Here is a 55,490-nt window from a genome sequence, read left to right as displayed (position 1 = left end):
CTGCGAAAAACGCTATGTCTTCAACCAGGTTGCCGCCGACGGCCAGACGTTCGATCCGACCGGTCCCTGCCCGGCGACCACGCAGCCGGATTCGCTAAAAAGCGCCTACAACTCCTACATGAGCACCTACGACGCGGCGTTCAACGGCGCGATCAAGGCCAGCGTGCCGCCGCCCAAGCCGACCATCGCCGGCATCAAGGAAGCCAGCATCGTCTCCGACTGGTCGAAGCGCCGCGCTCGCGGTGAGCGCGTGCCGATCGATCCGCCGTCGCTCAACTCCGACGGTTCGGTCACCGAGACGGCGCGCATGGGCCGCATCGATTCGCCGGCCGGCCGCAAGATGGCGGCACTTGAGGCCGAGAAGGCCGCCAAGCAGAAGGCCGAGGAGCAGAGGCTGGCTGCCATAGAGGCCGCCAAGGCGGCCAAGGAAGCCGCCAAGGCACAGGCCCTGGCCGAGAAAGAAGCGGCCAAGGCCGCCAAGGAAGCCCCTGTCGCCACGGCCACCATTGCTGCCCCCACCGAGGCCGCGCCCGCAACCGAAACGCAGGCCGCGAGTGCCGACGAAAGCAAGGTAACAAGGCTGAAGAACAAGCTGCTCGGCATGTTCGGCGGCTGAGTTTTCCCCGTGACCAAGAGCGATGCTGTCTATGACCTCAAGGGGCTGAACTGCCCCTTGCCCGTACTGAAAGCGAAAAAGCGGCTGGCGGGAATGCACCCGGGCAGCCGGCTATGGCTCGAAACCACCGATCCGCTGGCCGTCATCGACATCCCGGCATTCTGTTCCGACAGCGGCCACCGCCTCGTCGAAACGGCGGCGGTCGCCGGCGGTCATCGCTTTCTGGTCGAGCGTGGCGAGCAACGATCGTAGGGGCTACCGTCCGGCGATGGCCAGCGGATTGTTTTCCAGCGCCGCGCGGTCGGGGGTGTCGATCGATGGCCGGTTGGTGAAGGCGGCGAACAGCCGGCGCACATAGTCTTCCGGCATGTCGAGCGTGATCAGCACCAGCCGCGTGCCGCGCTGGCCATCCGGCCAGGACGGCAATTGCACCGGCGGATGCAGAATCTTCTGCACGCCATGGATCACCAGCGGTCGCGATGGGTCTTCGCTGAGTTCGATGACGCCCTTCATGCGCAAAAGACGTTCGCCATGTGCCGAGCGCAAAAGGTCGAGAAACATCTCGATCGCCGAAAACGGCACCGGCCCATCATGGACCAGCGAATAAGATCGCACGCGCTGATCGTGGCGATGGCCATGGTCATGGCCATGCGCGTGATCATGGCCGTCATGATGGTGATGGTGGTGATCATGCGCCGCTTCCTCGCCAAGCCAGCGACGCACATCGGCGGATTTGGTCGCGGGATTGTAGAGGCCGCAGTCAAACAGCGCCGCCACGCCCGTCCCCGTGTCGGCGGCATCGAGCAGCTCGGCGCCCGGATTGATTTGCCGCAAGCGCGCCCGCAGCGTTTCCAGTTCACGCGGATCGGTGACCAGATCGGCTTTGCTCAGCACGATGCGGTCGGCCACCGCGACCTGCTTCACCGCCTCGACATGGGCGTCCAGCGTGGCATTGCCATTGACCGCGTCGACCAGCGTGATGACACCGTCGAGCCGGAAAGCCTGCACCAGCGCCGGATGCGCCATGATCGACTGCAGCACCGGCGCCGGGTCGGCAAGGCCCGTGGTCTCGACGATGACACGGGCGAGACGGGCAATGCGGCCGGTCTGCAGCCGGTCGACAAGGTCGGCCAGCGTATCGACCAGTTCGCCGCGCACCGTGCAGCACAGACAGCCGTCCGAAAGCTGGATGATGCCGTCGGAAGCCTGCTCGACCAGCAGATGGTCGATCGCCACCTCGCCGAACTCGTTGATGATGACGACCGTGTCGGCCAGTGCCGGATCCTTCAGCAGCCGGTTGAGCAGGGTCGTCTTGCCGGCGCCGAGGAAACCGGTCAGCACCGAGACGGGGATCGGGAAGTCCGCCATTAGGCTCCGACTTTTTGTTTGAGCATGATCTCTTCCGAAAACCGGATTCCAAGTTTCGCTGGCGCGGACCTTCGGTTCGGGATCATGCTCTAATTCGCAACCTTGACCGGCTGGTCGCCCTGGGCCGCTGAGCCCGTCACAGTCGGATCGCCGCCGGCCGGTGCCGGCCTGTCGGGCCGCCAGCTCGGGATCGGCACGTCGGCATATTCCTGGCCGCCTTGGTCGAGCATGGCCTTCGGCGCCGGGCCGGTGGCGCCGCCGAGGCCGACGGCAACCAGCGTCGGCACATGGTCGAGCTTTTCCTGATAGGGCGACTTCGGCACGTTTTTTGGGGCGGCAGCCGGCGGCGCCTCGGACTGCTCCTCCGGCGCCTTCTTCTTGCAGATCTCGTCATGCATGTCGTTGGGTGAGACGGTGTCGCCGTACGGCGCCAGCGTGGCAATGGTCGCTGAGCCGGCAGCCGGCGTGTCAAACCCCTGGTCGAGCAGTTTCGCTGCCGTTTCGGCGCGGCTGACGGCCGATTTCTCGCCAAGCACCACCGCGACCAGCGTGCGCCCGTTGCGCGTCGCCGAGCCGATCATGTTGAAGCCGGAGGGACAGACGAAGCCCGTTTTCATGCCGTCGGCGCCGGGATAACGGCCGATCAGCAGATTGTAGTTCGGGATCGCCTTCTTGCCGACGGCCAGACCCTCGATCGAGAACCATGGCGCGTATTGCGGGAACTCCCGGCGGATCGCCATCACCAGCACGGCAAGGTCGCGCGCCGTCGTGTACTGGTCGGGCGAATAGAGCCCGTTCGGATTGACGAAATGCGTGCCGGTCATGCCGAGGCGGGCCGCTTCGGCATTCATGCGGTCGGCGAAGGCGGCCTGCGAGCCGCCCACATTCTCGCCGACGGCCATCGCGATGTCATTGGCCGACTTGACCAGCATCATCTTCAGCGCATTGTCGAGCCGCATCACCGAACCTGGCTTGAAGCCCATCTTGCTTGGCGGCTCAGCGGCGGAGTGTTTCGTCACCTTGATCGGCGAATCAAGCTGGACCTCGCCGGCCGCGATCGCCCGGAAGGTCACATAGGCGGTCATCAGCTTGCTCAGCGACGCCGGATACCAGCGCTTGAAGGCATCCTGCTGTTGCAGGATCTTGCCGCTGTTCAGGTCGAACAGAACCACTGGATTGGCCAGCGCAGGCCCGGCCACGGCCGAGAGCACGATTGCGCCAGCCGAGAATAGTTTGAGGAAATGCCTGTGCCGCATGATCAAATCCGAAATCGCCTCTTGCCGTAGTCGCCCCTGGCTCCGTAAGATTTCGTTACACGATCGCCAGCATAATGGGTCCGACCCTCAAAAACCGGACCGCATCGTTGTGGTGCTATTTACCCTATGTGACGCCAACATGGCAAAGTGCCTGACGATCACAATTGCAAGGTGGCGGGCAATACCCGCCTGCTCGAACAGCGAGATGGAATTATCATGCCAATCCTGAACCGTGCCGCCGAAATGCAGGACGAGGTCGCCGGCTGGCGACAACATCTGCACCAGACGCCAGAACTGAACTTCGACGTCTTCAAGACCGCCGCCTTCGTCACTGAGAAACTGAAAGCCTTCGGTTGCGACGACGTGGTGACCGGCCTCGGCAAGACCGGCGTCGTTGGCATCATCCGCGGCCGCCAGGGCGAAGGCCCCACCATCGGCCTGCGCGCCGACATGGACGCGCTGCCGCTCAACGAGATCACCGGCAAGCCTTACGCTTCGACCATTCCCGGCAAGATGCATGCCTGCGGCCATGACGGCCACACGGCGATGCTGTTGGGTGCCGCGAAATACCTCGCCGAGACACGCAACTTCACGGGCTCGGTGGCGGTCATCTTCCAGCCGGCCGAGGAAGGTGGCGGCGGCGGCAACGAGATGGTCAAGGACGGCATGATGGAACGCTTCGACATCTCCAAGGTGTTCGGCATGCACAACATGCCGGGCCTGCCTGTCGGGCAGTTCGCCATTCGCCCGGGCCCGATCATGGCGGCGACGGCCGAGTTCACCATCACCGTGAAAGGTAAGGGCGGCCACGCGGCGATGCCGCACGGCACGATCGACCCGATCGTCATCGCCAGCCAACTGGTCGGTGCACTTCAGACGATAGCCTCGCGCAGCACCGACCCGGTCGAGGCCGTGGTGGTGTCGGTGACCAAGTTCCACGCCGGCGATGCCTACAACATCATTCCGGAATCGGCCGAGATCGCCGGCACCGTTCGCACCTTGCGCAAGGAAATCGCCAAGAAGTCCGAAGAGCGCATTCGTACCATATGCGATGGACTGGCAACCGCGTTCGGCGCCAGGATCGAGGTCGACTATGACGCGAACTATCCGGTGACCTTCAACCATGCGGAAGAGACGGTGTTTGCCAGCGATGTGGCGGCCGGCGTGGCAGGCGACGCCCATGTGCATCGCGCCATCCAGCCGGTGATGGGTGGCGAGGATTTCTCCTACATGCTGGAAGCCCGCCCCGGCGCCTTCATCTTCATCGGCAATGGCGACACCGCCGGCCTCCACCACCCGGCCTACGACTTCAACGACGAGGTCATCCCGCACGGCATGAGCTATTGGGTGAAACTGGCGGAAACCGCACTCGCTGCCTGATGCCATCCGCCGAAAGGGCTGGCCGATTTGCGTTCGGCCGGCTCTTGGCGAAACGATCCGAAGCGGCTATGTGTCGGGCCGCGTGGTCCCGTAGCTCAGTAGGATAGAGCGGCAGATTCCTAATCTGTAGGTCACAGGTTCGATTCCTGTCGGGATCACCATGCTTTCACAGCAAAGATGAGATCGGCATGTCCATAGGTTGGTCGAAGCTGCGAGCATTTGAGCCCACAGCCTCGGCACATCCAGCTTTCCAGCTTCTTTACGCGGCAGCCTGGATTGGCGGCCCGATGAATTCGCATCCGAAGGCAGATGCCAGCGCATCTATCTCCGCCTTGTGCTGCGGTATCTGGAGTCCCCGCTTGGCGACGCTGGCAAAGAAACCCTCAAATCCTCCGGGCGTCACGCACGTCACGAAGCGGGCCGCCGTGTCGCTGGTAACGAGGAAGGCATGTTCCTTGCCACGGGGTATGAACACCGTATCTCCCGCTTGACGCATGAAGCTCTCGCCTTCAAGCCAGAAACGGGCTTCCCCTTCAACGATGTGGATGATCTCGTCCTCATTATGGTGGATGTGGCGAGGCGGGCCGGATTGCGGCTTCACGACAGCCGCGAACATGCCGAGCAGACCATTCGTTTCAGTTGGCGTGATGAGGATGGTGTACACCGACTGGAGCCATGAGACAGAGGTTCCGGCGGGGAATGCGTCCACAGTCTGATACATCGTGCTTTCCTTCGTGCTGTTCAGGTCAAGCGAAGCCGGCCGGCGTCGTGGTGACTTATCGTGCGAATTTCGGCATAATCGAAATTGATTGTTGCTATCCTAGGTATTGACCGTGTGAATTTCCGAACCTTTGATTTGAATCTCTTGCGCGTGCTGGACGGGATGCTGGCGATGCGCAACACGACCCGGGTGGGAGAATCGATCGGGCTCAGCCAGCCTGCGGTCAGTTCTGCCCTCCGGCGCTTGCGGGATGTTCTGAACGACCCGCTTTTCGTCCGCCAGGGGCAGGTGCTGGTGCCGACCGACTTCGCACTGTCGCTGCAGGAACCCGTCCGCTCGGCGCTGAACAATCTCGAATCGGCTCTCTCGGGCGGAGGCGATTTCGACCCTGCTCACATCAGTCGAAATTTCGTGATCGGCGCGTCAGACTTTTTTCACGAAATGCTCATGCCGAGACTTGCCGGCATCGTTTCGATGCAAGCGCCAAATGTCAGGCTGAAGCTGCTGGCAGCCGAAACAGAGACATTTGGCGCCATGCTGACAGCGAACCGTTTCGACATGGCGTTGTCGATCGGCGTGGACACACCGGCATGGGTGGAGCGCAGCCCTGCATTCAGGGCGTCCAACTCCGTGGTCGCGCGGCGCGGTCATAAGCTGCTTGGATCATTGCAGCGGCGCGATACCGTGCCGCTCGATCTGTTTTGCGGGCTTCCACAGGTGATATTTTCGGTGACCGAGGAATTCACCCATTTCGAGGATGCTGCCCTTTCACGGATTGGCCGGGCACGGCATGTGCAAATGTCCGTGCCTGGTTATTATGGAGTCGGACGGATCGTTGCGCAGACAGATCTTATTGGAGTGCTGCCGACCCGCTTCGCCCTGTCGGTCGCGGACAAGCTTGGGCTCGAAATCTTCCGTCTGCCCTTCGAAATGCCTTTGGTGGAAATGTTCCTGTACTGGCGCTCACGCGATACGACCAGTCTCGAACAAGGCTGGCTGCGCTCGCTCGTGCTTGATTTGTTGTCGCCTCTGGACGAGGTGCATTTTCCGATCCACCCGGACGATAGAGGACCGCCCAGAGGTGCTGTTGTTGCGCCGATTCCGGGTTGATATGCCGGAGTGAAGGAGTCCGGCAGCGCAAACTTGCCGGGCCGCCGACCTGACTATCGGTTTGGCGCCGGGATATTAAGGAATTGAGCGACAAAACCCGCCACTGAGTGAGCGTGCCAGCGACAGAGACTTAACGAGGATCAACCAAGGCTTACCGGCCGCTGGATGTGATCTGCCCAAATGCCAAGACTGCGGAAAAGAACACGAATGCAGCAGACACAGAAATCACGATGACGAGTGAATCGAAAGGCATGAGCCGCTCTCCCATTTTTGAGAAAGCGTAAGTCGTGCTGCTCCCCGGACTCTTGATCCAAGTCAAATGGGCCCTATCCCTCCCGGAACAAAAAAGCCCGCCCGGCCCGAGAGCCGGGCTGGGCGTTTACCAAGGCGCGAATTGGTCAGGCTTCCTGTCCATCACCAGGGCGACGCCTCGAGCCGCAGCCATCTTTGCGATAAGAGCCTCCAGATCGGCATCCGATCGCATCGATCCGGTTTTCTGTCGGAGTAGGGAAACCGCCTCTGTGACAGAGAGGGGGACTTCCCCCTTTGGCTCGCTCAAGATTCTGTCGGCTGCAGCCGCAACGTTGCAGGTCTCTGGTGCAAGCTGAATCCTCATGGCTACCTCCATTATAAAGGTCGCGCCACGTGAACTCCACAACCCAATTACGGTTCCCACCAAGCAGCAAAAACGAGCCTGCCGGCGTCGCCCTGCTGGCGCTCAGGAGCGCGAGGCGACAAGGGCGCCGCAGGCCAGCCCGCCCTACAGGTCAAGTACACCGGCCTTCACGCGTTGAGCCATTTCTAGGTGTCATGGCTGATCAATCGCAGGGAAGATGGCGGCTTGGCTTTGCCGGCGAAGATGGTGCAAGAGCGTTTGGGCCACAGTTCCATCACGTTGATCATGGACACCTACGGCCACGTGTTCCCGAGGACTGATGATGCCGCAGAGCTGGCAAATACCGAGGCCTCGCTGCTGCAGTGACTGCGACATGGCGACGGCAAAGCCTTGAGCTATAATGATCGGAGGAAGTTTCCTAATCTGCAGGTCACGGGATCGATTCTTGTCGGGATCATCATGCTTTTCGATCGTTTAGCGAAGAATCGCCGCACTTTTGCGAAGATTTAGTCATTGGAGAGGACGAATCCATCCCGCCCGCGTGCGCGCATTTGATAATTGTCGAGTCTCGGAGGTGAGAGAGAATCCCCGCCTGCACTGGCATTTCGGCATTCGTCTGATGCATTGGCTGACCGTAGTCGCGCTCGCGGCGCAAGTCACCATAGCCTTCGGACCGATGAACGGGCCGGGTATGGCGACGATGAACTGGCTTCCGCTCCACATGTCGATCGGCGCGACGATCTTTGCCATCATCGTGCTCAGGCTTTGCTGGCGCGTCTGCACCCGGGCCCCTGTCAGGCAAACCTCACGGCTCTCGCGGTTTGCGACAGCTTTCTTCCACGTGTCTCTCTACGTCACGATTCTTGCCGTCCTGATAACGGGATGGCTGGGCTACCGGCCAATGCCCTTCATGCCGCCCGCACTGCTTTTCGGAACCTTGCCCGTGCCGTTAGCGCCATCCGTCGGTGCACTGCCGGCAAGGGGTTTCGCGCTTGTCCATGCAAAGCTGGTCTGGATAATGCTTGGGCTTGCCGGTGTTCACATCCTGGGTGCTCTGGCGCATTTCGTGCTGTTGCGCGATGGCGTCATGCGAAGCATGGTCTTCAGTCGGCCGAACACGGCCTCGCGGGGATAGAACGTGGCGCTTGCGGGCGACGATGAGGGCGGCTCCTCACGCCATCGCCCACAATCCCCCCGCAACGATCACCGCATAGCGTGCGGCCTTGCCCATTGCGACAAGAACGACGAACACACCGAGGTTCACGCGTGCCGCGCCCGCCGCAATGGTGAAGGCATCTCCGACGACCGGCAGCCAGGCAAACAGCAGTGTCCATTCGCCAAAGCGCCGGAAGATTCGGCTTGCCTGCTCATAGCGATCGGCAGTGACGGGGAACCAGCGCCTGTTCCGGAGCGAGTCGATGCCACGCCCCAGAACCCAGTTCACCACGGAGCCGAGCGTGTTGCCGATCGTGGCGACCACAAGGAGCAGCCCCGGATCACCGCGGCCCGCGACGATCAGGCCAGCGAGCACCGCCTCCGATGAAACCGGCAGGATGGTTGCGGCGAGGAACGCGCTGAGGAACAGCGCGCCATAGAGCGCCACCACGCCGGACTATGCCTGCACGTCGACAATGCCCATCATGCCGAGCTGCTCATGCTCGAGGATGTGGCAGTGATACATCCTCGGCCCTGGCCGGTCCTGCCGCAACAGCAGCCGCACCGTCTCTCCGCGCGCGACGTTGACGGTGTCTTTCCAGGCGCGATAGGCCGGCTTTGATATCTCGTCGCCGCGCTCGTGCTCGACCACCTGGAACTGCGTCCCATGCACATGGAATGGATGATCCATGTCCGCCTTGTTGACGATCTCCCAGAGTTCGACCTGTCCAGCCTTGGCAACGATGTCGACGCGCTTCATGTCGAAAGCGGCGCCGTTGATCAGGAACCCCATCTCCATGCCGGTGGCGTTCATGGTCATGGTTTCGGTGAAGACGAAGCGGCGGCTGACGGCAGGAGCACCGAACTGCACCATCGGCCGTAGCCTGTCGGGCAATGGCGGGACCGGCTCTGCCGGCGTCTCCGAAACGTCGACCGTGAACAGCGTCAGCCCGGCATCGGCGGGACGTCCAGCACCCATCCAGCCGCGATCGTAGTCGAGCGTGGACAGCGTCGCGGTGCCGGGCTTCTCGAAGGAGACAATCAGTTCAAACCGTTCCGCCGGGCTGAGCAGGATCTCGTCGGCCGCGACTGGCGCCTCCAGCAGACCGCCGTCCGTTCCGATGATCGTCATCGGGGCGCCGTCGAAGGAGAGCCGCAAAAAGCGCGCGTTGGTCGCATTGTAGAACCGGAAGCGCCGCTTCGTGCCGAAGGGGACCGTCAGAATTGGATTCTTCTGTCCATTGACCAGCACATGGTCGCCGACGCGCCCGTTCATCAGGTCCGTCATCGTGTTGTCGGGCAAGGTGCCATCGGCCGCTAGGCGCAGGTCGGTGAACACCAGCACGGTGTCGCCATAGGCGGCCGGGATCGGATCGGCCTTCGGCTTGACCACGAACGCACCGGCAAGGCCGCGATAGACCTGCTCGGCCGTCTTGCCGTGCGGATGCGGGTGATACCAGTAGGAGCCGGCGCTGCCTTCCGGCAGGTCGAAGCTGTAGGTGCGATCCGTGCCCGTCGCGACCGGGTCCATCGGATTGCCGTCCTGGTCGGCCGGCACCGGCATGCCGTGCCAATGGATGGTGCTTGCCTCGTCCGCAATCCGGTTGGCGAAGGTGATCTCGACGCGGTCGCCCTCGACCGCCTCGATCAGCGGCCCGGGGCTGGTGCCATTATAGGCGAGGATCGGCGTGTCCAGCCCTTCCGCAAAACGCGCCGTGGTGGACCCAGCCGTCAGCTTCGCCTTGAACAGGCCGGGCGTATCGGCTTCGTTGGCGAGGCGGGACAAGTCGCGAAGGGCTTCTCCTTCCGGCAGCACCGCCGCGCCTTGCGGCGCAGCGCCCATATCGTGGCCGCCCATATCCATGCCGGGCATGTCGTCCATCTTCATCTGGGCGGTCGCACGCTGGCTCACGAGAACCGTCGCAAGACCCGCCGCCAGAAAACCGCGTCGATGCATCTGTCGTCTCCTCGATCAGCCATTGAATGCCAGGGGCCATCCCAAGAAGACTGCCTATGCCCAGCCGGGTCAATGCGGCGTTTGGGCAAGCTGGTCAGCCCAGCGTCATGGCCACTGGAAAGCTCTTCGACGATCGGGCAGTGCGGGCGACCGTCGCGCCAAAAATCCGCCATGGCGCCGACTATCAGCAGCCCATGCGAACAGGCCGTTTCAGCCAACCCGAACGACAAAATGCTTCGTCACCGGCTCGACGATCTTCCAGGTTCCCTTGAAATCGGCTTCCACCACGAAGGCATCGCCGGGACCCACTTCGACCGGTGCGCCGCCGTCGGGCGTGATGATGATGCGGCCGGCGATCATGTGCACGAACTCGTAGTCAGTGTAGGTCGCATGATAGGTGCCGGGCGTCGCTTGCCATGTGCCCGACATCACCTTGCCGTCTTCGGTCGTGTGCTGGACCGCGGTCTTCATGGTCGGCTTGCCCTCGACCACGACCCAGCCGGCCAGATCGCCGGCTTCCGCGTTCTCGACGGCGCCGAATTTGAGGATCGTCTCGTGTGTCATGCCCTGGGCTCCGTCTGGTCCGATGTGCTGGCATCATGTGCCTGGACGGTCAGATAGCCGATGCCCCTGCCGCGGGCAATGGCGGCGCCGCGCGCCGTGCGCCGCGCGGCCCGGCGCTACGTCCGGTTCGACGGCGGGTTACGGTTTGTGCTGCGCCGAGACAAGCTCGGCCTTGCGCCGCGCCGTCTCCAGTCCAAGGCCGATGAAGGCGCGCGCGTGCTTGGCGAGCGCCATGTTGTCGGTCCACAGATTGCGCCAGATGGCGGTTTTCTTCGACAGGTTCTCGTCTACGATTTCCGAGGAGAAGGATTCGAAGCTGAGGTCGTCGCTGTAGCCGATGGCCATGAGCGCATCGAAGATCGCCGCGAAGTCGATATTGCCGGTGCCGAGGAAGCCGCGATGACTCTCGCCGATATGGACATAGCCGATCTTGCTTGCGGCGTGGCGTATGGCCAGCCCGACATCGGCCTCCTCGATGTTCATATGGAAGGTATCGAGATGCAGGAAGATGTTGTCCGAGCCGGTATCCTCGATGAAGGCCAGGCCTTGCGCGGCGGTGTTGAGCAGGTTGCTTTCGAAGCGGTTGACGATTTCGAGGTTGAGCGTGACGCCGGCCGCCTTGGCCGTATCGGCGACCTTCGCCAGCGTGGCAGCGCTGCGCTTCCATTGATCGCGCGTCGGTGCCTCGACCTGCAGTCCATGACTGGCCGAGAGGATGCCTCCGACCTTCTGGCCGCCGAGATCGCGCGTCAGCGCGATGGTGTTGTTGAGGATATCGATACCGTGCCCGGCAACCGCCTTGTCAGGGCTGGAAATGTCGCCGTCGGCCGGCAGGCCGATGCTGATCGCGACGCCGAGCCCGAGATCGGCGATGCGCCTGGCGAGCCTGCCGATATCGACATTGGCGGGGTCGAGATAGGAGAACTCGATCAGGTCGAAGCCGGCCTCCCTGGTGCTGGCCAGCGTCCGTTCGAGCTCGGCCTGCGCCGAACTCGCCGACCAGACGAAAGAATGGATTCCGATGCGCGACATGATCGTCTCCGGTTTGCGGATGGGAATGGGCGCGGCCAAGTCGGCCGCGCCCGTGTTGGACGGATCAGCGGGCCGCGGTCCAGCCCTTATAGTCCTTCAGGTTCTCGGCGGTGATCAGCTTCGGGTCGAGCAGCACGGTTGCCTCGGCCGGTTTCTTGCCGGCCAGCAGGTCAGCCGCCATCGTCAGCGACTGGCCGGCCATCACATACGGGTCCTGCGAGGCCGAGGCCTTGATCATCGACATGCCGGAAGCGAGTTCCTTCTCGATATCCGGGGCGCCATCGACCGCGGTGAAGATGAACTCGGAGCGGTTGAGCTGCTTGGCGGCGAGCTGGGCGCCGATCGCCGTCGGATCGTTGATGGCAAACACCGCATCGATCTTGTCGAAGCGGGTAAGCAGCGACTGGAACACCTTCAGGCCGCCGTCACGCGAGCCCTCGGCATTCTGGTCGTCGGAGAGGATCTTGATGTCCGGATGCTGCGAAAGCACGTTCTTGCAGCCCTTGACCCGCTCCAGGATCGACGACGATGCCGGGCCGTTGAGGATGACGTAGTCGCCCTTGCCGCCGGTGTGGTCGACCAGATACTGGCAGGCCTCCTCACCGGCCTTGACGTTGTTGGTCATCACGGTGACATCGGCGCCCGGCGCCGAGACGTCGAAGGCGGCAACAATAATGCCGGCCGCCTGCGCCTTCTTCACCGCCGGCGCGATCGCCTTGGCATCGACGGCATTGAGCATGATCACATCGACCCCGGCGGCGATGAACGAATCGACCTGCGAGACCTGCTTGTTGAGGTCATAGTCGGCCGACACCGACGTCACCTCGACCTTCGGATTGATCTTCTTGGCCGCGTCCTCGATGCCCTTGATGGTGGCGACGAAGAAGGGGTTGCCGAGCAGGCCGACCGAGATGCCGACCTTGTTCAGGTCCTTGGCCGAAGCAGGCGCAATGGCGACAGCCGCGAGTGCGACGCCGCAGAGCAGTTTGGCGATGGTCTTCATTTCTTTCCTCCGATTGCCCCGCGCCTCTCACGGTGCGTTACACACAAACCGGCTCGTTGACGCCGGCGACTAAGGTCAATCACGTCCTTGCTCCGGCCTGGAGCCTGTAGCGGTCGAGGGCGACTGCCACGATGATGACCAATCCCTTGATGATGTACTGCCAGATGTCCGAAACGCCGGCCAGGATGAGGCCGTTGGAGAGCACCGCGATGATCAGGCCGCCGATCAGCGTGCCCCAGATCGAGCCGACGCCGCCGACGAAGCTGGTGCCGCCAAGGATGACGGCGGCAATGGCGTCGAGTTCGTAGGACTGGCCGAGTTGCAGCCCGTTGGCGGCATAGAGGCGGGCCGCCGACATGGCGCCGCCGAGGCCGGCCAGAAGACCGGAAACGCCATAGACGAAGAGCAGCACCAGCGGCACCTTGATGCCGGTCAGCCGCGCTGCCTCGGCATTGCCGCCGACGGCATAGATCCAGGTGCCGAGCACGGTGCGCTTGAGCACCAGCCAGGACAGCACGACGACCGACAGCGCGATGATGACCAGCCACGGAATGCCGAACAGCGAACCGTTGCCGATGAAGTCGAACGGCAGGTCCGAATTGAACACCGTCGTGTCCTGCCCGAGCAGGCGGGCAACGCCGCGCACCGCTGTCAGCGAACCCAGCGTGACGATGAAGGGCGGCAGCTTGATGTAGGCGATGAGCAGCCCGTTGATGAGGCCGAAGCCGAGACCGACCAGAATGGCGGCCGGAACGCCGAGCAATCCCCAGTCCGGCACCAGCGACACCATCACCGCCACCATCGCCGAGGCGGCCAGGATCGAGCCAACCGACAGGTCTATACCACCGGTCAGGATGACGAAGGTCATGCCGGCCGCCAGCACGATGTTGATCGACGACTGCTGGGTGACGATCAACAAGTTGGTCTCGGTGAGGAAGCGCGGATTGAGGAACTGGAAGCCGGCCGCCAGCAGGATCAGGATCGGCAGCATGCCGAGCGCGGCGAAGGCGGTGCGCAGCCGCTGGCTTCGCCCGGCCGCCTGCTCACCCGCGCTCGTCGTCCCGATCGCCCCGGTCTCAATCGACTTGTCGGTCATCGCTGAGCTGCTCCCGTTGCAAATTCCATGATCGCTTCCTGGCTGAGCGGTTGGTCCTGCGATGCCGTCACCTCGCCGGCGATGGTGCCGTCGCGCATCACCAGCACGCGATCGGCAACGCCGATCACTTCCGGCAACTCGCTGGAGATCATCAGGATGGCGATGCCCTTCTTGGCGAGATTGTCGATCAGCCGGTAGATTTCCGACTTCGCCCCGACATCGACGCCACGGGTCGGCTCGTCGAGGATGACGACTTGCGGCTCGGTCTCGAGCAAGCGGGCGAGCAGCACCTTCTGCTGGTTGCCGCCCGACAGCGAGCCGGCATTGGCCTGTACGGACCGGGCGCGGATGGACAGGTCGGCGATGGCCCCGGCGGCACGTCGCTGCGCGGCAGCGAAATCGCGCAGCCCCCCTGCCCGTGCGTCCCTGGCGAGCACGCCCATGCTGATGTTGTCTGAGATCGACATGTCGAGGAACAGACCGAGTTCCTTGCGGTCTTCGGTGAGATAGGCGATGCCGGCATCCAGCGCCTCGCGCGGCGAGCCGATCGAGATCGCCTTGCCGTCGAGTTCCAGCGTGCCCGATGTGCGCCTGTCGGCGCCGAAGATCAGCCGCGCAAGCTCCGTGCGCCCAGAGCCAACCAGGCCTGCCAGCGCCAGCACCTCGCCCTTGTGCAGGTCGAAGGAACAGTTCTTCAGCAGACGTCCGTCGGACATGTCGCGCACCGACAGCGCCACCGCGCGCTTTTCGTCCGGCGGGCGATGGTCCTTCTTGTAGAAAGCCGACAGATCGCGGCCAACCATCATCGACACGAGCCGCGAGGCACTGAGATCGGCGCGCTCGAGCGTGCCGACATAACCGCTGTCGCGCAGCACGCTGACGCGGTCGGCAAGCTGGTAGACCTCTTCCATGCGGTGGCTGATGTAGATGATGGCGATGCCTTGCGACTTCAGTGTCGCGATGACATCGAACAGCCGGTCGGTCTCGCGCGAGGTCAGCGACGTGGTCGGCTCGTCCATGACAATGATGCGCGCATTGGTCGACAACGCGCGGGCGATCTCGACCAGCTGGCGCTCGCCAAGCGACAGGCTGGAGACCGCATCGCGGGCCGAGAAGGAGACACCGAGCCGCGCGATGATCTCCCCGGCGCGCCGGTCGCACTGGTCGCGGTCGACGATGCCGAAGCGTCGCGGCTCGTTGCCGAGGAAGATGTTCTGCGCCACCGTCAAATTGGGCGCCAGCGACAGCTCCTGATAGATCACCGCGACGCCGCTGGCGCGCGCCTTGATCGGATCACCGGTCGCGGCCGGCATGCCATCGATCAGGATCTCGCCACCGGGATCCGGCCGATAGGCGCCCGACAGCACCTTCATCAAGGTCGACTTGCCGGCGCCGTTCTCGCCCATCAGCGCATGGACTTCGCCGGCATGGACGCAGAGCGAGACGTCCTGCAAGGCGCGGATTGCGCCGAACGTCTTGGAGATGTGCCGCATTTCCAGCACCGGCCGGCGCGCCGTCTCAACCTTGGCGGCGGCGCTCATCGCGCGCCTCCCGCTGCCGCGCCGGCGATGCCGCGATCCATGGCAAGAGCGCGCCAGTCATCGCGATAGCCAGCCAACCCCGTGAAACCCGAAGCGCGCACCGGCTCCGGCGCTTCGGCGGCGAAGTCACGCCCGACGCTTTCGAAGGCGAGCGCCGCGGCACCCGTGGCGCTGCCTTCCAGCGTGGCACCCTGCAGGAAAGCTTGGCCGGGACGCAGCTGCGCCAGCAGGCTGGCGAGCAGGCCGCCATTGTTCAACCCGCCATCGACGATGACGGTGTTGTGCGAACGGATGAGATCGAGCGACAGGTCGACCATCAGCGCCACGTAGAGCAGCGCCACGGCCGCGCGTCCCTCGGCGCTGGGCGTACCGCCGATGATTTCGCCGGAACGGCCGGACGTCGGTCCGCCCGGCGCAAAGCTCGGCAGCGCCATAGTGCCGGCGTCGATCATCCGCTGGATCGCGGACAGCGCGATCGCGCCTTGCCAGCCGCCGCTGATCACAGCGAATTCGCGTCCGCCCATGAAGCGTATGGTCGGCACCGGGCCGCCATCGACATCGACGTTGACCAGCATGTCGCGGTCACGGTCGAGCGCGTCGAGCGGGCAATCGGGATTGAGCACGATGACCCAGGTGCCGGTCGAAACGACGGTGACCGGGCCAAGTTCTTGCCGGCGATAGGCATACAGCGCCGCATTCGAGTCATGCACGCCGTTGTGGATGGCGATCGGTCGCGCCGCATCGCCGAGGCGCCGCTCGCCGATGACTGTGCCTGCACGTTCGAAGGAAGGCATCCGGTCGCGCCATCCCTGGGCATCGACAAGCGAGGAGAAATCACGCTTGCGTGGCGCCCACAAATGCGAATGGCAGCCGAGATAAGACACTTCCGAGACCGGCCGGCCGCCAAGGCGCCAGCTCCAGTATTGCGGATAGCCGAGGATCGCTTTCGCCGCCGCGAAAGCGTCGGGCTCGACCTCCTGCAGCCACAGCATATGCCGGCCATAGTTGAAGCCGAGCGGCAGTTGCGGCGAGAAAGTCTCGGCGAAATCCGGAATGCGGCGATCGATCCGCGCGGCAATCTCGGCCGGTGGCTCCTGTTCGTAATCGAGAATCGGATGCGTCAGCGCCGTCTCGTCGACCAGCGCAAAGGTACAGCCATGGCCCGACACCATCAGCCCTTCCACCCCGTGGCTGTCGACCGCGTCGGCGACGGCACCGAGCGCCCAGTCGTGGAGGTCGGCTTCATCGAGCACGCTGAAGCCGCCTTGGCGCACCCATTTCGGCTGCGTCCGGCGCTCGTCGAGGATGCGTCCGTCCTGCCCGAAGACAAACAGCTTCGAATTGGTCTTGCCGAAGTCGAGCACCGCCACGTTCACAGGACGGCTCCCGAGGAAGGAGCGATGCGCACCATGACACCGGCGTCCTCCAGCATGCGCGCGTCGATGTCGGACAGGCCGTCATCGGTCACCAGCGTGCCGATGCGGGAGAGCGGCAGCGCGACATTGCGGGCGTGGATCGACAGTTTGCGGCTGTCGGCCAGCACCACGATCTGGTCGGCGCATAGGCTGAGCTCGACGATGGAGCGCACCAGCAGCGGATGCGATTCCAGCACGCCTTCCTGGCTAAGGCCCTGCGCGCCGAGAAAAAATTTCGAGGCATAGAAGGGGATGCCCTGGGTGAGCGAGTGGATGATGCCGGGTTCGCGATGCAGCTCGCCGCCGGCAACCGTCAGACTGCAATGGCCGTGATCGCTCAGATAGGCCGCGAGCGGCATCGAGTTGGTATAGAGGCGGATGTTGCGCTCGGCGAGCTTGACCCCGAGGTGGAAGCAGGTCGAGCCGCCATGGACGATGACCGCGTCGCCATCGCGCACCATGGTCGCTGCAAGGGCGGCGATCTGCCGCTTGGCCTCGACCGCGAGATCGCGGTTCTCATCATAGGGTTTGGCGTAGGCGACGCCGGCCTGTGAGGCGCCATCAAGCGCCGAGATGCCGCCATAAACCTTCCGCGCTTCGCCGGCCTCGTCGATCTTGTCGATGTCGCGCCTGACCGTCGCGGCCGAAACGCCAAGCCGCTCCTGCAGCTCGCGCACCGAGGCGAACGGGCGGTCTCGCAACAGTTCGACGATCTGACGCTGGCGGCCGGACTCGCTCAACTCTTCCCTCCCAGATGCCATTTTTCACGGCAATTGGCGCAACTTACTCAACATTGGTCAGATTTCAAGCCGGTTTTGATGATAGTAGATCACAGTTGACGTAGATCGCTCGTATCTGCGATATCAGCGCCGACATCGATCCCGGTGACGGGATTTCGTGCGAGGCACGACCTAGCCGGGAGGAAAGGAACCATGGCGATCCAAGCTGATGCGCAGGAACTGGCTGCCTTGCGGACGCTTTCGGCCAGCATCGGGCAGAGCCCGCACCTCACCCAGGCGGCGGGCGGCAACACGTCGCTGAAGGCCGGCGACACTCTGTGGATCAAGGCTTCCGGCACCTGGCTGAAGGACGCGCTCACCGAGGACATCATGGTGCCGGTGGCAATGTCGCCGCTGCTCAAGGCCGTCGAACAACGCGACAGCGCCGCCGACCAGCCGCAGGCTTTCACCATTGCTGCGCTCAACCCGCGCGGGCTGCGCCCGTCGATCGAAACCACTGTGCACGCCTTGATGCCGCAGCGCGTCGTTCTGCATGTCCACTGTGTCGACACCATTTCGCTTGCGGTGCAGGCTAACGGCGAGACCGAGGTTGCCAGGCGGCTCGACGGGATCGAATGGGCCTATGTCCCCTATTTCCGGCCTGGCCTGCCGCTTGCGCGCGGCATTGCCGAAAAACTTCGGCCTGATGTCGACGTGCTGATCCTTGGCAATCACGGGCTGGTCGTCGCCGCCGAAACCGTCGCCGAAGCGGAGCTTCTGCTGCGCCGCGTCCGGTCGCTGCTGGCACGGCCGGCGCGCGCAACTGCGGCGCCCGACATTGCCGCCTTGACGACGCTTGCCGGCGACAGCTTCTACCGACTGCCGGCGGATGTCGAAGCGCATGCGGCTGCGCTCGACCCGGAAAGCCGTCGCATGGCGGAGGCCGGCAGCCTCTATCCGGACCACGTCATCTTCCTCGGCCAGGGCTCTGTCGTGGCCAGGCCTGGTGAGGATGTGGCGCGCGTTGTCGCGCGGCTGGGCACGGCGCCGGCGGCGATCCTGTTTCCCGGTGCCGGCGTCCTGATGCGCGGCGACGCCAGTGCCGGCGCCGACGCCATGCAACGCTGCCTTGCCGACGTGACGGCGCGGGTCGATGTTACAGCGACGCTGAACTATCTCACCGACGCGGAGAACGACGAGCTGGTCAACTGGGATGCCGAGCAGTATCGCCAGAAGCTGAACGCCGCAGGCTAGCAAAGGACAGATGACATGATGCCACTTGTCATCGGCATCGATATCGGCACCTCGGGCGCGCGCGCCGTCGCCATGCGTCCGGATTTTTCCATTGCCGCGCGTTCCGCCGTTCCGCTCGACAGGTTCGGCCAGAGCCCCCGCGATCCCGCTGTCTGGTGGGCAGCGGTTGGCGCCGCGCTGACGGAGCTGCTTTTAGCCATCGACCGCGCCACGGTCCGCGCGATCGCCGTCGATGGCACGTCCGGCACGCTGCTGCCGGTCGACGGTGCCGGGCGGCCCCTTGCCGAGCCGCTGATGTACAACGACAAGGTCGCCGATGACGCCATCCTGGCCGTGATCGCCCGCGAGGCGCCGGCCGCAAGCGCCGCGCATGGAGCGACTTCAGGCCTCGCCAAGGCCCTGTGGTTCCAGCACCTGCCCGGCATCGCGGCGGTGCTGCACCAGGCCGACTGGATCGCCGGAAACCTTTCCGGCCGTTTCGATTTCAGCGACGAGAACAATGCCCTGAAGACAGGCTATGACGTCGAGGCCCGTCGCTGGCCAGACTGGATCGCGGCGACCGGAATGCGCATGGAATTGCTGCCGCGCGTGGTCGAGCCGGGCGACGTCACCGGCATCCTGACCGCGGCCGTCGCGGACCTGTTCGGTTTGCCGCGCGATGTGATCGTGGTCGCAGGCACCACGGATGGCTGCGCCTCGTTCCTTGCGACAGGCGCCGCGTCGATCGGCGACGGAGTCACCGCGCTGGGCTCCTCGCTGACCATCAAGATCCTGTCCGACCGGCCGATCTCGGCGCCGCGCTACGGCATCTACAGCCATCGGCTTGGCAACGCCTGGCTGGCGGGTGGCGCATCGAATTCCGGCGGCAAGGTGCTAGCTCAGCATTTTCCGCTGGCGCGCATCGTCGAGCTCAGCGCCACGATCGACCCCACGACGGAAACTGGCCTCGACTACTATCCGCTCGGCACGGCCGGCGAGCGTTTTCCGATCGCCGATCCGGCGCTGCCGCCACGCCTTGAACCACGGCCGGCGGACGACGCCGACTATCTGAAAGCGATGTTCGAGGGTATCGCCGCTATCGAAGCGCTTGGCTATCGCAGGCTTGCCGAACTTGGCGCGCCGGCGCTGACATCGGTCAGGAGCGTCGGTGGCGGCGCGGCAAACCCGGCCTGGACGGCGATCCGTCAGCGCAAACTTGGGGTCGATTTCCTGCCAGCACTTTCCGACGAGGCCGCAGCCGGCACGGCGCGGCTGGCACTGATCGGCGCAAGCAAGGCGGGACTCCTATGAGCGTTAACAAGGTCGTGCGCCTCGATGACATCGGGCCGCTGGCGGAGCGCTACGAGGTTTTCCTGCTCGACCAGTTCGGCGTGCTGCATGACGGCTCGGCCCCTTATCCAGGCGCGGTTGCGGCGTTGTCGGCGCTGAAGGAGGCCGGCAAGACCGTGGTGCTGATTTCCAATTCCGGCAAGCGCGCCAGGCCCAACGAGGACCGCCTGCTGAAGCTCGGCTTCGCAGCCGGAAGCTGGGATCATTTCGTCTCCTCCGGCGAGGTGGCGTGGCGATCCTTCCACGGAATGGCGGCAACCGGAGCGTTGCCTCCCCGCACGAACTGCCTGCTGATCAGCCGCGATGACGACCGCTCGGCGATCGAGGGCCTGCCTTTTGTCCTGACCGGAGCCGGCGACAAGGCCGAACTGGTGCTGATCTCGGCCAGCGAGGGGGACCGCTACGACCTCGACCATTATCGCCGGCTGCTTGCCCCGGCAGCGGCGCGGCAGGTGCCGTGCTTCTGCACCAATCCCGACAGGATCATGCTGACCGCGGTCGGACCTCGCTTCGGTGCTGGCGAGATCGCCGATCTCTATGAAAACCTCGGCGGCAGAGTCACCCGCATCGGCAAGCCCTACCCGGCGATATACGACGCGGCACTTGCGCTGGCCGGCAAGCCGGACCGAGGCACCGTGATCTGTGTCGGCGACAGCGTCGAGCACGACATAGCAGGGGGAAATGGCGCCGGCATCGCCACGGCGCTGGTGCTGGGTGGAATATTGGCGGACGTGACCGATCTTGCTGCCGTTTTCGAGGCAGAGAAGGCCTGGCCGGACTATATCACTGCTTCCTTCAGCTTTCGCTGACCGCCTCGAGCATGCGCCGAGCGCTTTCCTCGTCGGTGATCAGGATCGTCGGCGCGACGAGGGTCATGGCGCCGAGCAGCGCTTCGATCTTCTCCTCGCCGCCGGAGGTCAGGATCCGGATCGGCGCCTTGCGCAGCCGGTCGACATCGACCGACATCACCAGGCTGTTGATCGGATGGTCGACCAGATCGCCATTGCGATCGAAGAAATGAAACAGAAGGTCGCCGACGGCGCCACGCGCAAGCAGGGCCTCCCGGTCCGCTTCCCTGAGAAAGCCGCCGCGCGAGAAGGTCGTGGCCGAAGCGATGCCGCCGACGCTCAGCAAAACGGCATCGAGCACGTTGGCCATTTCAAAAACCTCCTGCAGGCCGCAGCGCTCGACCAGCGCGATCTTGGTCTCGACGCTGTCGACGACGGCCGGCGTCGGGATCAGATAGCCGTCGCCCTGGAAGATTTCGGCGAAGCGCCAGGCGAACTCGGCCGGGTTGAATCGGCGCACGACCCCGACACCGCCAAGCAGCGAAATGACCTTGAAGTCGGTGAGCGATTTGGCGCTGATGAAGGGCAGGCTCGAGAACAGCGTCCGGCCCCAGCCGACGCCGACCCGCATACCGGATTTCATCGTGTCGGACAGGAAACTGCCGGTTTTGGCACTGATTGCCGGTAGCGGATCGGCGTCGGGTGCGGAAAGCGGCGCCACCAACGCCTGCTGCAGCCCGAACGTCTTTTCAAGCGCCCGCTCCAGCCGCACGATTTCCGACAATTCGCTTTCGATGCTGATCTTCACCTCGTTGCGCGAGCGGGCCTCCGCCAGCATGCGCACGATGGTGACGCGGCCGACGCCGAGGACGTCGGCGATCTCGTTTTGCGTCATCTGCTCGACGAAATACATCCAGGCGGCGCGAATCCTGAGGCGATCCGTCCGGCTTTCGTTGACAACCTGCTCGGTTGCCCCGGTTCCTGCCCGACCGTCGTCGCTTTCGCTCTGTCGCCGCCTGGCCAAATCTATCCTCCCCCGCGGCGATGGACGCGCCCGCCGTCGCCGATTCTGCCTGCTGGTCTAATATCGCCTATTGATCTACCAATCGATAGGAACAATGTAGAGTAGGCGACTGGCCTCCTGCTGGCGGTCATTCGCATGAATTCGAGGCGATCCGCGATGCTCCGACAAATCTCCGAAGATGTCCGCGTCAACCTGAAGGACCGGTTGCGGGAAGTCCGCGATGTCATCCGTCAGAGCCGCCACGATGGCACTGGCGACGCCAGTGTCTTGCGCGAAGCAACCAGCCATCTGCCGCCGTTTCCGGGCAAGGGCATCGAAGGCCTGCTCAGCCATGCCGCGAGTGCCGTCGACGAAGCGCTGTCGATTGCCGAATCGTTTGTTCCGCATGAGCGTCCGATAAAGGTGGACGGCACGACCGCGAAAGGCCTCGGCACCTATTTCCCGGTCGGCAACGAGGATCACCAGCTGAGCGCGGAGCGGCTGTTCCGGCGCGATATGTATTATCTGACCAAGGCGGTGCTTGCCGGCCTGAACATCGAGAATGCCCGCATTCACGAAGCCGACTTTGCCGCCGTCCATGCCACGATGCGCAAGCGGCACGGCGATCTGCTAGCTGCACTGACCGCGCCTGACGCCGGGCTGCCGGCGATCGCTGCCACCTGTTCGGCGCTGCTGGTCGAGTGCCTCAACCAGCGCCCTGTCCGTCTTACCGAAACCGCATTGGAAATACCGGCGGCGATGAGTGGCCGAGCGCTCGACATAAGCTGTCTGGCACCGCTCGTTCTGGCCTGCGGCCTGGCGACCACCGGCCGGGACGGTTCGCCCGAGCCCGACATGCTCGAGATCGCGATCCTGGCAGCCGATATCCGTCACGATCGCATTGCTCAGGCCTGCGCCAAGGCGAATGCCATCGATGAACTGACCTCCGTCTTCACCACCTTGCTTGCGCACTTGCCGTAAGCTCAGCTAGCGGCGGGGATTCAGTCCTCGCCCGCCATGGCCATGATCGTTTTCTTGGCGCGCTGGATCGAGGCCGGGCTCATGCTGAGTTCGGTAAGCCCCATCTTGACGAATGTTGCAATGAGATCGGGCCGTCCGGCGGCCTCACCACACATGCCGACCATGATGCCGGCAGCGACGCCCGCTTTCGCGGTCAGTTCGATCGCCATCATGACGGCCGGATTGGTGACGTCATTGAGCTTGGCCACGGTCGGGTTGAGCCGGTCGGCGGCCATGATGTACTGGGTCAGGTCGTTGGTGCCGATCGAGAAGAACGCCACCTCCCTGGCCAGCGCCGGGGCGATCAGCACGGCGGCCGGGGTTTCGATCATCACGCCGAGATCGAATGTCGCGTGCGGCACGCCTTCGGCCTTCAGTTCCGCCGCGCATTCATCGACCAGGCCACGCGTCCGCCTCACTTCCGATATGTCGGACACCATCGGCAGCATCACCTTGATGTTGCCATGGACGGTCGCCCTCAGCAGTGCCCGCAACTGCTGCTTGAAGATGTCGGGCCGGTCGAGGCACATGCGAATGCCGCGCCAGCCGAGGAAGGGGTTTTCCTCATCGGGAAACTCGATGCCGGCAATCGGCTTGTCACCACCGATATCGAGCGTGCGCACGATGACCGGGTATGGGGCGAATGCCTTGGCCAGCGCCGCGTAGGTTTCCGCCTGCATGTCCTCCGAGGGAAGGTGCATATGGCGCATGAACAGAAGCTCGGTGCGGAACAGGCCGACGCCCATGGCGCCGGCTTCCTGTGCCGCCTCGATTTCCTCCAGCGAGCCGATATTGGCGGCGACCTCGATGATCGTGCCATCGGCGAGCTTCGGCGTCACCGTCTTGAAGACGGTCAATCCGGCGCGCTCCTTTGCTGCCGCTTCAACGCGATTGGCGAAATCGGTTCGTGTCGCCGCATCGGGATCGATGATCACATGGCCGGCATTGCCGTCGAGTGCCACTTCGCGCGCCGTGCGCAAGGCATTGACCTGATCGCCGAGGCCAAGCACTGCCGGAATGCCGTGCGAGCGGGCGATGATGGCGATGTGCGAGGTGGCGCCGCCATGGCCGCACACCACGCCGCCGATGCGTTTCAGCGGCGCACGCGCCAGATCCCAGGCGCCGATGTCGTCGGCGATCAGGATGGCCCCTTCGGGGATGTTTTCGAGGCTGACGTCGTCCTGCCCGAGCAGCACGAGGCAGATCTGCCGTCCGACCGCATGGACGTCGTCCGCCCGCGCATTGAGATAGTGATCATCGACGGCGCTGAAATCGGCGGCGATGGTGGAAGCGGCGGTGATGACGGCCGAGACCGCGTCGTTGCCGCCCTTGATCAGCCCCTCGGTCTCACCGGTCAGGCTGTCGTCGGCGGCAATATCCCTGAGTGCCGCGATGATGCCGCGGTCTCCCGCGGACAGTGTGTCCTGCGCCAACGCCCGGTCCATGCGCATCTGGACGGCGGCGACGGCGGCGCGGAACCTGTCAACCTCGCCCGCGATTTCTTCAACCTGCAACATGCGGCCTTGTCCGGCGATATCGGGCGGGAAATGCGCGAAGGCCGGCCCGATGGCGGACCCTTCGCTTGCCGCCACGCCGCGCAGACCGCTTGCTCCAGCAGGTGCCACCGGCGCGGTTTCGGGCGCCGGTGCGGGGGCCATTTTCTGCCCGGCATCATTCACTGGGCTCTGCGAGTCAGCTTCATCGTCGAGGCCTGCCTTTGGATTCTCGAGATAGCCGATCAGCGCTTCGATGGCCTCGATGGCGTCGGCGCCGTTCGCCCGCACCGTGACCTCCTGGTTTTCCTTGACCGCCAGCAGCATCAGCTTGACGGAGCTTTTGGCGCTGACCGCCTTGCCGTCCTTGACCAGCTCGACGTCGGATTCGAAGCCCTTGGCGAGCTTGACGAACCGCGTGGCGGGACGGGCGTGCAAACCTTCATGCACTCTGACGATGGTCGAGCGTTCCATGGCAATACTCTGGTTTTGGGCGCCGCTCCCAACATAGGCTGCGGCACGAATGCTGTCAGGCGGCGATGGTGATGATCGCGCCCGTCTTCAGGGCGGCCACGAGCGCTTGGCTGTCGACTTGCGATGCGCAGATCTCGCCCGGCCTCTCTGCCTCGGTGGCGCCGTTGAACGAGATGACGACATGGCCCATCTCGAGCACCTTGCTCCAGGCGCTGGAGCCGACCGCCGTGATGGTCGCGGAAACCGGTCCGAGGGTGATCGACGCGCCCTTGGCGGGCGCGCCGTCGCTGGGTCCGTGCTCCGTCTTGTGGAGCACGGAAACCTCGGCAAGCTCCGGCGGCGAGCCATCCGCGAACAGGATGACGACGCCCCCTTCGGCAAGGTCCGCCACTTCGGGCCCAATGGCAGTGACCCGTGTTCTCAACAGAACCGTCATATGGCGAACCTCATTTCGTGCTTTTCTCTAGAAAACGATCAGGCTGACGACCCAGGCGATCAGCACGGAGATCGGACCCATGATCTGGCGGCTGATGAGCACCGCCGGAACACCGATCTCGATCGTCTTCGGCTTGGCCTCACCGAGCGCCAGGCCGACAGGAACGAAGTCGCAGCCGACCTGGGTATTGTAGGCAAACAGCGCCGGCAGCGCCATCGCCGGCGAAATCGTGCCATTGGCGATCTGCGGACCGATGATGGCCACGCCGATAACCTGCGCGATGACCGCGCCCGGTCCCAATATGGGTGACAGGAACGGCAGGCCGCAAATGGCCGAGATGATCAGCAGGCCGACAATGTTGTTGGCCAGCGGACCCATCGGCTGTGCCAGCACATCGCCAATGCCGGTGTACAAGATCAGGCCGATGAGCATGGTCACGAAGGCCATGAACGGCAGCACGTTGCGCACGACCTGGTCGATGGTGCGGCGGCCGGCATTGAAGAAGATGCCGACGACACGACCCATGACGCGGCCGATCGAACTGATCAGACCGATCACGCCGCCCTCGCTTGGCAGCGCCTGCGGCGCCGCGGGCGCATTGTTGTTGCTTGAACTCATCGATGCTGCTCCCCCCGCAGTGGTGACCGCCTCGGATCCGTCCGCCATCGCGATGTTGGCCGGCTTCACGCCCGAAACGTAGATGTCCTCGGTGATGAACTGGGCAAGCGGCCCAGACTGACCGACCGGCGTCAGATTGACGGTCGGGATACGCTTGCGCGGGTAGACGCCGCATCGTGCGGTGCCACCGCAATCGACGACAACAACCGCCATCTCGCTTTCGATCGGCGGCGCCTTGAAGCCGTCAACGGCCTCGGCGCCGGTCATTTCGGCGATCAGGGCAGCCACCGGATGAATGCCACCACCGGTGACCGAAACAACCTTGTTGCGCTGTTCGGTCGGCTCGATCACGAGCGGGCCGCCCCAGCCGGTTTTACCTCGGGAGATTCGTACAGCTTTGTATGTCTTGGCCATGATGTCCTCCCCGCCCTTACAGCTCGACGCCCTGGCGGCGTGCCATGATGGCAGTGATGCGCTCGGTCAGCATGCCTTTGAGCAGGATGACGACGAGACCGACGATGGCGTACCAGATCGCCACCTTGACGTGGTAACCGGCGACGACGGCGCCCTTCTTTTCCAGCTCCAGCAGAGCGACGAGAATGCCGCCCCAGACAAAGTATTCGCCGGGGTTGATGTGCGGGAACAGGCCGAGCGGCGGGTGGACGTAGGACACGGCCGCGTCATAGAAGGCCGGCTTGTGCTTTTCTTCCAGGAACGATCCGAACGTGTAGGCCATCGGGTTGGTGAGGAAGAACACCGCCAGCAGCGGCAGCAGCGTATAGCGCGTCAGCGCGATCCTTCCGGCGCCGCGCGCCAGACCGTGGACACGCTCCTCGCCGACCAGTTCGGTGACGGCATAGAAGGCCGTCATCAGCACCACCAGCGTCGGAATGATGCCGGTGACAAAGCCGGCGAAAACCTCGCCGCCCTTCTGGAAAATGCCGATGAAGTACTTGCCGATGGCGGTCAGCCAGCCGAGCTGCTCTTCCTGCTGGACCTCTTTCAGCTTTTCCTTGAACTGATCGACGGTGATCGGTCCGCTGTCCGCTTGCGCCAGGACAACGAGATGGTCCGAGGCATGCTCTACGGCGAGCTTGCCATGCAATGCGGCATCCGAGACCATGGTACCTGCAACATGCAGATTGTGCACGGCCATGTCGGCATGCTGCGCCAACAACGAAAATACAGACATTTCTCCTCCTTATGCCGTCCCGCCGGATATCCCAGTCGGCGCACGGCGTCCTCTAGAGCATGATACCGAAAAGTGTGAAGCGGTTTTCGGGCGACATCATGCTCTAACCCTTTGATTTAGAGGCGGATTCAGATTTCAGGTCGATTCGACCTGAAATCATCCGACTCTAGGCCCTTGCTACGTTCAAGCCGGACAGGCCCGGCCTCTTCCCCGGCTCCGACCGTGCTTTGTCGATCTGTTCGATCGCCCGCTTCACGGCCTCGGCCACACCGGGTTCCCCCTCTCCCATGATTGCAGGATTGGACCGGAGTCGATCGAGGGGAACGCCCTCGAATTCTTGATGTCGTTTGAACTTGGTGAAGACGGACCGGCCACTCATCACCATCAGGCGGCGCACGATCAGGTCAGGCGTCACCACGACCAGCGCGATGGTTCCCTTGGCGAATCGACCGCGAAAATTGCCGGCGCCGACGAAGCCGTCCTTGTATTGATCGGTGACGCCCCGGAAGACATCCGAATAGTGCCGCATCTGCAGCCAGACGCCGAGCGACTGCAGCGCCCACACAATAACCAGCAGAAGCAGTCCCCACTGCCAAATCGCCATTCGGTCTCCTCCCGAAGCCTCCGTCGCGCCGCACCTTGGCCCGGCGCGTGACAACAGCAAAGTGAGAACATTTGTTTCCGAGAATGTCAATATGTATGATATTGGCGTTTGCAGTTGTCATCCACAGGGACGCTGATCGATTTCGGCGGCGGCGCTGTTGTGCTAGTCTTGCCGGGAAACAGGAAACGAGGAACATGGATCTGCCCTTCAGGGACGAACTGGCCCTTATGCCCGACCTTCGCCACCGGTTGCGGCAGTTGCGCTGGTTCCGCGCCACCTTTCGCGGCAGCGCCAAGGTGGTGTCCGACACGTTCGGCGTGCGCTTCGAAATCGATGAGGCGAAGCTCACCAGGGCCTTTCTCGACTGGGTCGAGATCATGGAGGCGCAGAAACGCTTCGCCGCGATCGACCGCGCCGACTTCATCGTCTTTGCCGCCGGCCTGGTGCTGCGCGAACTGATAAGACAGGCGCCGGCCAGGGAGGTCTCCGGCCTTACCCAGCTGATCGAAACGGATTCGAATGCCGGCACGCTGGAAATCGTCCGCTTCTGGCCGGAAGGATTCCTCTACACCAACTACTGCGTCTCGGTGATTTCGGCGATTTATGAGCAGGAATTCGGCAGCGCGCCGAGCATCGACAAATGCGCCGACGACCTGCGCACCTGGTGGTCCTATCGCGAGAATGTGACCGAGATGCCGGCCTATGCGGTGGCTTTCCTCGACCGCTTCCTTGGCGCGGAGCCGAACTGGATCACGCCGGACCGCGCGCAGTCCCGGCAAGCCATGCAAAGGGCGCTCGGATCCTCGCGCGCGAGCGATGCGCTACGCCAGCTTTGAGTCTCGCCGGTTTCGCTCCACCGAAACATCGCGCTATTGAACATTTGATTTTTTGTCGATAGCGATGTGCGAAATTGACTCCGGGGAGATGCGCGTGGCGCGATCAAGGTCTATCATTTTCGATTGCGACGGCGTTCTCGTCGATAGCGAGCCCCTAGCCGCCAGGGCCTATGAGCGTGTCTATGAAAAGCATGGCATGCCCGGCGTTCATGGCGGCATCATCGCCCAGTGCATCGGCATGAAGCAGTCCGACATCATCGTCAGGATCAGGGAATTGACCGGCCATCAGTTTCCGCCGGCGGCGGGCGGCGACATCTGGGCCGAGACCAAGATCCTGTTCTCAGAGGAACTGAAGCCGACGCCCGGGGTCACCGCATTTCTGGAGACGCTTGCCGGCGACCGCTGCGTTGCCTCGTCATCCTCCGTCGAGCGCATAGACCACAGCCTTGCGGTGACCGGACTGGCGCGCTTCTTCGGCGACGCAATCTACAGCTCCTCCATGGTCAAGAACGGCAAGCCCGCGCCCGACATCTTCCTGTTCGCAGCCGACAAGATGGGCGCCAACCCGGCCGACTGCATCGTCATCGAGGATTCGCCCTTCGGCATCCAGGGCGCGGTCGCCGCCGGCATGACGGCCATCGGCTACACCGGTGGCGGGCATACCTATGCCGAGCATGCAGCGCGACTGACAGCGGCCGGTGCCGATTTCGTCTGCGCCGACTGGCATGAAGTTAGCCGGCAACTGTCCGGCCTCGGTATCCCCGCTTAGTCTATTAGCGGCCAGGTAGTCCGAGGCGGACCCAGTCCTCGCGCGGGATAGTATCTCCGACACGGAAGGTGAAGGACAAGACCCTCGTCGCATCGGTATCGACCTCGCACCGGAAGCTGAGATGGTACCATGTGGTTGTCGTGCGAAAGGCGACATCCGGGGCGTCCAGAATATTGCCCGCCTTCAGCGGAACACTTGGGATCAATTCGGGAAAATAAGAGGCATCCAGCAACTGCTGCTGCAACGCGCTGGCGCAAAGTGTGGCAGCACGCCGACCGCGAGGCACCCCACCCATCGATGTCGTGGCCAGTGCATCGCTGGTAGCGCCCTGCGAGTAGAGCTTGCGAACGCCCGGAAGACCCGAATAAGCCCGCGATTTGGCAACGGCGGTGTCCGCAGGACTTTGCCTGCTGGCGCTCCCGCTTCCGGACTTCGAGACCTTTGAGGGGTTGGCCTTCGGCGCATTTGCGGGTTTGGGCTGCGGCGTTTCGGCCGACATGGGAAGCTCGATCTCACCGTCGCCGCTGGCGGCAGCCTGTGGCGTTGGTGAGACGACTGTTTGCTTGTCGGCGTCGTGCGCCTCTGCCGACGCGGCGGATTTGTCCTCTGCCTGCTTCGGCACGGCAGGCGGCTTCGAATCGTCATCCGTCGCCGGCGAGGGCGAGTTGTCTTGAGCGCTGGCCCCATCCAGGGATTTCCTCGGGCCGGCATCCTTGTCGCCGAACTGGAAAACAGGCTTCAGGACCTCAATCGGCGGGGGCTTCTGAGCCTGCTTTTGCGGCGGAGGAGGCTTTTCGACTTTCTGCTCGGGCGGTTTTTCAACCTTCGGTTCCTGTGGCTTTTCGGCTTTGGGCTCCTTTGGCTGCGGTTTCGGCTTTGGCTGATCGGGCGGAGGCACCAGCGCGACATTGACCGGCTGCTCCTGCTGCGGCTCTTGGGGACGCGTTGGCAGGCCGTAGATCAGGAACGCTGCGATGAGCGCATGCAGGATCAGCGATGCGGGCACGCCCCACAGCAAATTCCGACGCCGTTCTCGTGCCTCGTCCTTCATTCTGACCGATGTGGAATGAAATAGCGGCGGCTTCAAGCATAGACACCGGATTGGCGCAATTTAGCCGCTGCACAGCTTGGTGATCTGGATGCCCACGCTCAGGGCCGCGCCATCGGCGCTGTTCCGCCCTGACATTCGCAACGAGCCGAATCCATGACCAGCTAGCTTGGCCGCCGGCGCAGGATCCTGTCCACAAACCGTTCGTCCAGCCGCGTTTCACCGAACCAGTTCAGCCGGTTGATGCTGACGAAGCCCGCATCGATCGCCGCGTTTTCGTCACCCGGCTGGCTGGCATGAGCCCGACCACGAGGAACCGTGATGACCGTGCGATCTCCGTCGCTTTCCATCACCTCGGCCGTGCGGCCGATCTTGTCACGGCCGATGCGCGGCTGCCGGATTTCAGCCGGCAGCGAAAGCGGTAGATTGACGCTCAGCCAGTGCCCTTCCGTCGCCCAGTTAGTTCGTGATTGCCACAATGAGGCGATCAGCGCGCGCAGCCACGCGTCGTCGGTATCCGTGAAGCCAGGATTTTTCACGCGCGAAAAACCGACGGCCGGCACGCCCCAGAAGGTCGCTTCCCGGGCAATTCCCAGCGTGCCGGAATAGGCGAGGTCCTCAGCGACATTGCGGCCGTCATTGACACCCGACAGCACCAGGTCCGGCTTCTGCGCGTCGACAAACAGCCATGTCATCGCGCTCACCACACAATCGGCTGGCGTGCCGGAACAGGAAAACCAATTCGCCTTGACGCGCCGCATCGTCAACGGCCTGGCGATCGTCAGCGACGCGCCGGCGGCGGTGCGCTTGCCGTCGGGCGCCACCACCCAGACATCGTCGCTCAAACCGCCGGCGGCGTTGGCCAGCCGGGCAAGGCCCGGCGCTTCGATGCCGTCGTCGTTGCAGATCAGGATTCTCATGTTTTTCTCACCTCCGGCACCGTGATGCGCTGGCCGGTGCGGCATTGCGTGCTCAGCGATGGAATGTGGTTTTGCAGATCACCGAGAAGATCGCTCGCGCAGGAATGACCGAGCGCTGCGGGTCGCCCCGCTTTCTCCCAGATATCGACATTGCCCGACAGCGTCGGATGTGTCGGCATGCGCACCCAGTCCGCCCGACCGGCCTTGTGCAAGAGATCACCCGGGGAACCCAATGGCAGATGCCCGGTGAGCAGCACCGGAAAACCGGTCTGGCCGGCGCGCGGCAGAAGGCGCGATGACGGGCCGGCCTCACCCATGCCGTCATCGGCCAGCAACGGCATCGGCGGCAACGGATCAGCATCCGCCCAGTCGGCTGCGTCCAGCAAGCGGCGCCGCAGCAGCTCGGAAACACCTGGCAACAACGCCCCAGTGGCGCCGACCTGCGCTTCGAGGGATGAACGCATGCCGGCATGGATGGCAAACGGCCCCGGCAAGGCCGCGATCAGCTCCAGCGATCGGCCCGACAACGGCGTCGGCAACAGGCATCCGTTTGAATGTCTCGCCACCCACTGCGAAATTTGCTGCGCGCGCGCCGACCCAGATATGGGATCGGCGCCGTAGGAAGCATCGAGTACAAGCAGATCGCAGCACGGAATCCTGTCCATGACAAACACGTTGCTGTCCGGAACGACATCGGCCGAATAGGCAACACTGCTTTTCCCGTCATCGACGGCAAACCAGACGCCGCCCACGACATGCCCCGATCGTCCAGTCCTGATCGCGAGACTGCCGCTCTTCAGCGTGTCGCCGGGTTCGAAAAGTTCGATGCGATCGCTCGGAAAGGGGAACTTCCTGAGATCCTCGGGATCGGCATAGGCGGCAAGCGTGGCCGGGGCCTCATCGCGGCTCTCCGCGGTCATGAAGATCGGTCCATCATATCCGCGAGACAACAGCCAGCTCAGCGCGCCGACATGATCCTCATGAGCATGCGAGACAAAGAGCGCGTCAATGCCGGCGAGCGAACCATTCAGTGCCGGATAGTATTCCGTCCCTGAGGCGCCGACCTTGATGCCGACGTCGAGCAGGATGCGGTCGCTGCCGCTGCTGACGGCGAGGCTGGTGCGGCCCTTTTCCCCAAAGCCGCCAAGCAAATCGAGCATCATCACGATGCCGCTCCCGCCGCCGGGATGAGCCAGCCCGATCTTATCCGCAGGCGCGCTTGCGCTCCGCTCTCCAGCACGACCGGATCGGGCTGTTCGAAATGCAAGGTGAGGTCGGGCGCGTTGAAAGGCGCGAATTCGATGCGCGCCGCGCCGCCCTGGTAGATCACCCTCTTGACCAGCCCGTCGAAGCCGGCTCCGTCGGGCGACACATCGAGATCCGCTGACCGGCAGCAGATCCTGGCACCGGTCCGAGGCCGCTCGCCTGACCGGCAACGGACGACCAGCTCGGTCCCGAGAACCCTGACCTTGCAGTGACCGGCCTCCTCCGCGCCGAGCACATCGGCCGGGAGCAGAATGCCCTGCGAAATGAAAGAGGCCACCATTTCATTTGCCGGCTCATGATAGAGTTCGCGCGGCGTCGCCAACTGCGCCAGGCGACCGCCATCCATCACCGCGATCCTGTCGGCCAGCGCCATCGCTTCGGCCTGATCGTGGGTGATGTAGACGATGGTCGTGCCCGTGCGCTTGTGAAAGGCGGCGAACTCGTCTTCCATCGAGGCTCTCAGGTGCACGTCCAGATTGGCCAGCGGCTCGTCGAACAGCACCAGCGAAGGCGCCGCGACAAGGCAGCGCGCCAGCGCCACGCGCTGGCGCTGGCCGCCGGACAGATTGGACGGCCTGCGGTCACCCAGCCCTTGCAGATTGACCAGCGCGAGCGCGTCCTCAACCTTCTGGCGGGCGACGGCCCTGTCCAGTTTGGCCACCTTCAGCGAATAGCCGATGTTCTCGGCGACCGTCATGTGCGGCCAGAGTGCATAGTTCTGGAAGACGATGCCGACGCGCCGTCTTTCCGGCGCGACACTGCCGCCCTTGGCCGACACGGTCTCGCTGCCGATGCGGATCTCGCCTGATGTCACCTTCTCAAATCCGGCAACCAGCCGCAGCAGCGTGGTCTTGCCGCAACCGGAGGGTCCAAGCACCGCCAGGAACTCGCCGTCGCCGACGTCGATCGACACGTCCTTCACGGCATCGAAGTTGGCGAAGCTCTTGGTCACATGGTCCAGGCTCAATCGCGCCATGGCAGCACTCCGCTGGGAAGGTAGGGGGCAAGCAGATTGGTCACCAGCATCAGCACGAAGGTGACCGCCACGGTGATGACGGACATCGCCGCCGCGTAGTTGGAATCGCCGCCCTGCTCAAAGGAAAACATCACCACGCCGATCGTTTCCGACCCCGACGACCACAACAGCGCCGAAACGGTGAGCTCGCTGAGCGCCGTCATGAAGATCAGCAGGCCGCCGGCGATCGCCGCCGGTGCGACAAGCGGAAAGATGATGGTGCGCATGCGCATGAACAGTCCCGCGCCCGCCACCTGCGCTGCTTCCTCAAGCGCCCGGTCGATCTGGTGATAACCGCTGATGGTCGGCCGCAGCGCCAGCACCAGGAAGCGGGCGAGGTAGGCATAGAGGATGATCCAGACGGTGTTGTAGAGCTGGATGCCGGTCAGCGGGATTGGCCGCAGGAACAACAGCAGCGAGGCGATCGCCAGCACCACGCCTGGCAAGGCATAGGGCAGTTCGACCGACAGGTTGAGCAGCCTCACCCAGCGCTGCTTGCCCCAGGCGATCAGATAGCCGATCGGAACGGCGACCAGGACCGCGAAGAAGGCGGCCGCGATCGACAGCCAGAAACTGTTGAAGAAGGCGCGGCTGGCCGCGTCATGCTCGAACAGCACGAAGCGATAATTGTCGAGCGTTGCGGTCCTGGCGTTGAGCGCAATGCCGTAACCCGGCACCAGCGACGTCAGCACCAGCCCAAACAGCGGCAGGAACAGCACCAGGACGATCAGCAGCCACATACCGGCCTGGACCGCGGGCCGCCAGCGGCCGAACTCGTAGGGTTCGGCGGGCAGCGATGTCGAGCTGATGCGATAGTCGCGGCGGCGGCTCATGACCTCCTGGGCGAAAATGCCCGCCATGGCGATGATGCCGATCAGCACCGAGAGGAACGCGGTTTCACCGAGCACGGCCGGACCGCCGCCGGCCAGCCGCTGGTAGATCAAGGTCGGCAGAACGAGGTAGTTGGCGGGAATACCAAGGAAAGCGGGAATGCCGAAATTGCCGACGCAGGACACGAAGGCGAGTGCGGCGGCCGCCATGATCGAGGGTGTCATCAGCGGCAACACGATGGTGACCAGCACGGTGAACCAGCCGGCGCCGCCGGCACGCGCCGCCTCGACCAGTTCACGCGGCAGCTTGCGCAGGCCAGCGCGCACCAGCAGGAAGACCAGCGGGCCATACTGCACGCCGAGCAGCAGGATGACGCCTGATGTGGAATAGAGCGGGTTCTTCGTGCCGAGTGGGGGTGCTGCGCCGAACAGATTGAGGAACGGGCTTGCCGGGCCGAACAATTGCAGCCAGGCGAGCGCCGTCACCTGCGGCGCGATCATCAGCGGCATGACGTAGCAGAGCACCAGGGCGCTGCGGCCGCGAATGTCGGTCAGTGTGATGAGGACGGCCACCAGCGTTCCCGACAGCACCGCAAGGACGGTGCCGCCGATGCCGACCACCAGCGTATGCCAGGTCGCGATCCAGGTCGCTGGGCTGGCGAGCCCGGCTTTTATCGCTACAGTCGACAGCGTGCCGCCAGGCGCTACGATCTCCTTGATGAGCCGCAGCATCGGCAGCAAGGAAAGCAGCACGATGACGACGGCTACCGCCGCCGTCAGGGCCATCTCCTGGCCCCGACTCTCCCTGATCGATGTTGACATGATTGCTTTTCCTGAAGATCGATCAGCCAATGCGATCGAGTTTCGCACGAAGCGGCCGGGATGCTAGTGAGACGGCATCCCGCCGCGATTGCCGGCTCAGCCGCCGAACAGTTCCGAGAATTTCGCCTTGTCGGCGTCGGTCTTGGCGACGATCGCCTTGGTGTCGAACGGCATCACCTTGACCTTCACGCCTTCCGGCAGCCATTCGGGGCGGCCAACCGAGGCCCGTGCCGGCAGGTAACCCATGGACAGCGCCAGCTTCTGGCCTTCGTCCGAAAGAATGAAGTCGACGAACTTCTTGGCGCCATCGACATTCTTGGCGGTTTTCATGATGGCGACCGGTTCGGTCACCGCCGGCACGCCTTCGCTAGGGAACACAAATTCGACCGGCGAGCCCTTCTTCTTGGCGTTCATCGCCATGAAGTCGACTAGGATGCCATAGGGCTTCTCGCCTGATGCCACCGACTTCAGCACCGCGCCATTGCCGCGCACGCTGACGGTGTTGTTGGTCTTCAGCTTCTGGAAGAAATCCCAGCCATAGTTGGTATCGCCGACGAAGCCCGAGAGCAGGTAGGCGGCCGCCCCCGAATAGAGCGGGCTCGGCATGACCAGGCCATCGGCATAGGCCGGCTTGGCGAGATCGGCCCAATGCTCGGGCTTTTGCGCCGCCGCGGTGTTGTAGACGATGCCGGTGGTGATCAGCTTGCTACCGAAATAGGTCTTGTCGGCGTCATAGGCATCCGCCTCGATGCCGTCGAGCTTGGCCTCGGGATAAGGCAGCAGCCGGTCGTCCTTCTTCAGCAACTCCATCGAGACCGCGTCGGCGATCAAAAGCACGTCGGGCTGCGGGCTGCCGGCGGCGAACTCGGCTGCCATCTTGGTGAGGATGTCGCTGGTTCCGGAGCGATAGATGGTCACGTCGATGCCGGGCTGCGCCTTCTTGAAGGCATCCACGGTCTTGGCCGCGTCGGCTTCCGGCTGGGATGTATAGAGCGTCAGTGTTTCGGCGCCGGCCGAGCCGGCAAACAAAGTTGCCGCGACCGCAATCTGGCTGGCCAGCAGCTTGATGAATAGCGTCTTCATGAGACCTCCTGTCTTGTCTGTGCACGACCGGTCCGGCCCCTGGCCAGTTCCCCGTCTCTTCCTCCCTGCACGGCGCATATGACTGGTGGATGACACAGCGCGTGAAACCCACAAAATATGTTCATATGTACATTGTCAATTACAAATGAACAGGACTGTGCGACAATCGACGCGCCGTCGATCCGGCATCAGTTGACATCCGGCCGGCGTTTCTCCGAAGAGGGCAATGCGGCCAGGCCATGGCTCATGAGGGACGAGAACCGATGCCCACGGAAAAACCCAGACCGGCTCGCCTGCCGATGGTGTCATCGGACCTCAACGTCAAGACGGCCTGGCTCTACTATGTCGAAGGGTTCACGCAGGAGCAGATCGCCGAAAAGCTCGATGTCAGCCGGGTGAAGGTCATGCGCACCCTGGCCGCCTGCACCGCCGAAGGCATCGTCGTCACCATGATCAACGCGCCGACCGCCGAGCAGGTGGCGCTCGAACGGGCATTGGAGAAGCGCTGGAACCTCAACGCCGCCGTCGTCATCCCGACGCCTTCGGCGCACGAGCATCTGGAGAAGGCGATCGGCCATGCCGTCGCGGCCTATCTCGGCGAGCAGATGCGGGACGGCATGGCGCTGGCGATCGGCGGTGGCGCGACGCTGCATGCCAGCCTCGGCTTCCTCGCCCGCCGGCAACTGAAGCGCGCCTCGGTGGTGGCGCTGGTCGGCAGCCTGCCGCATTCGCAATGGATCAATCCGTCGATCGTCGCCGCCAAGGTCGCCGATGTCTTCGATGTCGACAGCTATCAGATCACCGCGCCGGTGACGGTCGACAATTCCTCGCTTCGCGATCTCCTCTGGGCACAGCCGACCTTGCAGGAGCTGCGCCAGCGAGCGGCCGCGGCCGACATCGCGCTGCTGACGGTTGGCGACATGTCGCCCGACGCCACCATCTTCCGGCACGGCATCGTGCCGTCATCGCTGATCCCCTCGCTGAAGGCGAAGGGCGCGGTCGCCAACATCCTGTGCTATTTCGTCGACGCCGCCGGCAGGCTGGTCGATCACGAGGTCAACGGACGCGTCATGGCCATCGATCTCGACTTGGTCGGCCAGGTGCCGAATGTGGTGCTGGCCGCGGGCGGCAAGCGCAAGGTCGCGGCGATTCTCGCCGCACTGAAAGCCGTCAGCACCAATGTACTGATCACCGATAGCGATACAGCCGCGGCGCTGCTGGCCAAGGCTGGCTGAGACTCGGCGGCGTGATCAGATCAGGCCGCGCTCGCGCAAGAAATCCTCGACGCCGACATGGGTCATGGATTCGAATTCGGCGATCGCCTCGGCCACCCGCCTGCGCTGGGCCGCCAGCAGCGCGAACACCTGCTTCATCTCGCCGGAAACGCCAAAACGGCTCCATCGCTCGGCGATATGCGCCGGCAGGCCGATATCGGCGCAGAACGCATCCAGGCTGTCATAGCCGAGGCTGACGACAAGCTGCCTGGTTTCCTCCGCCGACATGCGCGGCTCGAAGGCATGATCATGCAGGCGCTGCGCCACCAGCTTGATATCGGACGGCGACGCGCCCATGACCTTGCTGAACAATGTTCTGACATCGGGCGGGTCGAATGCTGGCATGTTGGCCTCCCTGGATCGCAATCCACCTGGAAGATGGGTCAAGGGTTCGCGCCTGACAAGTCGTTTCTGTTGTAAGCCGGCGCATCATTTGGCGCCGGCTCGCGACAGGAGGCCCTACACCAGCATGCCCATCGGGTTCTCGATCAGCCGCTTGAAGGCGACCAGCAGTTCGGCACCGAGCGCACCGTCGACGGCGCGATGGTCGGTCGACAGCGTCACCGACATGACGGTGGCTATTCTGATCTCGCCGTTCTTGACCACTGCCCGCTCCTCGCCCGCACCAACGGCCAAGATGGTCGCGTGCGGCGGGTTGATGACGGCGGCAAAGTCCCTGATGCCGAACATGCCGAGGTTCGACACCGCCGTGGTGCCGCCCTGATACTCTTCCGGCTTGAGCTTGCGGCTGCGGGCGCGGCTCGCCAGATCCTTCATCTCGTTGGAGATGGTGGACAGCGTCTTTTCATCCGCCTTGCGGATGATCGGCGTGATCAGGCCGCCGGGGATCGACACGGCAACGCCGACATCGGCATGCTTGTGCTTGACCATGGCGCTTTCGGTCCATGAGGCGTTGGCATCCGGCACCGCCTTCAGCGCCAGCGCCATCGCCTTGATGACCATGTCGTTGACCGACAGCTTGTAGGCGGGGACATCGCCCTTTTCGGTCTTCTTCACCGGCGCCGCCGCATTGATCTGCGTGCGCAGCGCCAAGAGCGCATCGAGCTCGCAGTCGAGCGTCAGGTAGAAATGCGGGATGGTGGTCTTGGCCTCGACCAGGCGGCGCGCGATGGTCTTGCGCATATTGTCATGCGGAACGAGCTCGTAGGAGCCTTGCTCGAACAGTTTCAGCACCTGATCGTCCGACATCGCCCTTACCGGCGCGGCAGGCGCGGCGGCCGGAGCGCCAGTGGGCGCGGCCTTCACACCAGGCTTGGCGCCGCCGGCTATCGCCGCGTCGACATCGGCCTTTACCACCCGGCCATGCGGGCCGGTGCCGGTCACGGCGGACACATCGACGCCGGCGTCCTTGGCGATACGACGCGCGAGCGGCGAGGCGAAGGTGCGCTCGCCACCCGCACGGCCGTTGGCAACCGGAGCTGCCTCTGACTTGGATGCGGCGGCCACAGGTTCAGTCTTTGGTGTCTCAGTCTTCAGTGCTTCAGCCTTGGGCGGTTCAGCCTTGGGAGCCTCGGCTTTCGCTGGCGCAGTTCCGCCACCGCTTTTCGCGGCGGCGCCGGCATCCTCGCCCTCGGCGGCGAGCACGGCGATCAGCGCATTGACCTTGACGCCTTCGGTACCGGCGGGAACGACGAGCTTTGCAACCGTGCCCTCATCGACAGCCTCGACCTCCATGGTCGCCTTGTCGGTCTCGATCTCGGCGATGACATCGCCCGGCGAAACCTTGTCACCTTCCTTGACTAGCCACTTTGACAGATTGCCCTCTTCCATCGTGGGCGACAGGGCCGGCATGGTGATATTGATTGGCATTTTGTCCTCCCGCCCGGTTCAGCGATACGTGACGGCTTTGACCGCCTCGACGACTTCACCGACGTTCGGCAACGCCAGCTTCTCGAGGTTGGCCGCATAAGGCATCGGCACGTCCTTGCCGGCAATGGTGATGACCGGAGCATCGAGAAAATCGAAGGCGCGCTGCGAGACCTGGTTGGCGATATGATCGCCGACCGAACTCTGCGGGAAGCCTTCTTCCACCACGACCAGCCGGTTGGTCTTCTTGACCGAGGCGATGATGGTGTCGAGGTCGAGTGGGCGGATGGTCCTGAGATCGATGATCTCGGCATCGATGCCCAGGCCGCGCAATTCCGCCTCCGCCTTGACCGCGTAAGTCATGCCGATGCCGAAGGAGACGATGGTGACGTCCTTGCCGGTCTTGTGAATGCGCGCCTTGCCGATGGGCAGCACGAAATCATCAAGCTTCGGCACGTCGAAGGACTGGCCATAGAGGATTTCGTTCTCGAGGAAGATGATCGGGTTCGGATCGCGGATCGCTGCCTTGAGCAAGCCCTTGGCGTCCGCCGCGGTGTAAGGCATCACAACCTTGAGGCCCGGAATGTGGCTGTACCAGGCGGCATAGCACTGCGAATGCTGGGCGGCGACGCGGGCGGCGGCGCCGTTCGGTCCACGGAACACGATCGGCGCGCCCATCTGGCCACCGGACATATAGAGCGTCTTGGCGGCCGAGTTGATGATCTGATCGATCGCCTGCATGGCGAAATTGAAGGTCATGAACTCGACGATCGGCTTCAGGCCGGCCATCGCCGCACCGACGCCGACACCGGCAAAGCCATGCTCGGTGATCGGCGTGTCGACAACGCGCCGCGGCCCGAATTCCTGCAGCAGGCCTTGCGTGATCTTGTAGGCGCCCTGGTATTCGGCGACCTCCTCGCCCATGACGAAGACATCGCCGTCGCGGCGCATTTCCTCGGCCATCGCGTCGCGCAGAGCTTCGCGCACCGTCGTCGAGACCATTTCGGTGCCGACCGGAATGTCCGGATCGGCGGCGATTTCCGTCTTCGGCGCGGCAGCGACAGGTGCCGCGGCCGGCTTTGTGGCTTCCGCCTTGTCCTCGGCGGCCGGAGCCTCTGCCTTCGCCGGAGCTTCCGCCTTGGCGGGAGCCGAGGGCTTGCCGACGTCGGCAGCGCTTTCGCCGTCCTGCAGCAAGACGGCAATCGGCGTGTTGACCTTGACGCCTTCGGTGCCGGCGGCGATCAGGATCTTGCCCAGCGTGCCTTCGTCAACGGCTTCGACTTCCATCGTCGCCTTGTCGGTTTCGATCTCGGCGATGACGTCGCCAGCGACGACCTTGTCGCCCTCATTCTTCAACCACTTGGAAAGATTGCCCTCTTCCATGGTCGGCGAAAGGGCGGGCATGAGAATTTCGATCGGCATGTCCTTGCCCTCCCGTTAAAGTACGATATCGGTCCAGAGCTCGGACGGATCCGGCTCCGCGTCGTTCTGGGCAAATTCGGCGGCGTCCGCGACGACGTCACGAACCTCCTTGTCAATGGCTTTCAATTCGTCCTCGGTGGCCCACTTCTTCTCGATCAGCCGCGCCTTGACCTGCTCGATCGGGTCATGCTCGGAGCGCATCTTCTGCACTTCCTCCTTGGAGCGGTATTTCGCCGGGTCGGACATCGAGTGGCCGCGATAGCGATAGGTCTGCATTTCGAGGATCAGCGGCCCGTTGCCGGCGCGGCACCATTCGGCGGCGAGATCACCGGCGGCCTTCACCGCGCGCACGTCCATGCCGTCGACCTGGATGCCGGGAATCTTGAACGAGGCACCGCGATGCGAGAAGTCGGTCTCCGCCGACGAGCGCGAGACCGAGGTACCCATGGCATAACGGTTGTTCTCGATGATGTAGATGACCGGCAGCTTCCACAGCGAGGCCATGTTGAAGCTTTCATAGACCTGGCCCTGATTGGCCGCACCGTCACCGAAATAGGTCAGCGAGACATTGTTGTTGTCGCGATAGCGATTGGCAAAGGCGAGCCCGGTACCGAGCGACACCTGAGCGCCGACGATGCCATGGCCGCCGTAAAAATGCTTTTCCTTGGAGAACATGTGCATGGAGCCGCCTTTGCCCCTGGACAGACCACCGCGGCGGCCGGTCAGTTCGGCCATCACGCCGCGCGGTGAAAGCTCCATGGCCAGCATGTGGCCGTGGTCGCGATAGGCGGTAATCATCTGGTCGCCCTCGATCAGCGCCATCTTCATGCCGGTGACGACCGCTTCCTGGCCGATATAGAGGTGGCAGAAGCCGCCGATGAAACCCATGCCGTAAAGCTGGCCGGCCTTTTCCTCGAAGCGACGGATGAGCAGCATGTGCCGGTAGGCGGCAAGCTCTTCATCCCTGGTGAATTCAGCGGGCTTGGGGGCTGAAAGCCCCGATTTACCGTCGGATCTGGATTTGGCAGGCGCTTTTTTGGCTGCGGTGGCCATGCATCACTCCCTGGTGGCGTCTCTTTGCGGACATTAGAGCAGGATGAAATCTGCTCTGGGGAGATCAGCTCTCCCCACCGATTTATGCAAGGCTAACACGCGTCAGAGCGTTGCGCCATGACGAATTTGCATAGCTGGCATGCGCCTAAGCGATTAAAATCATTGAAAATATTGGTGATTAACTGAAATTCAGTTACTTCGACGAAGTCGGCAACATGATGGTGATTTCATCAGCCTGGGACAGATTGAGTGCCCTGCGCGCCTGCTCGTCGAGCATGTCCTTCTCCAGCGTGCCATCATGCATGAGCCGAACACGCCGTTCAAGTTCCATCCGGCGCGCCTTGATCGCATCGAGCTGACCTTGCAGCGCGACCGTCTGGGCTTCCAGCTGATATTTCGAGTTGATGCCGAATTCGCCGTGATAGGCGTGAAAGCCGAAATAGGCCAGGAACGCCACGCAGAGCGAGGGGATGATCAGCCGGCCGGTGTTTCTCTGCTTGTGCTGACGCGTCCACATCGCTCGAATCCTCGCGGCCGCAAACTCAGGCGGCTCACGGTCTTTTTCGCCCGATTGTGCTTAACGGACGGTTACGGATGACCGGCCTGGTGGCGCCGAAATAAAAAAGGGGCGGGAATGTTCCCGCCCCTTCATGCGATATCCGAGAATCCGAATGTTTTCGGATCAACCCTTCAGCATCGACTTGCCGGCATAGAGTGCCTGCTTGCCGAGTTCTTCCTCGATGCGGATCAGCTGGTTGTACTTGGCCATGCGGTCCGAGCGCGACAGCGAGCCGGTCTTGATCTGTCCGCAATTGGTGGCAACGGCGAGATCGGCAATGGTCGAATCCTCGGTTTCGCCCGAGCGGTGCGACATGACGGCGGTGTAGCCGGCCTTGTGCGCGGTCTCGACGGCGTCGAGCGTTTCCGTCAGCGAACCGATCTGGTTGACCTTGACCAGGATCGAATTGGCAACGCCCATGCGGATGCCGTCGCGCAGCCGCGCCGTGTTGGTGACGAACAGATCGTCGCCGACCAACTGGGTCTTCTTGCCGATCAGGTCAGTCAGGTACTTCCAACCTTCCCAGTCGTCCTCGGCCAAGCCGTCCTCGATCGTGATGATCGGGTAGTCGGCGACAAGCTTGGCCAGGTATTTGGCCTGGGCCTTCGGGTCACGCGTCTTCTTCTCGCCCTCGTAGACGTAGTTGCCGTCCTTGAAGAACTCGGTCGCCGCGCAATCGAGGCCGAGCGCGACCTGTTCGCCCGGTTTGAAGCCGGCCTGCTCGATCGATTCCATGATGAAGTCGAGCGCGACCGGCGCGCTCTTCAGATTCGGGGCAAAGCCGCCCTCGTCGCCGACATTGGTGTTGTGGCCGGCGTCCTTCAGCTTCTTCTTCAGCGTGTGGAAGATTTCCGATCCCCAGCGAACGCCTTCGCGAAGCGTCGGCGCGCCGATCGGAAGGATCATGAATTCCTGGAAATCAATCGGGTTGTCGGCATGCGCGCCGCCATTGATGATGTTCATCATCGGCACCGGCAGGACATGCGCCTTGGTGCCGCCGACATAGCGGTAGAGCGGCAGGCCGGCGGCATCGGCGGCTGCCTTGGCCACCGCCAGCGAGACGCCGAGGATGGCGTTGGCGCCAAGCCTGCTCTTGTTGGGCGTGCCGTCGAGCTCGATCATGGTCTGGTCGATGTGGATCTGGTTTTCGGCTTCCATGCCGCCGATCGCCTCGAACAGTTCGCCATTGACCGCCTCGACGGCCTTGAGCACGCCCTTGCCGAGATAGCGGGCGCCGCCGTCGCGCAGTTCGACAGCCTCGTGGGCACCGGTCGAGGCGCCCGACGGCACCGCAGCGCGGCCCATCGAGCCGTCTTCGAGAATGACATCGACCTCGACGGTCGGATTTCCACGGCTGTCCAGGATTTCACGCCCGACAATGTCGATGATGGCGGTCATTGCGATGTCCCCGATTGATCGATTGAAAGCGTCGCGCACGTCTTAGCCAAAGTGCCGCAAAAGGCAATCGGCCTGCCTGCAATTATTGCCGTGGCGTCAGACCCGGCGATTCACGAAGCGCAAATCGCTGTCATCATAAGTCATGCCATCGCGCTCGGATTTCGGGTATGGCTGTTGTCGCGCGGGGCGAAACATGAGGAGTTTCGCCATGTCTGAGTTGAGCGGTATCGTGAGTCTGTTCCTGATCGCGGCTGCGTTTCTGACGTCGTGCGACAATCAGCAGTCGCCACCCAAAGCCTTGGCGCCGCTGCCAGCCTTGCACATCAGCGAATAGGCCGCGACCTGAATCAAAAAAGGGCCCCGTCACGGCGGGGCCCTTTTTTGATTGCAGCCGTCAATGCCAGTAGGGCGTAACCTTGTAGTAATCGTAAGATGCGTCACGCGCCGTCTCGCCATCCGCGCCGGCCAGCTCGTTAATCGAATAGGCAGGCGCCGCTTTCAGCTGCTCCTTGGAGAACGGCACGATGTAGCCGCCCTTGTCCTCATCATAGTCGAGACTCGCCCAAGGAATGGCGTGATACTTCTCGCCGATGCCGAGAAAGCCGCCAAAGCCAATCACCGCGAACATGATGCCGTTCGACGTCTTGTCGAGCATGATATCCTCGATGCTGCCGATGCTTGTGCCTTCGGTATTGTAGACGGACGTGCCGATGACGCGCGAAGCAGCAATGGCTTCGGTATGGCCTGTCTGCGTTGTCATGGTGTGCTCCTCTTTGTCGTTGATCTAGACTTTGACAATGAGGGGCGGCAGCGAAAGTTCCCGACTTTTTCGGCTACGGGGCTGCTACTCCGCGAGGATGAAGGTAACCTTCATATTGACGCGATAGGCCGCGATCTTGCCGTCCTCGACGACGATCTTCTGGTCCTGGATCCAGGCGCCTTCGACGTTCTTGAGGGTCTTCGATGCGCGCGCAATTCCCTTTTCAATGGCGTCCTGAAAGCTCTTCTTCGACGACGATGTGATTTCGGTGACGCGGGCAACGGACATGGCTTCCTCCTGCCGAAACGCTCATTTGCCGGGCAAGCGTACAGCCGGCTTGTGCCTTCCACAAGCGCCGGCAGGATGCGCCTGGCTCAGCGAGCCTTCGCCACCCGGTCGAAAGCCATCAGCCTTTCCAGGAGTGCCGGCATATCCTTCAGCGGAACCATGTTCGGGCCATCGGAAGAGGTAGAATTGTCCGGATCCTGGTGCGTCTCGATGAACACGCCGGCAACGCCGACAGCGACAGCCGCGCGGGCCAGCGTCTCGACAAAGCGACGTTCGCCACCCGAGGAACCACCCTGCCCGCCCGGTTGCTGAACCGAATGCGTGGCATCGAAGATCACCGGCGCGCCGATCTCGGCCATGATCGGCAAGGCACGCATGTCGGACACCAGCGTGTTGTAGCCGAAAGACGCGCCGCGCTCGGTGGTCAGCACATTGGCGTTGCCCGAGCCGGTGATCTTGGCGACCACGTTCTTCATGTCCCAGGGAGCAAGGAACTGCCCCTTCTTCACGTTGATGACCTTGCCGGTTTTCGCGGCGGCGACCAGCATGTCGGTCTGGCGCGACAGGAAAGCCGGAATCTGCAGGACGTCGACATGCGGCGCGACGATCGCGCACTGTTCCTCGGTGTGGACATCGGTCAGCACCGGGAGCGAAAATTCCTTGCGCAGCTCGTCGAAGACGGGAAGCGCGGCGTCCATGCCGGCGCCGCGCGTCGCCGACAGCGAGGTGCGGTTGGCCTTGTCGTAGCTGGTCTTGTAGACGAGGCCGATCCCGAGCTTGCCTGTCAGTTCCTTCAGCGCGCCAGCCATGTCGAAGGCATGCTGGCGCGATTCAAACTGGCAGGGGCCAGCGATCAGCGCCAGGGCCGCGTTGTTGTCGAAGACGACATTGCCGACGGTTACCGACGAATTGGGCGCCAGGGGCTTGCTCATTTGATCTCCCGGAAGATGAAAGCCGCGCCCTGTCCGGATGCCGGCTGCACGACGATATCATTGCCCGATATATCGTGTTTGATGGAATTGGCTGCAAGCAGCCGCGAGGTGACATCGGCGTGCCGGACCGAAAAGACCACCGCGGCGAAGCGAAGCTCAGTTGGCGCGCCGGCCGACACGCCAAAGCGTGAGGTGAAAGACGCAGGGTCAAGCACGTTCAAGATTGCATTCGGCAAATGAAACGTGCCGCTCTGCCCACTGGCGGTTGGATCGTCCGCCGCTACCGAAATCAACCGGCGCTGCTCGGCAGGCTGGCCGCTGACCGCCACCACTTCGACAATGCCAGTGGCACCGTTGGCGTGGGCCTGCAACGCCGCGCGGTCCACTTTCGGAGCATTGACCCGCTCGCAGGCAAAGACAAAAGCATCCGTAGCCTTGCTGCCAGACGCAAAGGCGAGCTTGAACGATGCGATGTCGCTCTTGCCCGCTGTGTCGGTGAAGGCGCGCGAAAAGCTAAGCATGTCTCCCGCCGAGATACCGGCTTCGACATAGCGTTTATGGTCGGCATCGGCATTGCTGGTGGCAAGAACCATGGCGGAAAAGCCCTCGTCGCCGCAGCTGTCGCGATAGACGCGGTCGCGCGCGACGAACACATTGCCGTCGGCAATGGCCTTCGTCGCTGCCTGTTCATTGCCGACCGAGATCGGCTCGAGATAGGTGCCATCGGCGAGGAAAACACAGCAATTTTCCGTTCCGAAGGGATGGATGCCGGTCGGCGCAACGACGAAGCCAAGCGCGGTGAGCCGGGCCCGCGCCACGTCGAGGCTGCGCACAGGCAGCACCAGATGATCGAGCGGATGAATGCCGGCAGCTGTTGTTCGGGTCATGCAGGCGCGATGTGCATCATTCCGCAAAGCGGTTCAAGGCTTGATCGCATCCCGACCGCCAGCGACCTTGTAACCACCACCAGAGATGGTCCCGATCTTCTCCTGATTTGATGATTTGCGTCAGGACATCCCCCGCGCGGGGGATGCCGCGAATTCCGCCTTGGACGATTGTCGCGGCGTCGCGATTCGACATCGAACGGCGACTATTGCCCTGCTTGCATGGCTGGACTGAACGACGGATGACGGGCAACAGCATGCTCAGGATCTTGCGGATCACGCCGCATTTCTACCGGACTGGCAAGTGGCCGATCGGATTCGATCCGGTCGGCGGATTGCAGAACCAGTCATGGACGATCGCGCAAGGCATGGACAGGGCCGGCGCAGCCCAGACGGTTCTGACCACCTACATTCCCGGCAGCCCAAGGCGCGTGCAACTGTCCGCGACGATGCGGGTCAAATGCACCGGCTTCTGGCTGCCGGAATTCCTGGCCGGCCCGTTGCTCTGCTTCAGCTGGTTTCTGGGCGCGATACCGGAGCTGCTTCGGGCCCGACACCGCTATGATGTCGTCCACATCCATTTCAACCACTCGATCTGGTGCAGGATCATCGCCGTCATCGTCAGCAGGTTGAAGATACCGCTTGTCGTGTCGATGAATACGCAGCTGTGGTCCGGGCTCCAGAGTGCGCTTCGGCTGAAGGGCAAGCCTTACGACATCACGCGCTGGCTCGAAAAACTGGCTTTGACGTCGGCCGACCGGGTCGTCGCGCTGACCGAGACATTTGGCAGGAACACGGCGAGCGAGTTGGGGCTTGATGCCTCGCGTGTCGATGTGATCCCCGACGCGGTCGATGTCGACGCTTTTCGACGGCCGATCGCTCCGTCGGCGCTCAGAGCTTTTCGAGCCGAGCACGGCATCCCCGAAGGGCGGGCTATCGTCAGTTTCATCGGTCGGGTCAGCGCGGAAAAGGGCTGGCGGGATTTGCCCAAGCTTGTCGAGCGCCTGTCCGAAAAAGGCGCGTTTCTTTTGATCTGCGGGGACGGCCCCGACCGCCGCAAGCTTGAAGCGGCGCTGGCCGCGATTTCGCGACCAGGCTGGTGGGCCATTACCGGATTTGTCGCTCCGAGCGAGGTCAAGAAGGCACTCAAGATTTCCGACGTCATGATCCTGCCGTCAAGGCGCGAAGTGTTTGGCAGCGTCCTGCTCGAAGCGATGGCGGCAGACGTGCCGGCGGTTGCCTATGCCGTCGGCGGAGTGGCTGACGTGGCCGGCACTCCCGAGGCATTGGCACTCGTACCCGAAGGACGGCGAGAGGAGTTCGCTGACCGTACGCTCCAGCTGCTTGCCGATGGCGAAGCAAGGGATGTGCTGGTTGCGCGAGGGCATCGGCGGGTAAGAGATTTTTCGCTGGATTCGGCGGTCGCGCTCAACCTCGATCTCTATGCTTCGGTTCTCGCTGGCTCGAAGAACGGATCCCGACATCCGATCGAGATTCTGGCTTTGCAGGAGGACGGCGGCCCGCCGGATGGTGCTTGATCAATTTTGTCACCACCCGCAGCCACGGCTATACCGTTCGCCATCTGGTCAATCAGTTAGGCAATGCGCGCCGCTGGAGTTACGAGCGCCTCTTCCGGCAGAAGGAACTGCGTTCCGGCACCTGGGTGTTCACCGATCACGAGCGGCTTTCGAATTTCGAGATCGCATTGGCTGCCAAGGTCGCAAATCGGCTCGAGCGCGGCGGGGCCCGCGTTCTCAATCACCCGGCCCATGTGCTGAGCCGCCATGATCTGCTGAAAGCCCTGAACGCGGCAGGGATCAACCGCTTCTCGGCCTGGCGTTGCGAAAGTCGGCCACGCCCGAATTCCTTCCCCGTCTTCATCCGCAACGAATTCGATCATCTCTCCGCCGACCTCGAGTTGATCGCGGATCAGCCAGCGCTTGACGCAACGCTGAGCCGGATGCGGGAAAACGGCATACCTTTGGCCGGCAAGCTGGTGATCGAATATGCCGGCCAGGAGGTGAGTCCCGGCGTCTGGCAGCGTTTCGCCACGTATCGCGTCGGCCATCGGCTGATCGCTCATCACAATGTCGTCGATTTTCGCTGGGCGGCCAAGGACGTGCAGGACAAGCAGCGTTTGCTTGCCCACCCGATGTTCGAGACATTCCTCGAAAACGAGCGCCGCTTCGTCGAAGGCAATATGCATGAGGGCGTGCTGCGCCAGGCCTTCGACCTTGCCGGCATTGACTATGGGCGCGCCGATTTCTCGCTGGTCGACGGGCGTCCACAGATATTCGAGATCAACACCAATCCGGCGCACGGCCCCCACAACACAATCTATCGGGAAACGCACCCCCAAAGGGTCGAGACCCAGAGACTCGCGGAAGACAGGCTGTACGCGGCATTGCGGGATGCGAACCTGCCGGCCGGTGCCCGCATCGCTCTCGACGATCCCGCCCTGTGTCCACAACAGGCGTTCAGAAGACTTTTTACGGGGTTGAAGCGTGCTTGACCTCGCCGCACGAAATTCCAATCGGCCGATCCTCCTCGAGGCGACCGATCGCTTCGATTTTGGTTCCGACGAATATCGGCGGCTATTCCCCAATGCATCGGCGTCGGCTTTCCAGCACCCGGACTGGCTCACGGCTTTCTACCGGAATGTCGCGCCAGCGCATGACGCCGAGCCGCTGGTGGTCACCGGCCGAGATAGCGGCGGCGAACTCCAGTTGCTCGTCCCGCTGGTCCGGCGCAAGAGCGGCGATGCCGCCGGCTCGATCGAATATGCCTCTCTCGGCGTCACCGACTACGTCTGTCCGATCCTCGCCACGGGCATAAGGGTTGGCCAGCAAACCGCGCAGCATTTTCGCGATGTCCTTGGTCTCCACGCAGGCCTGAAAATCGGACCCGTTCATCATAGCCATCTGCATCAATGGCGTTCGCTGCTGGGGGTCGAACCATCCACGCTCGACTTCGGCGCGCACGCCGTGCGCTACGGTTCTCCCTATTCCGAATGGCGCAGGATCAACCTTCGCCCCCGACGCGCGGCTGGGCTTGACCGCAAGGCGCGCAAGCTCGCCGAAGCCGGCGGGCTGCAGCTGGAACTGGTCGCGCCGGGCGACGTGCGTCAGGCGCTGATCGCTGCGCGTGACTTCCGCGCTGGACGCTTTCGGGGCGACCCGCTGCAGACGGCACACGGCCTCGAGTTCTATATCGACGTGGCCACGAACGGTGCACGTTCCGGCCTGGCGCGAACCTATCGCCTCGCCTCGAAGGATGGTCCGGTCGCCTTTGTCTTCGGGTTGGTCGATGGCGAATGCTTCCGCTACATTCTGCTTGCCTGCGATTACGGCTCTTATGCGCGCTATTCTCCGGGTTTCCTCGTGCTCGACCATGTGATGGCAGAGTGGGCAGCCGACGGCGGCACCATCTTCGATTTCACCATCGGTGACGAACGGTTCAAGGCCGACTTCGGCTGCAGCCGCACGACGATGCACGAGTTCCGCCTGTGACAATCCTGCCGCCCCTGCCATTGGAAATCAGCGGCGTTGCCACGCGCCGCCTTGCTGTCGTTATCCCGGCCAGAAACCGCCGCGAAAGCCTGCCGCGCACGCTGGCGTCCGTTCTTTGCAGCCCGCGAGTGGATATCGAACTGGTGGTGATCGACGATGGATCGACCGACGGGACCGACGACTATCTGGCGTCCCTCGATGACCCGCGCCTCTCATGGCGCCGCATGCCGACGCCGGCCGGCGCCAACCGGGCTCGCAATGAGGGCGCGGCACTGTCGCGTGCACCGCTCATTGCCTTTCTCGATTCCGACGACGCCTTCCGCCCCGGACGTATCGACAGACTGATTGGCTTCTTCGACGAGAACCCAGATATCGCCTGCACCATAGACGGCTTCAGCGACATTTCGGACAGCACCGAACGTGTACACCGATTGCCCCGCCTGACACCCGATGGAGAAAAACTGCGGCAGCTTTTGCTGTGCCACTGCATCCCGCTGACCAATTCAACCGTCACCGTTCGCCGCGCGGCCTTTGGCGCGATCGGCGGCTACGATCCGGACCTGCGCCGTCATCAGGATCGGGAACTGCTGCTGCGGCTGGCGGGGCAGTACCGCATCGCTTTCGGCACTGCCACCGACGTCCTCAAATATCGATCGGCGAACTCGATCTCACGCACCCATGCCGGCTACATAAGGGGGCTGGACGATTTCGTCGCCCGCTGTCCCGACTATCAATCTGCAGGCTACGGGCCGATCCTGAGCTATCTGACGATACGCGGCGCGCTGAAAGCGGCGGCGCAAGGCCATTTCGGCACCGCGCTGGCCGAAGTGAAGGCTTGGCGGAAGGCTGGCAACCTGCCGGGCGGCCTTCACGTGTTACCCGGCTATTTCATGGGACGTCGAAAAAGACACCTGTTGGAACAAGGCCTCGATCAGCTGCCGGCCACGACATCGGCCGAATAGCGCAGTTCGCGCAACGGTTTGACCTTGCTGGTGGTCTGCGCATAGAGCGGGTGCGCCTTGTAGGCTGCCAGCGCGGCGTCATCGGCGAACTCCGCGTAGACGACCACATCGACCTCATCCGACAGGGGATCCACCTTGGTGTTCAGCGTCACCTCGAAGAGGCTGGAATGGGGAATGCTGCCGAGCGCCAGCAGGCCCGTGCGCACCGCCTCCACATCCTCCTTGCGCCGCGCGCTGAAGAAAACAATGTGCCGGATCAACCCCGCCTCCTCGATCGAAATGCCGGGGTCTTTTGTGATGGTAGAACGGTCACGTCAACCGACAACGATGTCGCGGCGGCGGTCGGGCGGATGGGCGCTAGATCTTGCCGGTCACGTATCGCACGACGTGCGTTACGTCCCTGACCGTCAGGTCGAGATACCGGCCCTGATTGTAGAGGCCATCCCAGATCAGGAAAAACGCGACGGCGGCAATGACGATTACATAACGCATGGCTAAAACTATCGCACAAGCGCGGTTGCAACCATAGGCGTTTTTCGTGCGTTCGGCCTGTGCTGTGCTAAAGGCAGATCCAAGCCGGCGATCGCCGGCCCATTGGCACAGCCCAGCTCGCAGGCTGCCTCTTGAAGTTCCCCCTCATGACGTGGAAGATTGTGGCGGGGATTCACTGGGAAGCGCTGAAGCTCTGGTCAAAGGACGCGCGCTTTCGTTCGAGCCCGCACGTCGCCGAACCGGTCAACTGCCGGGAACAGGCAACGGCGTTCGAACCTGGCGAATGAACCGCGAGAAGAGGAGGTCGGCAATTTGTGCCGACACCGCGGAAGTCCGGGGGCATGCGATGGCTTACAAGGAACATCATGGCGCAGCGTCGGGCGACGCGGTCAGGCTGGATGAATTCAATTTCGCCGAGATCGTCAAGGGCCTGCCGGCCAAAGCGCGCATGGTGCTGTCGGCAGCGATGAACCTGCCGCGTGGTACGCTGAAGGTCAGGATGCCGGACGGCCGCGCTGTCCTCGTCGGAGGCAAGGGACCCGGCCCCGAAGCCGAACTGGTGCTCAAGAACTGGCGCTTGCCCGGCCGCGCCTTTTCCGGCGGTACGATCGGCGTTGCCGAATCCTACATGGACGGCGATTGGGAAAGCCCTGACGTTACCAGCTTCCTGGAGCTGTTCGTGGTGAATTCGGCCATCGGCGAACGCGTCGCCGGCGGCGCCAGCTGGCTCATCAACACCGTTCAGCGCATTCGCCACTGGTTCAACGAGAACACACGCACCGGCTCGAAGCGCAATATTTCGGCGCACTACGACCTCGGCAACGCCTTCTACAAGGAATGGCTCGACCCGAGCATGACCTATTCCTCGGCGCTCTACGCGACCGGTGCCAACGACCTGGAGGGCGCCCAGGCCGCCAAATATCGCGCCCTGGCGAAGGACACGGGGATCGGCCCGAAGGACCACGTGCTGGAAATCGGCTGCGGCTGGGGCGGCTTCGCCGAATTCGCGGCGCGAGAGATAGGCTGCCGTGTAACCGGGCTGACGATCAGCCGCGAGCAGCACGACTTCGCCAAGGCACGCATGGAAAAGGCCGGGCTTGCCGACAAGGTCGACATCAAGCTGCAGGACTATCGCGACGAAACCGGCACCTACGATCGCATCGCGTCGATCGAGATGTTCGAGGCGGTCGGTGAGAAATACTGGCCGGTGTTCTTCGGCAAGATGAAGGCCTGCCTGAAACCCGGCGGCACCGCGGGCCTGCAGATCATCACCATCAACGAAGCCGCTTACGACACCTATCGCGCAAGGCCGGATTTCATCCAGCGCTACGTTTTCCCCGGCGGCATGCTGCCGACCCCGTCGATCCTCAAGGCGCTCGGCAAGGATCATGGCCTTGCCCATCTGCGCGAGCGCGTATTTCCCGATGACTATGCGCGCACGCTCGCCGAGTGGCGCCATCGCTTCTGGGCATCTTGGGAGAAGATCGTTCCGCTCGGCTTCGACGACCGCTTCAAGAAGCTCTGGGAATTTTACCTGCACTATTGCGAAGCCGGCTTCCGCGCCAGCTACATCGACGTGCGCCAGGTGGTCTACAAGGCGTAGATCCACACCGTGACGGCGTGGAAACGAGCTTGCGCAGCCCGTTTCCTGCGCAGTTGGTTTCTTGAGTTCCACGGTGCAAAACCGCCCCGCCCCCACGCTCTCGGATGGCAGCGATCAGAGAAGGATGCGGTACTTCGCGAATCCTGCCTCGCCTTCACCCGCCGGTTCGATCTTCAGCGATTTCACCTCAGTTATGAAATCCTTCGCCTTGGCGCCGGTTTCGAACACGACGCTGGTTCCAGGCAGCGGCGCGAATGACCAGTTGTCGTCCGCCGACGGGTTGATCGTGCCCTGGCTTACGATGTAGCGAACGATGACGTCACGATTGGTGTCCGGCGCCTCATAGATGATCTTCGAGGCATTGATGTCGGGGAAATTGCCACCGCCGCCGGCACGATAATTGTTGGTCGCGACGACGAATTTCTGTTTCACATCAATTGGTTTTCCATCGAACATCAAGTCGATCACGCGGTTGGCGCCGGCATTCGCCAGCCCGCCCTTGGCATCGTATTTCGGCGGCTGCGAGAGATCGATCTTGTAGGTGACGTCGTCGATGACGTCGAAATTGTAGGATGGGAAGTCTGTGTTGATGAGCGCCTGGTCGGCCTTGCCTGGCTCGATCCTGTTGAAGATGCCGGCAGACATTTCCAACCATTCCTTGACCTCGGCCCCCGTGATTTCGACGGCCCGCACGGTGTTCGGATAGAGATAGAGATCGGCAACGTTCTTGATGGCGATGTCGCCTACCGGCACATCGGTATAGTAGTCGGCGCCGTTGCGTCCGCCTACCTTGAAGGGAGCGGCGGCCGACAGCAGCGGCGCATCCTTCCATCGCGTGTTCTTGAGAATATCCCTGAGGTACCAGGTCTGCGCCTGGCTGACGACCTGCACCGACGGATCGTCGGCGACCAGCGCGAAATAGGAATAGAGTGGGGCAGAGGTCTTGCCGACAGGGCGGCGCACATAGGCCAAGGTCGCCTGGTGGTCCTGCTCGAGCGCCGCGATAATGCGCTTGTCGTCGGGAACCGTCGGCTTGTTCTTGTTGTCGACGCGCTCGAAGATCGGCCGCGCCTCGGAAGTCGCGGAAACGACCTTCCATTTCGATCCGTCGCGTTCCAGCATCAGGTCGACCAGCCCCATATGCGAGCCCCAGAAGCCGCCCATGACGGCGGGTTTGCCCTGCAGCGTGCCTTTCTGCGTATCGACGCCCTCGAGCGACTGGAAATCCTTCTTGCTGGGGAAAACCAGGTGCTGGTGGCCGGTGAACACCGCATCGATGCCATCGACGCCGGCCACGAAGAACGATGCGTTCTCCATCATGTCGCCCTGCCTCACGTCGATACCGGAATGCGAGAGCGCGATGACGATGTCGGCGCCCTCCTCCTTCATCTGCGGCACCCAGGCCTTGGCCGCCTCGACGATGTCGCGCGTCTTGACGTTGCCCTCGAGATTCTTGAGGTCCCAGACCATGATCTGCGGCGGCACAAAGCCGATGATGCCGATCCTGATCGGCTGTTCGGCGCCCGAGCCATCCTTGATCTTCTTGTCGAGGATGACATAGGGCTTGAGGTAGAGCTTGTCGTCGCGCGGGTTGGCGGCAAGCTCGGTACCACGGATAAGGTTGGCGCAGACGAAGGGGAAATTGGCGCCGGCCAGTACCTTGTCCAGGAACGACAGGCCGTAATTGAACTCGTGGTTGCCGAGCGTCGAGCACTCGTAGCCGAGCAGGTTCATGCCTTTCATGATCGGATGCAGGTCGCCGTCCTTCAGGCCCTTCTCGTAGGCGATGTAGTCGCCCATAGGGTTGCCTTGCAGCAGGTCGCCATTGTCGATCAGCATCGCATTGGCGGCTTCTTTGCGCACCGCATCGATGAGGGAAGCCGTACGCGACAGACCCATCGTGTCGTTGGTTTTGTCGGCGTAGTAATCATAGGGCAGCACGTTCACATGGATGTCGGTGGTCTCCATGATCCTGAGATGCGCCTGATTGGCCTGCGCGCGGGCGGAGAAGGGATGAAGCACGATCAGCGCCCCTGTGGCTGCGGCGCCAGCGAGGAAACCGCGGCGGGAGACTGGGTGGAGCAGTTGCGGCATGTTTTCTCCTTCTTCGAATACCTGACGCCCTGCCCCGAAGCGAACTTCGCGCCGAAATCAGCTCAAGTCCACTCAAGAAGTCGC

General features: G+C 63.2%; 57 protein-coding genes, 1 tRNA gene and 1 pseudogene (1 of these 59 cut by a window edge). 21 read left to right on the top strand and 38 right to left on the bottom strand.

Translation table 11 applies throughout. The features are described 5' to 3' along the window. Both BLS48_RS27690 and BLS48_RS27685 read left to right on the top strand, forming a co-directional pair. Positions 1 to 616, top strand: the 3' portion of a protein-coding gene (locus BLS48_RS27690) for a L,D-transpeptidase family protein (RefSeq protein ID WP_091584783.1). 683 nt of this gene lie to the left of the window's left edge; the window shows 616 of its 1,299 coding nt (coding positions 684-1,299); its start codon lies beyond the left edge, outside the window; it ends in the stop codon at positions 614 to 616. A gap of 9 nt (positions 617 to 625) precedes the next feature. Then, positions 626 to 868: a sulfurtransferase TusA family protein gene (locus BLS48_RS27685; RefSeq protein ID WP_091584781.1), complete on the top strand. Its 243-nt coding sequence runs from the start codon at positions 626 to 628 to the stop codon at positions 866 to 868. A 3-nt stretch (positions 869 to 871) separates the two neighbouring features. Here the strand turns inward: BLS48_RS27685 and BLS48_RS27680 are convergent, their stop codons facing one another. Then, entirely contained in the window at positions 872 to 1,984 is a 1,113-nt protein-coding gene (locus tag BLS48_RS27680) for a CobW family GTP-binding protein (RefSeq protein WP_091584779.1), read from the bottom strand. A gap of 89 nt (positions 1,985 to 2,073) precedes the next feature. Next, complete coding sequence (locus tag BLS48_RS27675) at positions 2,074 to 3,240, bottom strand: D-alanyl-D-alanine carboxypeptidase family protein (protein WP_091584777.1); 1,167 nt, start codon at positions 3,238 to 3,240, stop codon at positions 2,074 to 2,076. Positions 3,241 to 3,456: 216 nt separating this feature from the next. Here BLS48_RS27675 and BLS48_RS27670 point away from each other — a divergent pair, with 216 nt between their 5' ends. After that, complete coding sequence (locus BLS48_RS27670) at positions 3,457 to 4,620, top strand: M20 aminoacylase family protein (RefSeq protein ID WP_091584774.1); 1,164 nt, start codon at positions 3,457 to 3,459, stop codon at positions 4,618 to 4,620. Between the two features lie 84 nt (positions 4,621 to 4,704). Continuing rightward, a tRNA-Arg gene (locus BLS48_RS27665) sits at positions 4,705 to 4,781 on the top strand. 98 nt (positions 4,782 to 4,879) lie between these two features. Here the strand turns inward: BLS48_RS27665 and BLS48_RS27660 are convergent. Then, positions 4,880 to 5,341 carry a cupin domain-containing protein gene (locus BLS48_RS27660; protein ID WP_091584772.1) on the bottom strand — a complete coding sequence of 154 codons (462 nt, stop codon included), beginning with the start codon at positions 5,339 to 5,341 and terminating at the stop codon, positions 4,880 to 4,882. Between the two features lie 84 nt (positions 5,342 to 5,425). Here BLS48_RS27660 and BLS48_RS27655 point away from each other — a divergent pair, with 84 nt between their 5' ends. From BLS48_RS27655 to BLS48_RS27640, 3 genes and pseudogenes are all read left to right on the top strand, one after another. Beyond that, complete coding sequence (locus BLS48_RS27655) at positions 5,426 to 6,451, top strand: LysR substrate-binding domain-containing protein (RefSeq protein WP_143019521.1); 1,026 nt, start codon at positions 5,426 to 5,428, stop codon at positions 6,449 to 6,451. A gap of 760 nt (positions 6,452 to 7,211) precedes the next feature. After that, positions 7,212 to 7,433, top strand: a pseudogene (locus tag BLS48_RS27645) (site-specific integrase); the annotation flags it as partial. A 208-nt stretch (positions 7,434 to 7,641) separates the two neighbouring features. Next, positions 7,642 to 8,202 carry a cytochrome b gene (locus BLS48_RS27640; RefSeq protein WP_244529924.1) on the top strand — a complete coding sequence of 187 codons (561 nt, stop codon included), beginning with the start codon at positions 7,642 to 7,644 and terminating at the stop codon, positions 8,200 to 8,202. A gap of 36 nt (positions 8,203 to 8,238) precedes the next feature. Here BLS48_RS27640 and BLS48_RS27635 read toward each other — a convergent pair whose 3' ends face one another. From BLS48_RS27635 to BLS48_RS27595, 9 genes are all read right to left on the bottom strand, one after another. Next, positions 8,239 to 8,673, bottom strand: a complete 435-nt coding sequence (locus BLS48_RS27635; RefSeq protein WP_091584766.1) for a YqaA family protein — start codon at positions 8,671 to 8,673, stop codon at positions 8,239 to 8,241. 6 nt (positions 8,674 to 8,679) lie between these two features. Then, a complete protein-coding gene (locus BLS48_RS27630) occupies positions 8,680 to 10,179 on the bottom strand; it encodes a multicopper oxidase family protein (RefSeq protein ID WP_091584764.1) in 1,500 nt (499 codons plus the stop codon). 210 nt (positions 10,180 to 10,389) lie between these two features. Then, the gene (locus tag BLS48_RS27625) at positions 10,390 to 10,743 is read right to left on the bottom strand and encodes a cupin domain-containing protein (RefSeq protein ID WP_091584762.1); all 354 of its coding nucleotides are present in this window, start codon (positions 10,741 to 10,743) and stop codon (positions 10,390 to 10,392) included. A 138-nt stretch (positions 10,744 to 10,881) separates the two neighbouring features. Further along, the gene (locus BLS48_RS27620; RefSeq protein WP_091584819.1) at positions 10,882 to 11,775 is read right to left on the bottom strand and encodes a sugar phosphate isomerase/epimerase family protein; all 894 of its coding nucleotides are present in this window, start codon (positions 11,773 to 11,775) and stop codon (positions 10,882 to 10,884) included. Between the two features lie 64 nt (positions 11,776 to 11,839). Next, positions 11,840 to 12,778: an ABC transporter substrate-binding protein gene (locus BLS48_RS27615; RefSeq protein ID WP_091584761.1), complete on the bottom strand. Its 939-nt coding sequence runs from the start codon at positions 12,776 to 12,778 to the stop codon at positions 11,840 to 11,842. Positions 12,779 to 12,857: 79 nt separating this feature from the next. Continuing rightward, positions 12,858 to 13,874: an ABC transporter permease subunit gene (locus BLS48_RS27610; protein ID WP_091584759.1), complete on the bottom strand. Its 1,017-nt coding sequence runs from the start codon at positions 13,872 to 13,874 to the stop codon at positions 12,858 to 12,860. Beyond that, entirely contained in the window at positions 13,871 to 15,415 is a 1,545-nt protein-coding gene (locus tag BLS48_RS27605) for a sugar ABC transporter ATP-binding protein (RefSeq protein ID WP_091584757.1), read from the bottom strand. Before BLS48_RS27605 ends, BLS48_RS27610 begins: the two co-directional genes overlap by 4 nt. Further along, positions 15,412 to 16,791: an FGGY-family carbohydrate kinase gene (locus BLS48_RS27600; RefSeq protein WP_091584755.1), complete on the bottom strand. Its 1,380-nt coding sequence runs from the start codon at positions 16,789 to 16,791 to the stop codon at positions 15,412 to 15,414. Before BLS48_RS27600 ends, BLS48_RS27605 begins: the two co-directional genes overlap by 4 nt. Next, on the bottom strand, positions 16,788 to 17,570 hold the full coding sequence (locus BLS48_RS27595; RefSeq protein WP_091584753.1) for a DeoR/GlpR family DNA-binding transcription regulator: 783 nt from the start codon (positions 17,568 to 17,570) through the stop codon (positions 16,788 to 16,790). The genes BLS48_RS27600 and BLS48_RS27595 overlap by 4 nt, the downstream gene beginning before the upstream one ends. Positions 17,571 to 17,762: 192 nt before the next feature. Here BLS48_RS27595 and BLS48_RS27590 point away from each other — a divergent pair, with 192 nt between their 5' ends. From BLS48_RS27590 to BLS48_RS27580, 3 genes are read left to right on the top strand one after another with little or no spacing between them, the layout of a single operon-like run. Continuing rightward, on the top strand, positions 17,763 to 18,803 hold the full coding sequence (locus BLS48_RS27590; RefSeq protein WP_091584751.1) for a class II aldolase/adducin family protein: 1,041 nt from the start codon (positions 17,763 to 17,765) through the stop codon (positions 18,801 to 18,803). 15 nt (positions 18,804 to 18,818) lie between these two features. After that, the gene (locus BLS48_RS27585) at positions 18,819 to 20,093 is read left to right on the top strand and encodes an FGGY-family carbohydrate kinase (protein ID WP_091584749.1); all 1,275 of its coding nucleotides are present in this window, start codon (positions 18,819 to 18,821) and stop codon (positions 20,091 to 20,093) included. Then, entirely contained in the window at positions 20,090 to 20,941 is an 852-nt protein-coding gene (locus BLS48_RS27580) for a TIGR01459 family HAD-type hydrolase (protein ID WP_091584747.1), read from the top strand. The genes BLS48_RS27585 and BLS48_RS27580 overlap by 4 nt, the downstream gene beginning before the upstream one ends. On the opposite strand, the gene BLS48_RS27575 is transcribed toward BLS48_RS27580, so the two are convergent. Further along, on the bottom strand, positions 20,928 to 21,944 hold the full coding sequence (locus tag BLS48_RS27575; RefSeq protein WP_091584745.1) for a sugar-binding transcriptional regulator: 1,017 nt from the start codon (positions 21,942 to 21,944) through the stop codon (positions 20,928 to 20,930). The two genes, BLS48_RS27580 and BLS48_RS27575, sit on opposite strands and share 14 nt — an antisense overlap. 156 nt (positions 21,945 to 22,100) lie before the next feature. Between BLS48_RS27575 and BLS48_RS27570 the strand changes: the two genes are divergently transcribed. Then, positions 22,101 to 22,904, top strand: a complete 804-nt coding sequence (locus BLS48_RS27570; RefSeq protein WP_091584743.1) for a hypothetical protein — start codon at positions 22,101 to 22,103, stop codon at positions 22,902 to 22,904. A gap of 20 nt (positions 22,905 to 22,924) precedes the next feature. Here the strand turns inward: BLS48_RS27570 and ptsP are convergent, their stop codons facing one another. From ptsP to BLS48_RS27545, 5 genes are all read right to left on the bottom strand, one after another. Further along, complete coding sequence (gene ptsP / locus BLS48_RS27565) at positions 22,925 to 24,910, bottom strand: phosphoenolpyruvate--protein phosphotransferase (RefSeq protein ID WP_091584741.1); 1,986 nt, start codon at positions 24,908 to 24,910, stop codon at positions 22,925 to 22,927. Between the two features lie 55 nt (positions 24,911 to 24,965). Beyond that, on the bottom strand, positions 24,966 to 25,346 hold the full coding sequence (locus BLS48_RS27560) for a PTS glucitol/sorbitol transporter subunit IIA (RefSeq protein ID WP_091584739.1): 381 nt from the start codon (positions 25,344 to 25,346) through the stop codon (positions 24,966 to 24,968). Between the two features lie 27 nt (positions 25,347 to 25,373). Further along, positions 25,374 to 26,378 (bottom strand): PTS glucitol/sorbitol transporter subunit IIB, encoded by a 1,005-nt coding sequence (gene srlE, locus BLS48_RS27555; protein ID WP_091584737.1) that lies wholly within the window; start codon positions 26,376 to 26,378, stop codon positions 25,374 to 25,376. A gap of 16 nt (positions 26,379 to 26,394) precedes the next feature. Continuing rightward, positions 26,395 to 27,156, bottom strand: a complete 762-nt coding sequence (gene srlA / locus BLS48_RS27550; RefSeq protein ID WP_091584736.1) for a PTS glucitol/sorbitol transporter subunit IIC — start codon at positions 27,154 to 27,156, stop codon at positions 26,395 to 26,397. Between the two features lie 166 nt (positions 27,157 to 27,322). Beyond that, on the bottom strand, positions 27,323 to 27,760 hold the full coding sequence (locus BLS48_RS27545) for a transcriptional regulator GutM (RefSeq protein WP_091584733.1): 438 nt from the start codon (positions 27,758 to 27,760) through the stop codon (positions 27,323 to 27,325). A gap of 194 nt (positions 27,761 to 27,954) precedes the next feature. On the opposite strand from BLS48_RS27545, the gene BLS48_RS27540 reads away from it, so the two are divergent. Next, a complete protein-coding gene (locus BLS48_RS27540) occupies positions 27,955 to 28,596 on the top strand; it encodes a hypothetical protein (protein ID WP_091584731.1) in 642 nt (213 codons plus the stop codon). A 94-nt stretch (positions 28,597 to 28,690) separates the two neighbouring features. After that, complete coding sequence (locus BLS48_RS27535; protein ID WP_091584817.1) at positions 28,691 to 29,365, top strand: HAD family hydrolase; 675 nt, start codon at positions 28,691 to 28,693, stop codon at positions 29,363 to 29,365. Positions 29,366 to 29,369: 4 nt separating this feature from the next. Here the strand turns inward: BLS48_RS27535 and BLS48_RS27530 are convergent, their stop codons facing one another. The 6 genes from BLS48_RS27530 to BLS48_RS27505 form a co-directional block, all read right to left on the bottom strand. After that, complete coding sequence (locus tag BLS48_RS27530) at positions 29,370 to 30,416, bottom strand: DUF930 domain-containing protein (protein WP_091584729.1); 1,047 nt, start codon at positions 30,414 to 30,416, stop codon at positions 29,370 to 29,372. A 161-nt stretch (positions 30,417 to 30,577) separates the two neighbouring features. Further along, positions 30,578 to 31,333 (bottom strand): 5'/3'-nucleotidase SurE, encoded by a 756-nt coding sequence (locus tag BLS48_RS27525; protein ID WP_091584727.1) that lies wholly within the window; start codon positions 31,331 to 31,333, stop codon positions 30,578 to 30,580. After that, positions 31,330 to 32,496: an MBL fold metallo-hydrolase gene (locus BLS48_RS27520; RefSeq protein WP_091584725.1), complete on the bottom strand. Its 1,167-nt coding sequence runs from the start codon at positions 32,494 to 32,496 to the stop codon at positions 31,330 to 31,332. Before BLS48_RS27520 ends, BLS48_RS27525 begins: the two co-directional genes overlap by 4 nt. After that, entirely contained in the window at positions 32,496 to 33,575 is a 1,080-nt protein-coding gene (locus BLS48_RS27515) for an ABC transporter ATP-binding protein (protein WP_091584723.1), read from the bottom strand. The genes BLS48_RS27520 and BLS48_RS27515 overlap by 1 nt, the downstream gene beginning before the upstream one ends. Then, positions 33,563 to 35,266, bottom strand: coding sequence for an ABC transporter permease (locus BLS48_RS27510; RefSeq protein ID WP_091584721.1), 1,704 nt, complete (start codon positions 35,264 to 35,266; stop codon positions 33,563 to 33,565). Before BLS48_RS27510 ends, BLS48_RS27515 begins: the two co-directional genes overlap by 13 nt. A 96-nt stretch (positions 35,267 to 35,362) precedes the next feature. Next, positions 35,363 to 36,349: an ABC transporter substrate-binding protein gene (locus tag BLS48_RS27505; RefSeq protein WP_091584719.1), complete on the bottom strand. Its 987-nt coding sequence runs from the start codon at positions 36,347 to 36,349 to the stop codon at positions 35,363 to 35,365. Positions 36,350 to 36,612: 263 nt separating this feature from the next. On the opposite strand from BLS48_RS27505, the gene BLS48_RS27500 reads away from it, so the two are divergent. Beyond that, positions 36,613 to 37,584, top strand: coding sequence for a sugar-binding transcriptional regulator (locus tag BLS48_RS27500; RefSeq protein WP_091584717.1), 972 nt, complete (start codon positions 36,613 to 36,615; stop codon positions 37,582 to 37,584). Between the two features lie 15 nt (positions 37,585 to 37,599). Here BLS48_RS27500 and BLS48_RS27495 read toward each other — a convergent pair whose 3' ends face one another. The 6 genes from BLS48_RS27495 to eno all read right to left on the bottom strand — a co-directional run bounded on the left by BLS48_RS27495 (position 37,600) and on the right by eno (position 43,882). After that, a complete protein-coding gene (locus tag BLS48_RS27495; RefSeq protein WP_091584715.1) occupies positions 37,600 to 37,968 on the bottom strand; it encodes a hypothetical protein in 369 nt (122 codons plus the stop codon). A 114-nt stretch (positions 37,969 to 38,082) separates the two neighbouring features. Beyond that, entirely contained in the window at positions 38,083 to 39,453 is a 1,371-nt protein-coding gene (locus BLS48_RS27490) for a pyruvate dehydrogenase complex dihydrolipoamide acetyltransferase (protein ID WP_091584713.1), read from the bottom strand. Between the two features lie 18 nt (positions 39,454 to 39,471). Next, a complete protein-coding gene (locus BLS48_RS27485; protein WP_091584711.1) occupies positions 39,472 to 40,872 on the bottom strand; it encodes a pyruvate dehydrogenase complex E1 component subunit beta in 1,401 nt (466 codons plus the stop codon). A 15-nt stretch (positions 40,873 to 40,887) separates the two neighbouring features. Next, a complete protein-coding gene (gene pdhA, locus BLS48_RS27480; protein WP_091584709.1) occupies positions 40,888 to 41,925 on the bottom strand; it encodes a pyruvate dehydrogenase (acetyl-transferring) E1 component subunit alpha in 1,038 nt (345 codons plus the stop codon). A 193-nt stretch (positions 41,926 to 42,118) separates the two neighbouring features. Then, positions 42,119 to 42,442 carry an FtsB family cell division protein gene (locus BLS48_RS27475; protein ID WP_091584707.1) on the bottom strand — a complete coding sequence of 108 codons (324 nt, stop codon included), beginning with the start codon at positions 42,440 to 42,442 and terminating at the stop codon, positions 42,119 to 42,121. Positions 42,443 to 42,607: 165 nt separating this feature from the next. Beyond that, a complete protein-coding gene (gene eno / locus BLS48_RS27470; protein WP_091584705.1) occupies positions 42,608 to 43,882 on the bottom strand; it encodes a phosphopyruvate hydratase in 1,275 nt (424 codons plus the stop codon). 208 nt (positions 43,883 to 44,090) lie between these two features. Between eno and BLS48_RS36625 the strand changes: the two genes are divergently transcribed. Next, on the top strand, positions 44,091 to 44,216 hold the full coding sequence (locus BLS48_RS36625; RefSeq protein ID WP_091584815.1) for a hypothetical protein: 126 nt from the start codon (positions 44,091 to 44,093) through the stop codon (positions 44,214 to 44,216). Between the two features lie 60 nt (positions 44,217 to 44,276). Here BLS48_RS36625 and BLS48_RS27460 read toward each other — a convergent pair whose 3' ends face one another. The 5 genes from BLS48_RS27460 to BLS48_RS35780 all read right to left on the bottom strand — a co-directional run bounded on the left by BLS48_RS27460 (position 44,277) and on the right by BLS48_RS35780 (position 47,026). Further along, positions 44,277 to 44,642, bottom strand: coding sequence for a PRC-barrel domain-containing protein (locus BLS48_RS27460; RefSeq protein ID WP_091584703.1), 366 nt, complete (start codon positions 44,640 to 44,642; stop codon positions 44,277 to 44,279). A gap of 84 nt (positions 44,643 to 44,726) precedes the next feature. Continuing rightward, positions 44,727 to 44,930 (bottom strand): dodecin family protein, encoded by a 204-nt coding sequence (locus BLS48_RS27455; RefSeq protein WP_027045027.1) that lies wholly within the window; start codon positions 44,928 to 44,930, stop codon positions 44,727 to 44,729. Between the two features lie 86 nt (positions 44,931 to 45,016). Further along, positions 45,017 to 45,862, bottom strand: coding sequence for a 3-deoxy-8-phosphooctulonate synthase (gene kdsA / locus BLS48_RS27450; RefSeq protein ID WP_091584701.1), 846 nt, complete (start codon positions 45,860 to 45,862; stop codon positions 45,017 to 45,019). Continuing rightward, positions 45,859 to 46,749, bottom strand: a complete 891-nt coding sequence (locus tag BLS48_RS27445; RefSeq protein ID WP_091584699.1) for a VOC family protein — start codon at positions 46,747 to 46,749, stop codon at positions 45,859 to 45,861. Before BLS48_RS27445 ends, kdsA begins: the two co-directional genes overlap by 4 nt. Before the next feature lie 16 nt (positions 46,750 to 46,765). Further along, positions 46,766 to 47,026, bottom strand: coding sequence for a hypothetical protein (locus BLS48_RS35780; RefSeq protein ID WP_167365264.1), 261 nt, complete (start codon positions 47,024 to 47,026; stop codon positions 46,766 to 46,768). On the opposite strand from BLS48_RS35780, the gene BLS48_RS27440 reads away from it, so the two are divergent. From BLS48_RS27440 to BLS48_RS27425, 4 genes are read left to right on the top strand one after another with little or no spacing between them, the layout of a single operon-like run. Next, a complete protein-coding gene (locus tag BLS48_RS27440; protein WP_167365263.1) occupies positions 47,004 to 48,284 on the top strand; it encodes a glycosyltransferase in 1,281 nt (426 codons plus the stop codon). The genes BLS48_RS35780 and BLS48_RS27440 overlap by 23 nt on opposite strands. Further along, positions 48,281 to 49,258, top strand: a complete 978-nt coding sequence (locus BLS48_RS27435; RefSeq protein ID WP_091584696.1) for a hypothetical protein — start codon at positions 48,281 to 48,283, stop codon at positions 49,256 to 49,258. The genes BLS48_RS27440 and BLS48_RS27435 overlap by 4 nt, the downstream gene beginning before the upstream one ends. Next, positions 49,251 to 50,255 carry a GNAT family N-acetyltransferase gene (locus BLS48_RS27430; protein WP_091584694.1) on the top strand — a complete coding sequence of 335 codons (1,005 nt, stop codon included), beginning with the start codon at positions 49,251 to 49,253 and terminating at the stop codon, positions 50,253 to 50,255. Before BLS48_RS27435 ends, BLS48_RS27430 begins: the two co-directional genes overlap by 8 nt. Continuing rightward, on the top strand, positions 50,252 to 51,217 hold the full coding sequence (locus BLS48_RS27425) for a glycosyltransferase family 2 protein (RefSeq protein ID WP_208604676.1): 966 nt from the start codon (positions 50,252 to 50,254) through the stop codon (positions 51,215 to 51,217). The genes BLS48_RS27430 and BLS48_RS27425 overlap by 4 nt, the downstream gene beginning before the upstream one ends. Here BLS48_RS27425 and BLS48_RS27420 read toward each other — a convergent pair. Together BLS48_RS27420 and BLS48_RS36620 are read right to left on the bottom strand one after the other, a co-directional pair. Continuing rightward, the gene (locus BLS48_RS27420; RefSeq protein ID WP_091584690.1) at positions 51,187 to 51,477 is read right to left on the bottom strand and encodes a Dabb family protein; all 291 of its coding nucleotides are present in this window, start codon (positions 51,475 to 51,477) and stop codon (positions 51,187 to 51,189) included. The genes BLS48_RS27425 and BLS48_RS27420 overlap by 31 nt on opposite strands. A gap of 97 nt (positions 51,478 to 51,574) precedes the next feature. Beyond that, positions 51,575 to 51,709 carry a hypothetical protein gene (locus BLS48_RS36620; protein WP_280142549.1) on the bottom strand — a complete coding sequence of 45 codons (135 nt, stop codon included), beginning with the start codon at positions 51,707 to 51,709 and terminating at the stop codon, positions 51,575 to 51,577. Positions 51,710 to 51,786: 77 nt separating this feature from the next. Between BLS48_RS36620 and BLS48_RS27415 the strand changes: the two genes are divergently transcribed. Both BLS48_RS27415 and BLS48_RS27410 read left to right on the top strand, forming a co-directional pair. Beyond that, positions 51,787 to 51,996 carry a DUF1365 family protein gene (locus BLS48_RS27415; RefSeq protein WP_091584688.1) on the top strand — a complete coding sequence of 70 codons (210 nt, stop codon included), beginning with the start codon at positions 51,787 to 51,789 and terminating at the stop codon, positions 51,994 to 51,996. 59 nt (positions 51,997 to 52,055) lie between these two features. After that, positions 52,056 to 53,312: an SAM-dependent methyltransferase gene (locus BLS48_RS27410; protein WP_091584686.1), complete on the top strand. Its 1,257-nt coding sequence runs from the start codon at positions 52,056 to 52,058 to the stop codon at positions 53,310 to 53,312. Positions 53,313 to 53,426: 114 nt separating this feature from the next. Here the strand turns inward: BLS48_RS27410 and BLS48_RS27405 are convergent, their stop codons facing one another. Then, positions 53,427 to 55,406, bottom strand: a complete 1,980-nt coding sequence (locus BLS48_RS27405; RefSeq protein WP_091584684.1) for a bifunctional 2',3'-cyclic-nucleotide 2'-phosphodiesterase/3'-nucleotidase — start codon at positions 55,404 to 55,406, stop codon at positions 53,427 to 53,429. Positions 55,407 to 55,490: the final 84 nt, after the last annotated feature.

Origin of the sequence: Mesorhizobium qingshengii (genome assembly GCF_900103325.1) — a bacterium.
GTDB lineage: Bacteria > Pseudomonadota > Alphaproteobacteria > Rhizobiales > Rhizobiaceae > Mesorhizobium > Mesorhizobium qingshengii.
Note: the sequence above shows the minus strand (reverse complement) of the source record. Positions and strands in the feature narration are given on the sequence as shown.

What these genes read in the sequence shown, in the direction of transcription:
- BLS48_RS27620 (WP_091584819.1), bottom strand. Translation starts at nt 11,775, where the DNA reads ATGTCGCGCATCGGAATCCATTCTTTCGTCTGGTCGGCGAGTTCGGCG.
- BLS48_RS27490 (WP_091584713.1), bottom strand. Translation starts at nt 39,453, where the DNA reads ATGCCAATCAATATCACCATGCCGGCCCTGTCGCCCACGATGGAAGAG.
- BLS48_RS27500 (WP_091584717.1), top strand. Translation starts at nt 36,613, where the DNA reads ATGCCCACGGAAAAACCCAGACCGGCTCGCCTGCCGATGGTGTCATCG.
- BLS48_RS27615 (WP_091584761.1), bottom strand. Translation starts at nt 12,778, where the DNA reads ATGAAGACCATCGCCAAACTGCTCTGCGGCGTCGCACTCGCGGCTGTC.
- BLS48_RS27580 (WP_091584747.1), top strand. Translation starts at nt 20,090, where the DNA reads ATGAGCGTTAACAAGGTCGTGCGCCTCGATGACATCGGGCCGCTGGCG.
- BLS48_RS27670 (WP_091584774.1), top strand. Translation starts at nt 3,457, where the DNA reads ATGCCAATCCTGAACCGTGCCGCCGAAATGCAGGACGAGGTCGCCGGC.
- pdhA (WP_091584709.1), bottom strand. Translation starts at nt 41,925, where the DNA reads ATGGCCACCGCAGCCAAAAAAGCGCCTGCCAAATCCAGATCCGACGGT.
- BLS48_RS36625 (WP_091584815.1), top strand. Translation starts at nt 44,091, where the DNA reads ATGTCTGAGTTGAGCGGTATCGTGAGTCTGTTCCTGATCGCGGCTGCG.
- BLS48_RS27520 (WP_091584725.1), bottom strand. Translation starts at nt 32,496, where the DNA reads ATGATGCTCGATTTGCTTGGCGGCTTTGGGGAAAAGGGCCGCACCAGC.
- BLS48_RS27675 (WP_091584777.1), bottom strand. Translation starts at nt 3,240, where the DNA reads ATGCGGCACAGGCATTTCCTCAAACTATTCTCGGCTGGCGCAATCGTG.
- ptsP (WP_091584741.1), bottom strand. Translation starts at nt 24,910, where the DNA reads ATGGAACGCTCGACCATCGTCAGAGTGCATGAAGGTTTGCACGCCCGT.
- BLS48_RS27455 (WP_027045027.1), bottom strand. Translation starts at nt 44,930, where the DNA reads ATGTCCGTTGCCCGCGTCACCGAAATCACATCGTCGTCGAAGAAGAGC.
- BLS48_RS36620 (WP_280142549.1), bottom strand. Translation starts at nt 51,709, where the DNA reads ATGCGTTATGTAATCGTCATTGCCGCCGTCGCGTTTTTCCTGATCTGG.
- BLS48_RS27495 (WP_091584715.1), bottom strand. Translation starts at nt 37,968, where the DNA reads ATGCCAGCATTCGACCCGCCCGATGTCAGAACATTGTTCAGCAAGGTC.
- BLS48_RS27540 (WP_091584731.1), top strand. Translation starts at nt 27,955, where the DNA reads ATGGATCTGCCCTTCAGGGACGAACTGGCCCTTATGCCCGACCTTCGC.
- srlA (WP_091584736.1), bottom strand. Translation starts at nt 27,156, where the DNA reads ATGTCTGTATTTTCGTTGTTGGCGCAGCATGCCGACATGGCCGTGCAC.
- BLS48_RS27570 (WP_091584743.1), top strand. Translation starts at nt 22,101, where the DNA reads ATGCTCCGACAAATCTCCGAAGATGTCCGCGTCAACCTGAAGGACCGG.
- eno (WP_091584705.1), bottom strand. Translation starts at nt 43,882, where the DNA reads ATGACCGCCATCATCGACATTGTCGGGCGTGAAATCCTGGACAGCCGT.
- BLS48_RS27505 (WP_091584719.1), bottom strand. Translation starts at nt 36,349, where the DNA reads ATGAAGACGCTATTCATCAAGCTGCTGGCCAGCCAGATTGCGGTCGCG.
- BLS48_RS27680 (WP_091584779.1), bottom strand. Translation starts at nt 1,984, where the DNA reads ATGGCGGACTTCCCGATCCCCGTCTCGGTGCTGACCGGTTTCCTCGGC.
- BLS48_RS27510 (WP_091584721.1), bottom strand. Translation starts at nt 35,266, where the DNA reads ATGTCAACATCGATCAGGGAGAGTCGGGGCCAGGAGATGGCCCTGACG.
- BLS48_RS27515 (WP_091584723.1), bottom strand. Translation starts at nt 33,575, where the DNA reads ATGGCGCGATTGAGCCTGGACCATGTGACCAAGAGCTTCGCCAACTTC.
- BLS48_RS27405 (WP_091584684.1), bottom strand. Translation starts at nt 55,406, where the DNA reads ATGCCGCAACTGCTCCACCCAGTCTCCCGCCGCGGTTTCCTCGCTGGC.
- BLS48_RS27545 (WP_091584733.1), bottom strand. Translation starts at nt 27,760, where the DNA reads ATGGCGATTTGGCAGTGGGGACTGCTTCTGCTGGTTATTGTGTGGGCG.
- BLS48_RS27485 (WP_091584711.1), bottom strand. Translation starts at nt 40,872, where the DNA reads ATGCCGATCGAAATTCTCATGCCCGCCCTTTCGCCGACCATGGAAGAG.
- BLS48_RS27660 (WP_091584772.1), bottom strand. Translation starts at nt 5,341, where the DNA reads ATGTATCAGACTGTGGACGCATTCCCCGCCGGAACCTCTGTCTCATGG.
- BLS48_RS27440 (WP_167365263.1), top strand. Translation starts at nt 47,004, where the DNA reads ATGCTCAGGATCTTGCGGATCACGCCGCATTTCTACCGGACTGGCAAG.
- BLS48_RS27630 (WP_091584764.1), bottom strand. Translation starts at nt 10,179, where the DNA reads ATGCATCGACGCGGTTTTCTGGCGGCGGGTCTTGCGACGGTTCTCGTG.
- BLS48_RS27605 (WP_091584757.1), bottom strand. Translation starts at nt 15,415, where the DNA reads ATGAGCGCCGCCGCCAAGGTTGAGACGGCGCGCCGGCCGGTGCTGGAA.
- BLS48_RS27610 (WP_091584759.1), bottom strand. Translation starts at nt 13,874, where the DNA reads ATGACCGACAAGTCGATTGAGACCGGGGCGATCGGGACGACGAGCGCG.
- BLS48_RS27560 (WP_091584739.1), bottom strand. Translation starts at nt 25,346, where the DNA reads ATGACGGTTCTGTTGAGAACACGGGTCACTGCCATTGGGCCCGAAGTG.
- BLS48_RS27475 (WP_091584707.1), bottom strand. Translation starts at nt 42,442, where the DNA reads ATGTGGACGCGTCAGCACAAGCAGAGAAACACCGGCCGGCTGATCATC.
- kdsA (WP_091584701.1), bottom strand. Translation starts at nt 45,862, where the DNA reads ATGAGCAAGCCCCTGGCGCCCAATTCGTCGGTAACCGTCGGCAATGTC.
- BLS48_RS27590 (WP_091584751.1), top strand. Translation starts at nt 17,763, where the DNA reads ATGGCGATCCAAGCTGATGCGCAGGAACTGGCTGCCTTGCGGACGCTT.
- BLS48_RS27460 (WP_091584703.1), bottom strand. Translation starts at nt 44,642, where the DNA reads ATGACAACGCAGACAGGCCATACCGAAGCCATTGCTGCTTCGCGCGTC.
- srlE (WP_091584737.1), bottom strand. Translation starts at nt 26,378, where the DNA reads ATGGCCAAGACATACAAAGCTGTACGAATCTCCCGAGGTAAAACCGGC.
- BLS48_RS27530 (WP_091584729.1), bottom strand. Translation starts at nt 30,416, where the DNA reads ATGAAGGACGAGGCACGAGAACGGCGTCGGAATTTGCTGTGGGGCGTG.
- BLS48_RS27525 (WP_091584727.1), bottom strand. Translation starts at nt 31,333, where the DNA reads ATGAGAATCCTGATCTGCAACGACGACGGCATCGAAGCGCCGGGCCTT.
- BLS48_RS27625 (WP_091584762.1), bottom strand. Translation starts at nt 10,743, where the DNA reads ATGACACACGAGACGATCCTCAAATTCGGCGCCGTCGAGAACGCGGAA.
- BLS48_RS27445 (WP_091584699.1), bottom strand. Translation starts at nt 46,749, where the DNA reads ATGACCCGAACAACAGCTGCCGGCATTCATCCGCTCGATCATCTGGTG.
- BLS48_RS27585 (WP_091584749.1), top strand. Translation starts at nt 18,819, where the DNA reads ATGATGCCACTTGTCATCGGCATCGATATCGGCACCTCGGGCGCGCGC.
- BLS48_RS27410 (WP_091584686.1), top strand. Translation starts at nt 52,056, where the DNA reads ATGGCTTACAAGGAACATCATGGCGCAGCGTCGGGCGACGCGGTCAGG.